Source organism: Lysinibacillus sp. BSL11 (genome assembly GCF_052928325.1).
On record NZ_JAVGCX010000018.1, the window covers coordinates 1 to 57,671 of the forward strand.

Here is a 57,671-nt window from a genome sequence, read left to right on the forward strand (position 1 = left end):
CTTGCATGTATTAGGCACGCCGCCAGCGTTCGTCCTGAGCCAGGATCAAACTCTCCATAAAAGAAATTTGATTAGCTCAAATTGTTTTGCTGGCATCATGTTTGATGTCCAAAATTGTGTTTCGTTCGCTAGTAAAACTAGCTACTTAAAACTTTATTGATTACGTTTTGCTTGTTCAGTTTTCAAGGTTCATTTACTAGTTACACTAAGTAACTTTTTATAATTTAACATAATGTTAACTCGCTGTCAACTGTTTATGTTACTATTTTTTAAGTTGTTCGTTTATTTCGTAACAACGTGTTTAAATATATCATCACAAATTTAAGTTTGCAAGTGTTTCATTAAAGTAAAACTATTCGCATTATTTAAAACCGAGTTTCTTCTATATAAATGTAAAAATAATAACTTCTTTTATTTTGGATCAACTCAATAAAAAACACCTTTAATTGTTAGCAACTTACTAACAATTAAAGGTGTCTATTTAACTAACGTACCCAAATGAAGTATGCAAGGAAAACAAAGAATAGACCATACATCATTGGATGAATTTCTTTTTTACGACCTGCTAATAACATTGTAATTGGGTAGAATACAAAGCCGATTGCAATACCAGTAGCAATTGAATAACCAAGTGGCATCATTAACACTGTAAAGAATGCAGGTACTGCTATTTCGAATTTGTCCCAATCAATTAAACGTAAGGACGATACCATTAGTACCCCTACGATGACTAAAGCTGGAGCAGTAACTGCTGGTGTTACTACCGCTAGTAATGGTGAGAAGAATAATGCAACTAAGAACAGTACTGCTGTTACAACTGCTGAAAATCCTGAACGAGCGCCTGCAGCAACTCCAGAAGTTGACTCTACGTACGCTGTTGTTGTTGACGTACCAAATAAAGAACCGATAGTTGTTGCTAGTGCATCTGCCATTAAGGCACGTCCTGCACGCGGTAATTTATTATCTTTTACTAAACCTGCTTGTGTCGCTACAGCCATTAAAGTACCTGCTGTGTCAAAGAAATCAACAAACAAGAATGTTAACACTACTACTAAAAACTTCACGTTAAATAATGTACCGAAGTCACCAAGTGGTTCTAGTGCTACCATGAATGTAGAATCTACACTTGGAATAGCTGATACAACGGCTGTTGGAGGATCAATGATACCTGTGATCATCCCAATAACTGCAGTAATCACCATTCCTAAGAAAATACCGATACTGCGCAATTTAATAATAAGAATAACCGAAAGAATAATTCCGAATACCGCTAATAATGTAGCGCCTGTGAAACTTCCTAAAGTGACTAAAGTAGCTGGGCTATCAACAATGATCCCTGCTCCTTGTAAACCAACAAAAGTGATAAATAAACCAATACCTGCAGAAACTGCATATTTAAGTTGTACTGGAATAGCATTAATAACAGTTTCGCGGATACCAGTTAAAGATAAAATAATAAAGATAATCCCTGAGAAGAACACACCTGTTAAACCAGTTTGCCACGGAATACCGTATGCTCCGACTACAGTAAATGCAAAGAATGCATTTAACCCCATCCCAGGAGCAAGTGAAATCGGGAATTTAGCGAAAATCCCCATAATCAAAGAACCGACTGCTGCTGCTAATGCTGTAGCTACGAAAACAGCACCTTTATCCATCCCTGCATTTTCTAGAATACCTGGGTTAACAGCTAGAATATATGCCATTGCAAGGAAGGTTGTAATACCGCCTATTATTTCGCGGCGATAATTAGTTCCTAATTCATCGAACATGAAATATTTTTTCATTATCAAAAAATCCTCCATATGGTCGTCTTCAATATCGAAAACAAAAAAGACACGCTGACTACTCTACTAGTCGCATGTCTACGATATATTTCATCACAATTAGTGTGTGAAACAAATTAGTGTTTATACGTTTATGTATAAACCTAAATCGTAGTCAAGTTATTTACGGTAACTTGGTAGAAACTCACGGGCCTTATCCCCGACATTATACGACGACGTATTTAATTTACATTCGTAATATATCATTTCGTTTTTTAGATTTCAACCCTATTTCCGAACATTTTTCTAAAAAGAAATACGAAAGTTCGTGTAAAATTCTTATTTAATGTTCAGGTTCTATTAAATACATTACTAAAGAGGCTTTGTGCTGAACATTCCACCAATCAGTTTAATGAAAAAATCCTCTAGAAATTCTAGAGGATCCTCCTTTTGAACTTATGTTTTAACTCATCACTTTACTTTGCAAGACTTGAATTCTTTTTTCTAATTTTTCTTTCCAATCGTCTGCTAATGCATCTACTGCTTGTATTTGTTTCATAGCGATTGCATCATTGTTTTTGAAGTACACTTCATTGCAATACAGAACAGAGATACGTGCAGGATGCTTTTCTACAAGTTCAATTGTTGAATCTGCACAGATTGTCCCTTCTTCAAGAACACGCGCAAGGAAACCTGTATAGCCCGTTTCAATTAAACGTTTGAGTAATGTGTTTGCCTCCGTATATCTATCAATCGTACTACATGGAATACGTCCCTGTGTAATTTGAATGACAGCATCTCCAATTTTATAAATATCACCAATACAAACATCTGCTTCTAACATATTTGTTACGGTTAAATTTTCGCCAAATGCCGCAATGGGTAACGTTTTTCCAAGTTCCTGTTCCCATTGTATGTAATGCTCCGCAGGATATAAACAAACTGCTCGATCAGGGCCACCATGATGTTTCTTATCAGCTACATCATCCCCTTCAAAGCCTTGAGAGGACAAATAAACTTCTTGCACTCGTTGCTTTTCAATCCCTGTAATCATTGAACGCCCTTTACTATCAATCAATTCTTTTGGCATCCCAACCGTTAATGTATGAATCATTGGTTTATTTTTCTCCATTTAAATCCCCCCTAATCTGAATAGTATAATTTCTTGTGCATTCATTTAGTTTACTACATACAACACTTTACCAGCAATTTTTGAAGTTGAGATACTTCATTTAGCAATAAATTCAGAGGGAATTACATCAAAAAAAGCCCTAAAAACCTCTCAGGGCTTTTAGGGCTTTTGCTATTATTCCCACTCAATCGTTGCTGGTGGCTTAGATGTAATATCATACAGCACGCGGTTCACGTGTTTTACTTCGTTTACAAGGCGGACAGAGATTTTCTCTAGTACATCCCAAGGAATACGCGCCCAGTCAGAAGTCATACCATCGATAGATGTAACGGCACGGATACCGATTGCATAGTCATACGTACGAGCATCGCCCATTACACCAACTGAACGGATATCAGGTAATACCGTAAAGTACTGCCAAATATCACGATCAAGGCCAGCTTTGGCGATTTCTTCACGTAGAATGAAATCAGATTCGCGAACGATTTCTAATTTTTCTTCTGTTACTTCACCAAGCACACGGATACCTAATCCAGGACCTGGGAATGGTTGACGCCAAACGATTTTTTCGTCAAGTCCAAGCTCTAAACCTAGCGCACGTACTTCATCTTTAAATAAAGTTTTCAGTGGCTCGATTAGTTGGAATTGCATATCTTCAGGAAGACCACCAACGTTATGGTGTGATTTGATTGTTTGTGCAGTTGAAGTACCAGATTCAATAATATCTGTGTAAAGAGTTCCTTGTGCTAAGAAATCCATACCTTCAAGTTTAGATGCCTCTTCATCAAATACATAAATGAATTCATTACCGATAATTTTACGTTTTTTCTCTGGATCAGAAACGCCAGCAAGTTTGTCCATGAATCGTTTACGTGCATCAATTTTAATAAGATTCATGTCAAAGTCTTCTGTAAATGTTTTCATTACTTGTTCAACTTCACCTTTACGGTTTAAGTTGTGGTCTACGAACATACAAGTTAATTGATCGCCGATTGCTTTATGGATTAACACCGCTACAACTGATGAGTCTACACCACCAGAAAGCGCACATAATACTTTTTTATCGCCAACGATTTCACGAATTTTTGCAATTTCAAGCTCAATGAAGTTTGCCATTGACCAATCGCCTTTCGCTTCACAGATGTCGAATACGAATTGACGTAATAGATCATTACCATATACAGAGTGACGTACTTCTGGATGGAATTGTACAGCATATAGTTTACGTTCAACGTTTGCCATTGCAGCAATCGGACAAGATGCGCTAGTTGCGATGACTTCAAATCCAGCTGGAACTTCTGTTACATGGTCACCATGGCTCATCCAAACGATTTGTTCTGTAGGTAACTCACCAAATAATTTGTTTGGTGTTGTTACTTGAATTTCGGCTTTACCATACTCGCGTGTTTCAGCACCTTCAACTTTACCACCGTTTGTATGTGCCATTAATTGCATACCATAGCAAATACCTAAAATCGGTAAACCTAATTCGAAAATAGCTGGATCCACATGAAAGGCATTTTCATCATAAACAGAGTTTGGACCACCTGAGAAAATAATACCTGTTGCGTTCATATCTTTAATTTCTTCTGCAGTTACCGTATGTGGATGTAATTCACTGAAAACACCAAATTCACGAATACGACGTGTAATTAATTGGTTAAATTGGCTACCGAAGTCTAGTACAACGATTTTTTCTTGCTCTCTTAATAAAGGGCTAGCTGTCAAAATTTCCACCTCTTCTATTATTTTTAAAGGATATTTTCATGTGTTCAAAGAAAAACGCGAAGAAAGTAAAAAAACTTTCTACGCGTTCATAAGCTCTAGAATATAGATAAAGGCGAATGCGTAGCAAAGTAAAGTGACTTACTATACTTTTCACCTAACGAAAACATCCGCCTTCATAGAGAAATCATTTAAGGTGATTTCGTAGAAACATCCGAACCCTATTATCGAACTTATATGAAAGCAATCCTTGCATTTAATTTTTTTCATTTTACTCTTTGTCTACGTTAAAATCAACTGATAGTGCGATTGATTAAATATTCCCAACTTTCTTTCAGCTTCACAAAATCAACATCTTCTTTGTCTTTCCCATAAATATGTTGCTCGTAGACTACCGTCAGCTTTTGCATTTCATCCGTTTCTAATGCTGCATCTACACGCTCTGCGAACGCACTTAATGTTTCTCCATCTTTTCTGCGCAAGCCAATACGAGATAATTGCTTCAGTAAAACATGGTAAGAAGAATCGAAATTTGACCAATCTGCTACTTTTTTACGGTATGCTCGAACATGCATCTTTGGAATCCACGTTTTACGCTGTAAGAATAAAGAAATACCCGTGATTATTAATAATACAGCAATTATCACCCAAACATAAGCAAACTTTTTCATCCATAACCACAATGCATCAAAGCTAAATGTTGAGTTCGGTTGTTCCTTCTCGGTTACCTGTTCTTGTGGTTGTGGCTCCTCAGGTTTTTGTTCTGGCTGCACTACTTCTTCCTCGTCAGACGTATCTAACGGGATATCATAATCAATGTTGACGTTGCCGGAAAAACCGATTGTAGGTTCAAACTCCATCCATCCCGTTCCAGGTATAAAAGCTTCTACCCATGAGTGCGCATTGTCATTCGTGATGCGATATTCGCGTAATCCATCTGACATGGGGCCTGCAGTTCCTGGTGCAAAACCTTTTACCCAACGAGCTGGGATCCCTACTGAACGTAAAAGTACCACCATTGACGTGGAGAAATTATCACAATACCCTACTTTTGTATCGAACAAAAATTGATCGACATAATCTTGATTTTCAGCAGGAATGGCGGCTTGCGTTTTATCGTACTTAAAACCATTTGTTCTAAAATAACTTTCTACAGCCTTAATTTGTTCATAAACCGTATCTTTCTTTTGCGTTATTTCAGAAGCTAAGTCCCTTACACGTTGAGGAAGTTGGTTTGGTAACTGCAAAAATCGATCAAAGGAAGAATCCATTGTTTCAAGTGTTGCTGGATATGACAATTGGAGCTGCTCCATACTATAAACAGGTTCACTATAAGACAATGAATAGTTTGATAATGATTTCGATTCCCCTACCTCTTGTTCTATATTCATTCTTTCAGTCTGCTCATCCTGAATAAATAGAGTGGCATCTTGAGCCGAAACAGAGAGCATACCATATGTTTGAAATAAAAATGGCATTGGAACAGCAATATCTAATTGAATCTGACGTTCATTTTCGGGTGGCCCGACTTGTAAGGAAGTCAGAATGGGTGTATTTGACTCATAAACATTTTTCCCAAAGTTCCCCTCTGAAACAATCCAACCCTTTGACGTATACGTATCTTTCGTTTCAATGCGCCAGTAATGGCGATCACGAGAAGAGGCAGTGAAAATTAAAGTATTATCTCCTTGGAACGGACCACCTAACTGACTATCATCTTGGCTATAACCAACTGATTTTTGACCATTTCCATTTCCATCTTGCCCAGTAACCCCTTGGATAAACGGCACAGGATCTGCCCATGTTGGTCCAGTCTTTGGTAAAAAAAATGCTACAGAACTAATGAGCAATACAGATACTAGCATGGGAATAACAATTTTCCATTTCTCCATTGCCGTACTTGTAGTTTCCACTTGAAGCCATAGACGCTTGACAAAAAGAACACCTGTCATGATTAATCCTAAAACAACAACTTTTACAATTGCCGCTTTACCATCATAGTCACTAAATGTATCCAAAGTAGCAATAAAGAATACGGTCATGGCAAAGAAGTAGAATATATTTTTTCGCACCGAAACCCAATGGTGAATTAAATAAACTAGCATCCAAATCAACACAAGGAATAATACTGTTCTGAAAACATCTGAAACCTGTCCAAAGTCACCTGTTAGAATCGTGGCCATGTTTCCTTTCCATTCAGCCAATAAAAAAGGCAATGTATCACCAGATAATACAGGACTAGGGCTATAGATAAAAACGATAAACCAGGTAATATAACCAAGCTTCACTAATCCTGATAGCAATGGATGTACGCGGAAAAGACTTAGCGCTAAAGACATACCGATAAACACTAAGAAAAGATGCATCCCACCTGTATTCGTTAATTGCATAATGGGAATAAGCCATTCACGCAAAATGAAAAATACAATAACATAAGCTAGGGCTAATTCTAAAAATTCGCCTAATGATTGCTTCACGGTCTCATCACCTCCGTGAATAAATGATAGAAATCTGCTGGATTTACATAAATAACTTGAATATGTTTATACCGCATCGCAAGCTCAGATTGCACTGGCGGCTGCTTTGCCACTACAAAACAAATACAGCTTTTCACTATATTTGCAAGAGTATGTAGTAATTCATCTGAAACATCACTTGTCACGTAAAGCAGTGTTGCAACTTGCTTAAAGGCTTGTTGATCATGAAATCGAAACTTGACATTCTCCATAGGTTTTATCGCAGCTAAATGATACATAACCTGATCTAAATGCTTGTCCCCCTGTATAGCAGGGAATACTTTCGTTATTTCTCCAGCAGAAATAAATGACAAATCTCCTCGTTCCTTAACGATCATCTGTAGCATTGAAGCTACTAATTCCACTTTTTCTTCAAACATGGAGGATTTCGTAGCGTCTAGCACTAACATTAGTTCTGATGATTGTCGATCCTCAAATTCCTTAGACTGCAACTTTTGTGTACGGGCAAATGATTTCCAATGAATCCAAGAAAAACGATCTCCTGGAACGTACTCTCTTAATCCAACAGCCATGGATGTGTCCTTCACTATAGAATATGGTGACATCATCGGGCCAACATCAAATTTTGTTTGAAGCGCAGCATATTTCATCTCTTGTACTCTTGGGTAAACTAAAATAGTTTGGTCCTTTTCTGCTACGACAACCTTTTTAGCCCAGCCAAAAAAATCGTAGAAAACAATTGTAACACCTAGGTAGCGATGTTCACCGCGTGGCATATTTTCCAATTCATATTGCCAGCTAAAGTTTTTTTTAAATCCAACGAACTTTATGGCATTCGCATTTTGGATTTTAGCTTGCACTAATCCCTCACTATCCACAAGTTCCTCCATTACGATATAGGCAAATGGAAAACGTGTTTTACGTTCTATCGTAATAAGCACCTTCGCTGATTGACCTCGTTCTATATGAATCGGGTCCATTTTGCGTTCGATTAGTAAAATATCTTCTCTAACGACAAAGAACATGAATGCATATACTAAAAACGGACTAACCGTAAAAAATACAAACCAGCTAACAAATCCACCTTGGAACATTGCATAACAAAACGTTACGATCATCAAGAAAGCGATTAATAGGAAATGTTTACTTTTTTCTACAAAAGCTTTCCATTGCCTCATTGTTCTGCAAACCTCTTTGTCGGAACTGGTGTTTTAGCAATGATACGCTGGATAATTTCGTCTGCTGTCACGTTATCATAGCGTGCATCTGGTTTTAAAACTAAACGATGGCTAAAAACAAATGGCACTAAATATTGAACATCATCAGGGGTAACATAGCTTCGTCCTTTCAAAAATGCGTAAGCCTGTGAAGCTTTCATTAGCGCTATTGTGGCACGTGGACTCACACCTAAAAAGACATAATTATTTTCCCTTGTTAGAGTAGCAAGCTCCACCATATAATTTTTAACAGAATCTTCTACATACACACCTTGAACAAGCTCCTGTAATTCGATTAATTGAGCTACTGTTAATACTGCTTCGATTTTTTCAATGGCTTTACCATTCTCAGCTCTTCGTAAAATTTCAACTTCCTGCCCCCTAGATGGATAGCCCATTTTTATCTTTAAGAGAAATCGATCTAGTTGTGCTTCAGGTAAAGGATAGGTACCTTCATGTTCAATCGGATTTTGTGTAGCCATAACAAAAAATGGCTGATTGATCATCAGCGTTTTCCCATCGATTGTAACAGAAGCCTCTTCCATCCCCTCTAACAAGGCTGATTGAGTTTTCGGAGACGTTCGGTTAATTTCATCGGCTAATACAACATCCCCCATGATCGGCCCTGGACGAAATTCAAACTCCATTGTCTTGGGGTTATAAATAGAAATACCGACTACATCTGATGGCAATAGATCTGGCGTAAATTGAATACGCTTAAATTGTGCATCAAAAGATTTTGCAAGTGCTCGCACCATCATTGTCTTTCCTACTCCAGGTACATCCTCCAACAAAACATGTCCCCTTGCTAATAATGCGACAATACTGAGCTCAGCAACTTCTCTTTTACCAATCATTACTTTTTCTATATTTTCTAAAACATTCTGTATTTGAGCATTCATTAATCGAAAAGCCTCCCATTCCATCAAGCAATTGTGTGAATTGCAAGCAAACTTAATATAAGCATAGCGAAATCTGTCCTGTAAAACAATTATCTGAAACTTCCACTTCCTACGAACATTCATAAAAAAGGCTTGTTTGATAACATCCAAACAAGTCTAATCCTTATTATATAACGTCATTATCCATTAGAATGTTACAAATTCAATCTTTTTATCCATATTTCTTCTAAAGATGTAGAATTTTCTTGTAAGAAAATTTCAGTTATCGCCCCAGAAATGATAATTTCACCTTCATGTAAAACTAATACATCACCTGCTATTTCTTCAGCAAAAGACAGCAAATGAGTAGAGAAGATAACCGTATTGCCTTTTTCTTTCTCCTCCAACATCATGTTTTTTCAACTGTGCTATCCATATTCCGCATATACCGTTTGACTTGTAAATAGAAAAAACAAAAAGAACAACACGATTTGCTTCATCACTTTCTACCTCCTCATTCAGCAAGAAAAGACTAGAGGATTTCCCCTAGTCTATGATTTAATGACTGTGCCCTTCTTGATTCATCTCATTCGAATGCATAGAACCGGATGCATCTTTTTCATCCTCAGCCTTTTTTTGCATCATTTTCTTACGTCTCTCCAATGCATCATCTTTAATTTTTTGTAGTTCCTCCTCATAAGCTTTCGAATTTTCTTGCATATATTTATCTGCTTCAGCCTTGTCCACGAAATAAATATAGCCCCAGTTCATCGGAGATTTCAGTTCCGTTTTTATAATTGTTACATCTTCAATCTTTGCCCAATCTTTCGTTCCAAAATCACGTACAAATTTTTCGTTTTTTTCTTCATTAGCAACCTCCGCATTTAATAAACAGCCAATATCGTCATAAAAAGCAATTGTTCCATCTTCTTTTATTGCCTGTGCTGAAAATACACCCATCTCATGGTCTTTCATATAAACTTTCATATTACACATTTCACAAATTGTATCTTCTTCTGGCTCTTGTAACCGTGTATCTACTAGTGAAGCAACTTGCACGGTTTCTGATTCATTTTTCGTAGTTTCTTGCTCAATTTCCTTTTCTTCTACCTGTTTTTTTTCGCTACCACAAGCTGCAAGTACAAATAATAATATTAGTGCAGGTAACCATAATTTTTTCACAACTTTATCCTCCAAGTTTAGTTTTTTGTTGCCATATCCTACATTACAGATTAGTTGTGAAATTAGTTAAAAATCGCTGTGAAGAAATGGAAAAATTACCTTGAACATTCCATGAACATCTTCACTTCAAATATTTTGAATTTAGTGCTTTTACTTACTTCTCCTCAATAATAAAAAAACTCCCCACACTGATGTGGAGAGTTTAGCTTATATGGAAGAACGATAACTATTGAGTCGCTTCTTTTGTTTGTTTAAACGACTGAGCTTTAGTGCCGTTTCATTTAATTCACGGCGAATCTCCAAATCACTAGCATTATCTACATGGATAGGTGTAATCGGTTGCTGCTGTTGTGAATTTACAGAAATAGTTGTTGAATTGTACGTCTTCTCTTTATTTTTTTGTAATCTATTTCGAAATTGCTTTTGTGGATTTTGCCCAAAGTTATGGCTGAGATCACCAGCATGTAAATATTGTTGTTCCTGCCGAAAAACACTACTTGTCGTTGCACTCACTCTAGAAGTCCTCATAAAAAGTTACCCTCCTCTACATTTTACTATCCTTATAGGTAATTATATCGACATTATATGCTGACAATTAACAACACAGAACCTTAATGCATAAAAAAAGAGTGAAAAGAGCTATTTTTAAAAGTAGAAACACTTTCTTTATAACCCTTTTCACTCATCTTACTTCCAAAAATCATCAAATATTGTTATTGGCATATGACGCTTATGTTGGGAACGCAAATAATACCCTTCTAATCTTCGGCGAGGTTCTTCTGGAATTTCTTTCCCCTCTAAATAATCATCTATTTGATCATACGACACACCTAGCGCCACTTCGTCTGGCAAGGAGGGACGATCTTCTTCTAAATCTGCTGTAGGCACCTTTTTATATAGATGCTCAGGGCATTGAAGTTCTGCTAGCAATTGCTTTCCTTGTCGTTTATTTAAACGAAAGATTGGCATCAAGTCTGCTCCACCATCACCAAACTTTGTATAGAAGCCTGTAATAGCTTCCGCAGCATGATCTGTTCCTAATACAACCGCTCCATTCATTGCAGCAATGGAATATTGGACCTTCATACGCTCACGAGCCTTTTCATTCCCTTTCACAAAGTCATTCAGCTCAACACCTGCATTTGTTAGAGCTCTCACACTAGCATCCACTGCGTCTTTTATATTTACTGTATAAACCTTCGTTGGCTTTATATAATCAATGGCATCTTGGCAATCTTGTTCATCAGCTTGTACGCCATATGGTAATCGTACAGCGAAAAACGAATACTTCATTTCTCCCTCTTCTGCATTTAATTCATCAATCGCCAATTGCGCTAGTTTACCTGTTAATGTTGAATCTTGACCACCAGAAATACCAAGAACAAACCCTTTTACAAAACTATGGCGTTTTGCATATTCCTTTAAAAAATCAATGGATTTACGTATTTCCCCCTGTACATCAATGTTAGGCAATACGCGTAATTCCTCAATAATTTGTTGCTGTAAAGTCATTGCACCTGTCACTCCTTTTCACATTCGTTTAACCATCGCATGCACTTCTTCAATATTACGCATCTTATTATCCCAGCATTTTTGACTGAGATCGACTGGATATTCTTCAGGATTCATGGCACGCTTATATTCATCCCATAACAGTTCTAAATTCTCCGCCGCGTAATCACGCATTTCCTCTAATGTAGGGTTTTGATAGTTGATCGCTCCATTTTTAATAACATGCTGATGTAAATTTTTGGCATCAAAATTTGTAACAAACTTTGAGACAAACGTATGAATCGGATGGAACATTTTGATACGTTCCTCAGCTTGAGGATTTTCATCGTGCATTGTGATGTAGTCTCCTTCTGCCTTTCCATTCTTTTTATCGATAATACGATAGACATTTTTCAAGCCTGGCGTTGATACCTTTTCCGCATTAGCTGAGATTTTTATCGTATCTTCAAGTTGCCCTTCGCTATTCTCGATAGCCACCATTTTATATACTGCACCTAATGCAGGCTGGTCGTAAGCTGTAATAAGCTTTGTACCGATTCCCCAAACATCCACTTTTGCTCCTTGAGCTTTTAAATTTAAGATGGTGTATTCATCTAAATCGTTTGAGACAATGATTTTGGCATCATGGAAGCCTGCAGCATCCAACATACGGCGAGCTTCTTTCGACAAGAAAGCAATATCGCCGCTATCTAAACGTATGCCAATGAAGTTAATTTTGTCTCCTAGCTCTTTAGCTACTTTAATAGCAGTTGGCACCCCTGATTTCAATGTATTATAAGTATCTACCAAAAACACACAATCGCGATGACGTTTAGCATAAGCATGGAATGCATCATAATCATTTTTATAAGCTTGTACTAATGCATGGGCATGTGTACCAGAGACAGGAATTTTAAAAAGCTTACCTGCTCGAACATTACTTGTGGAAGCAAAACCACCGATAAACGCTGCACGTGTTCCCCAAATAGCAGCATCCATTTCTTGTGCACGCCTTGTACCAAATTCCATCGCCACTTCATTTTTAATAATTTGTTTGATACGGCTAGCCTTTGTAGCAATTAATGTTTGATAGTTAACAATATTAAGTAATGCTGTTTCAATTAGCTGCGCCTCTACTAATGGAGCTTCGATTCGGACAATTGGTTCATTAGCGAAAACTAGTTCCCCTTCTACCATGGAATACATATCTCCTGTAAATCGGATGTTCTTTAAATACTGGATAAAGTCCTCTTTATAACCTACTTCATCACGTAAATACGCAATATCCGATTCACTAAAATGAAAATCACGTAGATAATCAAGCATTCGCTCTAACCCAGCAAATATGGCATAGCCATTACCAAAAGGTAATTTTCTAAAATACAATTCAAAAACTGCTTTTTTATTATGTATGCCATCCGCCCAGTAGGATTCTGCCATATTGATTTGATATAAGTCTGTGTGTAGCGCTAAGCTATCATCTGCATAGTTTGATCTCAAAAGAAACCCCTTCTTCCGCTTTGATAATTAGTCCTAGTATACACTATATACCCAAATTCTTGCGTATTACATTCCCTCTTATAGATGTTAGGTTTTCTAACATTAATAGTCAGAAAATTTAGAACTGTACACATTTTAGACACAAATTTTAATACCGCTTTCATTCCCTTTATAAAAACCTTTTTTCTAAAATACTTCGGGACTAGAAATACTTAATGTAAAATAACCTCACATAGAATCTAAAAAAACAATTGCACTGTTTTTAATACCGTTTTAACATGTAAATTAAATTCACGCAAGGAGCTGGTACACATGAAAAAAATTGAAGCAATCATTCGTCCTGAAGTTTTTGGAGCAGTTCGGGACGGTCTTGCACAGGAAGGAATTGCAGGGTTAAGCGTTTCAGAAATCGCTGGTTGTGGTCGTCAGCTAGGTCGAACAGGACTCTTCCGCGGCAATACGTATGAAATTGAATTTTTACCTAAATTAAAATTAGAAATGATTGTAGACGATGGCAAAGTTGATGCCATTGTAGAGATTTTATTGCGTGAAGCAGCAACTGGTAAAGTTGGGGACGGGAAGATTTTCATTTATCCAGTAGAACAAGCAATTCGTATCCGAACAAAAGAAGTCGGGTCGATTGCAGTAGAATAAAGGGGGCGATATAGATGGATGAAGTACTATTATCTGTTAATTTAATTTGGGTGATGCTTGGCACTATTTTAGTATTCTTTATGCATGCAGGTTTTGCTATGGTTGAGGCTGGATTTACCCGCTCAAAAAATGCAGTCAATATCATCATGAAGAATTTTCTCACTATTTCTCTTGGTGGGATCGTCTATTTTTTATGTGGCTATGCCATTATGTTCGGAGACTCAGTAGGTGGCATTTTCGGCACAAGTGGCTTTGCTTTAAAAGGAGTAGATGATCTTTCTTTCTTTATCTTCCAAACAATGTTTGCTGCAACTGGAGCAACTATTTTATCGGGGGCTGTTGCAGAACGTACTAATATTTTCGCTTATGTTGGAGTTATTATACTTATGTCTTTAGTTGTTTATCCTGTAGTAGGCCACTGGGTTTGGAGTGGGCAAGGTTGGTTAACAGATTTAGGTTTTGTTGATTTTGCTGGCTCGACAGTTGTTCACTTAACAGGGGCTGTTGCAGCATTTGTCGCAGCAGTTATGGTTGGACCTCGACTAGGCAAATATGAAAATGGTCGAGTAAATGTTATTACAGGACACAGTATTCCATTAGGTGCATTAGGCGTATTTTTACTTTGGTTTGGTTGGTTCGGCTTCAATGGTGCTTCTACATTAGCTGCTGATCCAGAGCTAGTTCCTAGTGTTATTGCTAATACGTTTTTTGCAGCTGCAGCTGGTGTCGTTGCCACTGCTTTCTATACAAAATTTCGATACGGACATATCGATGGCTCTCTTACATTAAATGGTGCATTAGCTGGGCTTGTAGGGATTACTGCTGGTGCAGCGAATGTCAGCATTTTTGGCTCGCTTATCATTGGTTTAATTGCTGCACCTTTGCTTGTGGAAGGTGTACGCTTCCTAGAGTGGAAGCTAAAAGTTGATGATCCTGTTGGAGCAATTGCTGTTCATGGTATTTGTGGTATTTGGGGAACACTGGCAGTTGGCCTATTTGATATTGGTGGGCAAGGCTTATTTTATGGTGGGGGTTTTGGTCTATTAGGTATTCAAGCAATTGGCGTTATTGCAACTATTGCTTGGGTTAGTGTATCTGTAGCAGCAGGTTTATTGATCATCAAAGCATTTGTCCCATTACGAGTAACGGCTGAAGAAGAAATTGCTGGATTAGATGTAATGGAACACGGAACGCCTGCGTACGAATACCAAGATATTTTCAAAAGCTCCGCAGTACGAGGCGAAACCTTCGCTCATCGTTTAACACATTTCGGTAAAACACAGAACAATGTTCAAGAAGAACAACATGTATAGCTAGTGATCTGCTCCTTTATCTCTGGATAATGGGGCAGATTTCTTTTGGTGCACTCCTACATTGGAAACCGTTCATTTACAGATGAAGTAGGTTACTTTGTTTGATGTGATCAAGTCTATAGAAAAAGCGCTCTTTCCATCATTTAACAAGAGATTAACATTTTCCACTTCAATCGATCGATTCCTTCTCTAACTCAAGTAAAAATTGTTTCATAGCTAAGCCGCTTCTAAAGCCTGTTAATTGACCATTTTTGCCAATGACCCGATGACATGGAATAATCGCCAGGATTGGGTTTGCTCCAATAGCAGTCCCTACCGCTCGAACCGCTTTGGGATTACCAATGCGTTGAGCAATATTTCCATAAGTTGTTGTTGTACCATAGGGTAATTCTTTTAATGCATCCCACACCGCTAATTGAAATGCTGTCCCTTTCACATGGATTGGAAGATTAAATTCAATAAGTTCCTTCTTAAAATAGGCTGTTAACTGCTCTTTATATGGGAGCAACTTTTCTGAATTCTCTTCAAAGCAATATCCTTTAAATGGTTTATCAGCCCACTCCTTTACTTCTTCGAATGATGCATTTGGTGTACCTATATAAACAAGTCCTTTGTCTGAAGCCACAACATACATATCACCCTGTGCATAGGTTAATGTATCGAAATACAATATTTCCATTCCCAAATCCCCTTCTTTCTTTTTTCAACACCATCTTCCAGTCATTTCATGCTACAGTTATTTTACTAACTAAAGTAAAGGAGTTTCAATAGATGAATATGTTATATGAACCTGCCATTCACTTTCAACAAGTTCAATTTTCAGTAAATGACAAAATGATATTAAAGTCAATTACTGGGTCATTTCCAAAAGGGCAAATCACCACTCTCGTTGGTCCCTCTGGCGCTGGTAAAACAACTTTACTTAAATTATGTAATGGCCTTCTCTCACCATCAAATGGGCATATACTCGTTGATAATCAACCTATTTCTACATATGATCCAACAGCTTTAAGAAGGCATGTTGGTATTGCTTTACAGGCAGCTCCTATGATAGCAGGTACAGTGTTAGAGAATCTTGCTCTTCCCCGTACACTGCAAGGACAAAAACTTTTGCAGCAGGAGGCTATTCAATATTTAGAGGACGTTGGGTTAAACGAAAGCTTCCTGCATCAATCTACAAATGATCTATCTGGCGGACAACGTCAAAAGGTATCTATCGCTCGAACACTTATCAATCAATCCTCTATTTTATTATTAGACGAAATAACATCTGCTTTGGATCGTCAATCCGTACAGGATATTGAAAAATTGATTGTCACCATTAACAAAAAATACAATGTCACCATGATTTGGATTACCCATAATTTGCAACAAGCGCTAACGATTGGTCACTATACATGGGTTATGATGAATGGGAAGCTCGTTGAAACTGGTAAAAGTTCATTACTCAATGCACCAACAAATCCACGTGTTGCCGAGTTTGTACAGGGGGTAAACAAATGACGTTTACATCCTTATCACTGACATTAATTTTTGTTTGTATTCCTTTATTCCTATCCAAAATATTAAAGTTAGATCTTGAAAAAGATACACTTATTGCAACATTACGCTCCATCATTCAATTGCTTGCTGTCGGCTATATATTAAAATTTGTGTTTGATGCAAATAGTTATAGCTATATTTTCCTGATGGTAGCACTAATGATTGTCGTGGCCACGTTAAACGCACGAAAAAAAGGAGTAGGTATTAAAGGAATCACCTGGAAGATAGCACTGACTCTTGTCATGGTAGAAATAATTACACAAGGTGTTTTGCTAGGCTTTCATATTGTTCCAGCAACTGCTCAGTATATCATTCCCATTAGCGGGATGCTAATTGGTAATTCCATGGTGCTATCCATTTTGTTCTTAAATCGTTTTACAGCTGAAATTACTAACCATAAGGATCAAATGGAACTAATACTATCCCTGGGTGGCACACCAAAACAGGCTATTCATCGCCAATTAATTAATGCCATAACAGCTAGTATGATTCCTACGATTGAAAGTCAAAAAACAATCGGACTAGTACAGCTACCAGGTATGATGAGTGGTCAAATTATTGGGGGAGCCGACCCTCTTCAGGCAGTCCAATTTCAACTTTTAATTATCTTTGCTCTCTTAACAACTGCAACATTATCCAGCGTTATGATTGGCTTTTTAAGTTATCCTGCACTATTTAATGAACGTAAGCAAATACTTGATATGAAATAATTGTTAGGCTGAATGTAATATAGTTTAAATAATTTATGTTATACTAAAAAGAAAATGCAGTTAGGAGAATGACCATGTTATTACGCGATTTTTTCATCCACTTATCTGAGAACCAACTATTAAATAGTGCTGCAAAGAAATATGGCCTAAAATTAGGAGCACAAAGTGTAGTAGCTGGTACAAATATCGAAGAAACAATTGCAAGTATCAAAGAACTAAATGCACATAATATTTCTTGTACAGTAGATAACCTAGGTGAATTTGTTTCAAGTAAAGAAGAAGCGACTGCTGCTAAAGAAAAAATCCTTACTGTGATCGAAGCTATTCACGAAAACGGTGTAGCTGCACATATTTCATTAAAGCCATCTCAATTAGGCTTAGATATTGATGTTGATTTTTGTTATGACAATCTGTATGAGATTGTAGAAAAAGCGGCTTCATATGATATCTTTGTTAACTTTGACATGGAAGACTATGGACGCCTACAAACTTCCTTCGATATGGTGGAAGAATTATCGAAAACATTTAATAATGTTGGTACTGTCATCCAATCATACTTTTACCGTGCAAAAGATGATATTGAAAAATTTAAGGACTACCGTTTACGTATCGTAAAAGGTGCTTATAAAGAGCCAGTTGAAGTAGCCTATCAAGACAAATTAGATATTGATTTAAACTTTATTGAGTTGATTGAATATCACCTACTAAACGGTAAATTTACATCAATCGCAACTCATGATCACAATATCATTGCGCACGTAAAACGCTTTGTAGCTGATCATAATATTCCGCTTGATAAATTTGAATTCCAAATGCTATATGGTTTCCGTACAGATATGCAAAAAGAGCTTGCAAAAGAGGGCTATAACTTCTGTGTATACGTTCCATTCGGCGAAGATTGGTACGGGTATTTCATGCGCCGTTTAGCTGAGCGTCCCCAAAACCTTAATCTTGTCACAAAACAAGTATTTACGAAAAAAACGAATACTGTTCTTGCAGTAGCAGCAGGTGCATTCGTTCTTGGTCGTTTAACTAAACGCAATAAGTAAAAAAATGAGAACCTTTTCGCTTATGATGCGATAAGGTTCTCATTTTATTTATTCCATCCTTTTTCTTTAAAGCGTGCAATGGCCTCAATTCGATTGCCAACGTTTAGTTTTTCTAAAATCGTCGAAATATAGTTACGAACTGTGCCAGCAGACAAAAACAGCTCAGCAGCAATTTCCTTTGTCGTCTTGCCCTCTGCTACAAGTGTCAGAACTTGACTCTCTCGCTCCGTTAAAGGATTTTCACTATCATCTTCATAGACAAAATCAACGAGCTCTGGCGCATAAATGCGTTTACCGTCCATTATTGTACGGATTGCGCTCACTAACTCCTCTATAGGGCTATCCTTTAATAAATAGCCTCTGACACTCGCTTTTCTAGCACGTTCGAAATAACCAGGTCTAGCAAATGTAGTTAAAATAATGACTTTACAACCTGAGCCAGTGCTATGCATTTCTTCTGCTGCGTCTAGTCCCGTTTTCACCGGCATTTCAATATCCATAACACAAATATCAGGCTGATGCTCTTCCACAAGCATCAATGCTTCCTCACCATTTTTTGCTAAGCCAACAACCTCCATATCCTCCTCCATACTAAGTAAAGAGCGAAGCGCTCCTAATAGCATCCCCTGATCTTCAGCAATCACAATTCGTATCATGTCACAATCCTCTTTTCTATATGTTCTTCAGATTGTCTTTGACATTCTGATGCGTAATAGCTACTGGGATAGTTACCGTTAATGTGGTGCCCTCAACACTTTCAATTTTAAAGGACCCATTAATAAACTCTAAACGTTCCCGCATTCCTTTCAATCCATTACCAGTTCTCCAGGCTTGTTTTTTCGTAATACCCTGTCCGTTATCTCGCACTACCAAATAAACTTCTTTAAAATTTTGATGGAAAGCAATTTCACATTTTGTTGCTCCACTATGTTTGACAACATTATTAACCGCCTCTTTTAAGCACATAGATAAAACATTCTCTACAAGTGGTGGAACTTGCAATGCGTTTTTATCACCCTCAAAGACAAACTCCATTTCAGCTGCCTTTAGTATTTGTGAAATACGCATGATCTCATCTTCAAATTTTGCTGTACGCATATCTGAAACTAATTCCCGAACCTCTTTTAAGGCAATACTAGCCGTCTGGCGTATATCCTTAATCTCAATCAAGGCTTGCTGGGGATCTCGTTCAATCAACCTAGAAGCTAGATCACTCTTCAAACCTATCATCGACAATTTTTGTCCTAATGTATCATGCAAATCTCGAGCTATTCTTTGTCGTTCTTCAAAAACAATTAATTCAGCAATACGTTCATTGGCTGTTTCTAACTGTCCCTCTAAATTTTCACGTTTATTTTTGGAATAAAGCGTTAGCGGTAAAAGGACAACAGCTAAAATAGTTAATACAACGAAAGGCAACTGTGATAAAAATAGGTTGAGCTCTACAAAGAATCCAGCACCTGCTGAAATAACTGTAAATCCAATATGTAGACCATACATAATATAAAAGCCGACGGGTCTTCGGATATTCCCAATAAAAAATGCTGTGAAAATGGACAAATAGACATAGCCATACAAGATGGTCATAATAATATTTATGACCATTTCAAAGCTAATCCACATATAAACTAAACCGCTTTTCGAATTCATGGCAAATCGATAGAAGATAAAATAGAGCATTAAAAATGTAATACCTATCGATATTTCGATATAAGATGATTTCCTAAAAATGAAGAAAAACGGTAGGAAACAAAAAATTATCCACAAATATACACTGAGCATCGGACTATTCGGAATAATACTATGCCATTTCCTCAACATAATCTCACGCTCTTTCCTACTTTTCCCTTATTATAACAAGAAAATTAAATTTATGCCTGTAGATGCTTTGACCCATAGTCCTCTCTTTACATAAAACAGCCATCTCTCTTGCAGAGATGGCTGTTATCAACTAAGCGGCAATACTGCCTCTTTCTTTACGTTTTATAATTTCATTTACTTCTTTAAACGTTACAAATTTACCTTGATCTTCATCATATAACTTGTAACGTAGTGATTCTAAACTCGTACGTAAAGTAATCGTTGTTGCCATGTGTAATGGCGGTGTCTCATTGTGTGCCTTTTCAAGATTATAATTAGGTACACGAGGAGCTAAGTGATGAACATGATGGAAACCAATATTCCCTGTTACCCATTGTAAAAGTTTTGGCAATTTATAATACGAGCTTCCTTCAACTGCAGCTTTCACATAATCCCACTCTGAATCGTGTTCAAAATAAGAATCTTCATACGTATGCTGGATGTAAAATAACCAAATTCCTAAAGAACCTGCAATAAATAAAGTAACGCCTTGCACTAATAAAAACGCTTGCCAGCCCATGAAGAAAATTAAAGCGGCACAAATTCCCACAATGGTAATATTCGTTAAAATTGTATTGAGACGTTCCTTCTTCTTCGCATCCTTACGATTAAAACGATTTAAGACAAGAACCATATAAAGTGGGCCTAATCCAAACATCACAAATGGATTACGATAGAAGCGGTACCATAGACGTTGCCCTTTTGAGGCTTGCATATATTCTTCAACTGTCATCATATCAATATCACCGATACCACGCTTGTCTAAGTTTGAGCTTGTTGCATGGTGAATTGTATGCTCACGTTTCCATTTTTCATAAGGGAATGATGTTAGCACCCCAGTAAAAAATCCAACCCAGTCGTTTGCCTTTTTACTTTTGAAAAATGACCCGTGTGTACAATCATGAAAAATAATAAAAGTTCGTACGACAAAACCTGCTGAAATGGCACTTAAGCCAACTGTTAGCCAAGGTGATACATCCACTAACAAGTAACCAGCCACCCATAATGCAATTAACGGTACAATTGTATTTATAATCTGAAAAACACTTTTACGCGTATCTGATTTGGCAAATGGCGCTACATCTTGGCGTAACTTTTTTGTTTTTTCTTTAATAGTTGCCATCTTTTACTCCCTCGTTTCTTTTTTTCTTATGATCTCATCATAAAACAAGAACACAAGTCAGTAACAGACGCAAACATCACAAAAAGGATATGACATTTGTCATATCCTTTTATGATTTCGGTCCAGTCAAATGAAGTTGAAAGAACACAAGGTCTAGCCATTGTTCAAATTTATAGCCTGCATTTTTAATGGTTCCTGCATATTCAAAGCCTAATTTTTCATGTGCTTTAATACTACCAATGTTTTCTCCATCAATACCAGCAACAAGCGTTTTGACACCATTTTCTTCAGCCATCGCTATCAGCTTGTTCATGAGCTTTGTCGCAATCCCTTTTTGATAATGCTCTTTATGCACATAGACAGAGTGCTCCATTGTATATTTATAACCTGGATAAGGACGGAATTGACTATAGGTAGCAAAGCCAGCAACAAGCCCATTATCCTCAAATACAAGTAAAGGATTATCTAATGCTTGTTGTTCCTTAAACCACTGTACTTTTTCATCAAAAGTTTGTATTTCGTATCGATAGACAGCCTTGCTTGTTAAAATAATATCATTATAGATAGCCAAAACCTCAGGAATATCTTTTTCTTCCATGAATCGTATCATTCTGCTCACTTCCCTTAACCAAATTGTTTTCTTCTATAAAGAAACAGAGATAGACAGTCCTTGAATAGACTATCTATCTCCTCTTATTTTATGCCTTAAACATTGAAGTAGCGAGCATCAGGATGAGCAAAAACGATGGCAGATACAGATGCTTCTGGCTCCATCATAAAGCCTTCTGTAAGATGGACACCAATATCCTCAGGTTTTAATAGGCCGAATAGTTTCTCTTGATCCTCCAAGTTAGGACATGCAGGATATCCGAATGAAAACCGTTGACCTTGATATTTTGCAGCAAAACGATCTCTCATAGTGAAATCTGTTGCATCAGGGAAGCCCCATTGATCACGAATTTCCTGATGCATACGTTCAGCAAAGCCCTCTGCTAATTCTAAAGCAGTGGATTGCAAGGCATGACTTTCAAGGAATTTCCCATCCTCTTTTAACTGGCGGGCTTTAGCCATAACTCCTTGACCTGCTGTTACAACCATGAGTGCAATATAGTCCATTTCACTGCTCTCTACCGTTTTTAAGAAATCTGCAAGACATAAAAATGGTTCAACCTGCTGACGAGGGAAGGTAAAACGCTCAATTTCTGTCTTACTATCAGCAGGGTCATACACAACGACATCATCACCATCTGCTTGAGCAGGGAAAAATTGATACAAACCAGATGGCTTTAATAGATCACTTTTTAAATAATCATCTACTAAATCCTTGAGCTCTGTTGCTCTTGAATCACCCGCATCAAGCAATTGCTGAACTTGCCCTTTCAAACCTAAATGGTGTCCCAGTAATGTACGCATATTAACATAAGGATATAAATGAGATACAGAATAGACTTTTTTCACATGACGTCGTAAATCAGCTGGTAAAAATACTGGCGCTCCTTTAACTGTTCGTGCAGGCTTTATTGTTACCTCTTTTGCCGGACGAGCAGCTCGTTTTTCATCGGCCTCTAAACGTTTTTGACGGGATTCTTCAATTTCTGCTAAGAAATTTTCACGTGTCCCTTCACCCATTAATAGATTCGCTTGCTCTAAGCCTTGCATAGCATCCTTTGAATAAATAACAGGACCACCATATTCATCTGCAATTTTTGTTTCAGTAAAACGACGTGAAAGTGCAGCCCCACCAACTAAAATAGGAACATCAATTCCTGCCTCTTTAAAATCCTGAGCAGTAATGACCATCTGTTGCGCTGATTTCACGAGTAAACCTGACAGCCCAATAAAATCAGGTTTTTCCTTACGAATCGCATCAATCAATTGGGCAGGGGTTACTTTAATGCCCAAATCGACTACCTTATAGCCATTATTACTTAATATAATATCAACCAGGTTTTTCCCAATATCGTGAACATCGCCTTTTACCGTAGCAAGTACCATTTTCCCTTTTCCAGCACTCTCTTCATCCTTCTCCATGAATTGCTCTAAATGAGCAACTGCGGCCTTCATCACACCTGCTGATTGTAAGACCTCTGCTACAATGAGTTGATTATCATTAAATAATCGACCTACCTCAGCCATGCCCTCCATTAAAGGACCATTAATTATATCAAGTGGCGCCTCGAAGATTTCCCTTGCAGCGTCTAAATCCTCAATTAGCCCTTCTTTGGTACCTTCTAATATATAGTAAGCTAAACGACCTTCAACCGTTTTCGGAATATCAGCTTCCGTTTTCTCCTTCTTTTTATCTCGATAAAAATCTGTAAACACTGCTAATGTTTCATCATTTGTATTAAAGAGCAGGTCATTTGCGAGTTTGATTTCCTCTTCAGGGATGGATGCATAACGCTCCAATTTCTCTGTATTAACAATGGCATAATCTAAGCCCGCCTGTGTACAATGATAGAGATAAACAGCATTCAGTACTTCACGACCAACTGGTGGTAAGCCAAATGAGATATTACTTACGCCAAGTACCGTCAATGTCTGCGGCAATTTTTCTTTGATGAGACGAATGCCTTCAATCGTTTCTAACGCTGAACCAATATACTGCTCATCCCCAGTTCCTACAGGGAACATTAATGGGTCGAAAATGATATCCTCTGGTGCAATCCCCCATTTCTCCGTTAAAAGTTGATAGGAGCGCTCGGCAATTTCGAGCTTTCGATGACGGTCAACCGCCATTCCCTTTTCATCTATCGTTCCGACAACTAACGATGCACCATATTTTTTCACGAGTGGTAATACTGCATCAAATCGTTCTTCACCATCCTCTAGATTAATAGAGTTAATGATGGCTTTCCCTTGTGAAAACTTTAATGCTTCCTCAATTACTTTTTCATCAGTTGAGTCAATCACAAGAGGCACCTTAACCTTTTTTACAACCTCCTGCATAAAACCACGCATATCGGCTAATTCATCGCGATCAGGGTTGGCTAAACAAATATCAATAACATGTGCACCATTTTTGACTTGAGCACGTGCAATCTCTGCGGCCTCCTCAAATTTCCCATCGATGATTAAATTCTTAAATTTACGAGAGCCAATTACATTTGTTCTCTCCCCAATAAATAACGGACGCATAGAATCGTCATACAATAACGGTTCAATTCCTGATACTGCATGACCATGTGTTTTTTCTGGTAATTGGCGAGGTTTTTCATCTTTTAAGACCTCACGAATGGCTGCAATATGAGCCGGTGTCGTCCCACAACATCCACCTACAATATTAAGCCAACCTTTTTCTGCAAAACCTTTTAATTTTTGCGATAGCGATTCCGGTGATTCATGATAACACCCTTCTTCATCTGGCAAGCCAGCATTTGGATAACAGCTAATATAGCCTGTTGAAAGCTCTGCTAATGAACGAATGTGATCCGTCATAAACTCAGGTCCTGTCGCACAGTTTAGGCCAACTGATAATGGTTTAATATGCTCGATCGAAATATAAAAGGCATCGATTGTTTGCCCTGCAAGCGTTGTACCCATCGGTTCTATTGTTCCTGAAATCATGACGGGTAGCTCTTTTCCCGTTGATGCAAAAGCGCGCTTTACGCCAAGTGTGCCTGCTTTGACATTGAGCATATCCTGACTTGTTTCTAATAACAAAACGTCGGCTCCTGCCACAATTAATGCCTTTGCCTGTACATAAAAATTTTCCTCTAGCTCATCAAATGTAATACCACCAGTTACTGATAACGTTTTTGTTGTTGGCCCCATAGCCCCTGCAACAAAACGTGGCCAATCCGATGTGGAATAACGATCCACTGCTTGGCGAGCAATTTCCACTGCACGCTTATTAATTTCTTCTGCTTTTGTGCCAAGATCATATTCATTTAACACAAGAGGCGTCCCACCAAATGTATTTGTACAAATAATATCTGCGCCTGCCTCTAAGTATTTATGGTGAATTTTTTCAATGACATCTGGTCTAGTAAGCACAAGATTTTCATTACAGCCATCAAGTTCCTCGCCACCAAAATCCTCTGCTGATAAATTTTCATTTTGTAGCATTGTTCCCATTGCGCCATCAAGAATTAAAATACGTTTCTCTAGTTGCTCTTCAATCGAGTGCTTAGCCATGTATACTTACTCCTTTTTTCTGTTCATCCAATTGCTCTATATATTTCATCAACTCTAGTGTCACATCGTAACGTAAAAATGGTGTAATAAGGTAAATCCCATTGAAATATTGCGTAGCCTCTTCTACTAATTCTTTGGCAATAGCAATCCCTTCCAATGTTGCCTTTTCTTTATCTTCTCCACATGCTTTCATTCTTGTTAAGGCATCTTCAGATAATTTGATACCTGGCACTTCATGATGTAAAAATTCAGCGCTTTTATAACTCGTAACAGGCATAATACCGATGTATATTGGAGCTTGTAAATGCTTTGTTGCCTCATAAATCTCTACAATCTTCTCTTTCGTATATACTGGTTGAGAAATGAAATAGTCTGCCCCATGCTCAATTTTCTTCTCCAAGCGTGTCACAGCACGATCTAACACACGGACGTTTGGATTAAATGCAGCAGCAACTGAAAAATTTGCTTTTTTACGAAGTGGCTTACCTGAGAACGAGACCCCTTCATTTAATTGCTTAATTAATTGGATTAGCTCCATGGAAGATACATCATAAACACTTGTCGCACCTGGGAAATCTCCTACTTTCGTTGGATCACCCGTAACGGCCAACACATCATGAATACCTAAAGCATTTAACCCCATTAAATGGGATTGTAGACCAATTAAATTACGGTCGCGACATGTAATATGAGTTAGTGGGCGTACACTATGTGTGCTCTTCAACAATGCGCCCATTGCAATATTACTAATACGTGGAGAGGCCAGTGAATTGTCTGCCATCATAACTACATCTGCACCTGCATCATATAATTGCTTTGCTCCTTCAAGGAACCCATCGATCTCTAAATGTCTAGGTGTATCCAACTCTACTATGACAGAGCGTTCACGTTTAACTTTTTCATGAAGAGGCTCATACTTTGTTGGCTCCGCTTCTCGAACAATCTCAATCTTTTTAGGCTTCGCATGCTTCTCCTGAACCGGTGATAACTCTTCTAAATACTTCTTTGCTGCTGCAATATGTTTGGGTGTTGTACCACAACAGCCCCCTATTAAGCGTACACCTTGATCACGCAATTCAACAGCCGCTCGACCAAAATAATCAGCTTCTGACTCATAAACGACACGCCCATCCTCTAAGTCCAGAAGTGAAGCATTTGGATAGGCTGACATAAATGCCTTATGAGGAAGTTCTACACCCTCAAATGCCAGAATTGTATGGTGTGGACCTAGTCGACAATTGACACCAACAATATCAGCACCTAGGGCTTCAAGCTCATGGAGAGCATTATTTAAAGACATCCCATTTTGTAAAACACCAGGCTCATGCATAGAAACTTGTGCAATAATCGGCAATTTTGTTTTTTCTCGTAGCATCTTTAAGGTTGCTGTTAATTCTTCAAAATCATAATAAGTTTCAAGTAAAAGGCCATCTGGATTCCCTGCAAGTAAGACTCTTGCTTGTTCTTCAATAGTCGCTAATATTTCATCCAAGGTTGCATCACTTTTACGAATTCCCCGAATACCACCAATTGTTCCTAAAACAAATTGACCGCCATCAGCCGCTGCTCGTTTTGCGATGGTGATAGCAGCTTCATTAAATTGTTGGACACGTGATTCTAATCCATAGCGAGCTAATTTAATGGCATTTGCACCGTACGTATTCGTTTGAATGATGTCAGCACCAGCTGCAATATATTCTCTATGAATCTTTTCAATTAACTCGGGTCTCTGAACATTCATTTCCTCATGGCAATACTCCAATCCATAGCCATATAGCACTGTGCCTATTGCACCGTCTGCCGTCAATACATGCGTTTTTAACCTTTCAAGCAATCCCATAAAATTAGCCTCTCTTCCTATGTCTCTATATAATAAAAAGCCTTCTTTCATAAAAAAGAAGGCTTTAACGATTCATCATTGTTGTTCCTTCTCATCTTCGACTCAACGGTCTTCTGGATTTAGCACCTGACAATAAAGTTGGTTGCTGAAGCTTCAATGGGCCAGTCCCTCTGCTTCTCTTGATAAGAATTAAGTATGAATTTTTTAAATAATTAAAAGAATCATATCGTTTACTGACGAATGAGTCAAGACTATTTCACATAACAAAGTTTTTTTCCACTTAAAATCTTAGAAATTGGCAAGTTCCTTTGCAAGCTCTTCGCCAATTTTTTTCCCATTTTGAATGCAAGCACCGATACCTACGCCAAAATATGAGCACCCTGCAATCGATAAATTAGGGTATTTCTCATGTAATTCTTGTAGTAATCCTTGTAATGCCTCACGATGCGCTAGATCATATTTAGGCATTTGATCAATCCATTTTGTTACATTCACAACGGTTGGTTGCTCCTCTATTCCTAGGCTCTTTCTCACATCTTCTAAAGCAACTGCTGCCAATTCTTCATCCGTCATGGCATGTAGTTGCTCATAGGCTGGATTGATGCTCTTATAAAAGAGTCGCACAAGTAATTTATTTTCTTTCGATGTATGCTTCCATTTACGACTAGTCCAAGTTGCTGCATTACAAGTAACGTCTGAATTATGGGAAACAATATAGCCTGTTCCATCTGCTGGCAATTTAGCATCTGGCACATCAAAACCTAAATAGATAGTAATCGCTGACGCTGTCGTAAATCGATCAAAATAGCGGTTTAAAGATTCATCCTGTAGCAGATTTTGGACAGTATCGTTCGGTAATGCTAAAACGACATAATCTGACTCAATAATTTCACCATTAGCTAAGGTAATAGTGTAGTTCTTATCTTGTTTTTGAACATTTAAAGTAGTAACACCCTTGATAATTTCTACATCGGATAAGGTTTGTTCAAGTCGATCAATTAAAGAAGATAAACCTTTTTTAAACGATATAAATTTTTTGTTCGCTGCTTTAACAAATTGCTCACGATTCGCATCAAAGCCTTTAATAATACTTCCATAATCATTCTTATAATCAATCAAATACGGTAAAGTAGAGCCAATAGAAAGCTGATGTAAATCTCCCGAATAAACACCTGCAAGGACTGGTGCAATTTGATTTTTCACCAGTTCCTCTCCTAAATAGTAAGTTAAAAATTCACCGATTGAACTTTCCTTTGTGAAGCTATTGTTTGGCAATGTTAAATCCTTCAACGCTTCTTTTTTTCCTTGCTCGGAAATAAGTGTACTTTCCTCTAAGGATGCTAAACTCATCGGTATTCCGAAAGTTGAATCTGCCGGAATAGCATGTAACTCATTATTCGTATAAATATAAGAAATACCTGTTTCGTTGTAAACTAGTTCCGCCTCAAAATCAAGCTCCCGCACGAGTTCCATAACGCCTTGATGACGGGCTACAATAGAATCAGCACCCGTTTCCATGATGAAACCTTTTTCATGTGCTGAATATAATTTGCCTCCTAAATATGTATTTTTTTCTATAAGCACTAGACGAACATCTAAATTATGTTCCTTTACTTGACGTTGCAAATAATGCATTGTACATAGTCCTGTAATACCGCCGCCTAAAACAACAACTGTTTTCATCATAACCGCCCCTATTATTCGTTCTTTCTACAGTATAATCTTTTTTTCATTGAAAATTACGTTAAACCCTTTACAAATTTAGCAAAAATAGAGCTATTTCTTCAGTGAAATAGCTCTTACTTTCTGAATCTCTATAAGATTGATCCTCTATAACGATGGCTTCACAACAAACATTTTAATAGGTACTATAGTGTTTATTACGTCTAAAAACATAAAAAATAGGATGTTGTTAATAGTCTATCCTTTTAAATTTTGCGCAAAGCTCGCTAATTTTTCTGCTGAATTTGTTACCTCAGTAAATGAAGTGCCTAATTCACTTAATATGCCTACAATTGCTTGTATTTTTGTTGCCATACACTCATTTTGATCTTTTGCCTCTGTCATGGCTCCCAATATACTCGTAAATTGGCCTTCAGTTTGTAACATATTTTCTTCACCTGCTGCAACTTCATCTTGAATATTTGTCAAAGAATACTCTAGTTTCTCTGTTCGTTCACCTGTCTTTTTCAATAACAAAGCCACCGCTGTAACAGATTCTTTTGTCTGAATTGATAATTTCCGTACTTCATCGGCCACTACACTAAAGCCCTTTCCCGCTTCCCCAGCACGTGCTGCTTCAATTGCTGCATTTAAAGCCAATAGATTTGTTTGATTCGCAATATTGGTCACAACACTCATGATTGTTTCCATTTCCTTAGACATACCTGATAATTGTTCTATATTTTCTTCTATATCATGAAGAGAATGACTAATATTTAGCATATTTTGTGATTGATTTTTTAAACGCTCGCGACCCTCAAGTGCTTGGTTTTCAGCCAGTGTAGACACATCGAGTGATTTTTTTGCCAAATGTTTAATTTCGCCAGATTGCTTACTTAAGCAGGAAAATGAATTATTGGTTTCCTGTGAGATAGCTGCAAGTGCTTCCGAAGAATCTACAATCTGTCGTTCAATCGCTTCTTTTTCATGAACCATTTTTTCTTTCAGTTGTTCCACAGTGTTTTCAAAAGCTTCTAAAACGAGTTGTTGCTCAAAATTACAAATTTTCGATATAGCTCTGATCGTATTAAATTGATCTTGTGGAAATTCTATATTTTTTTCGACTAAATCAATAAATGATATCGATAAATCTTGGAATGCACAGATATACCACTGTGTTCTAAGCCCAATGTGGACATGCACCTTTGCAATTTTTACACGCCTTTGGTAATACATCTCATCAATGGTTCCGTTAAACATTTCAATAATATGTTGCCGTAATGTTACTTTAAGCTTTTCTACAGAACTATGATGACTGATAATATCTACCAAATGATGCTCTGTTCCAATCATGTTGTAAAAACGGTTTACGATGTGATCTACATTATCCATAACTATTGGCTGGAAAGCTTTTAAATATTGTAAGTCGTTCTTCGTTAAGTTCAGCATTTCAATTTGCTTCGCCATCGATTGACGAGAGGACAAATCCATTTTCACTGTGTATTGCTGTAAATCCAATACCTTCGTCTTTCTCTGTTTTTGAAAAATCACACATCTTCCCTCTTTCATTCCGTTTACTTTCATCAGGCTGAGAAACATCAAATCCCTTTTAACATATTGATGGATACACGAAAAAATACCGATAAAATCAGATTAGTCAGATTTAATGGTTACATTCAATAGCGCAATTCCGTATGACAGACTTCCTCCCAAAGTATGTCGGGTACCCCTTTACTCAATTTATCCTAAGATTATATGCTTTCAGCAAACAGATATAGTCACTACATGACTATCAGTAAATTATTTACGTATGCTTCTTTTCAAAATCACTCATTTACATTAATCATTTTATAAATGACTGTCAATCTTATGAGTACCATTTTTTTACACAAAATGTATAAAAAGTCCTTGTTGTTAAATAAAGCGTAATAAACATTGAAAAAGCTACCACAATATTATTGGGTAGCTTTTTTAACTATTTTTTTGTTTATTATGCTTACTTGTTTTATATTTATTCTACTTTTTTATTGATCATCTTCAAATTTCACTATACTAATATTTTTTACCCTCAATCATCATCTATCTAAATACTCTTAAATAGCTGTCTAATTTAGACTTAAATACCCATAAACCATAGCAATATAAATCATTCTAAAAACCTATGTTTTTTTAACACTAAATTTACAATCCTTTAAGTTCCTGTAATATTTTAGCCGCTTCTTCGGATCCTGCATCTGCCGCGAGTCCATACCATTTAATAGCTTCTTTTAGATTTCTTTCTAACCCTGTATCTTTATTAAAAATATGCCCTAACTGTAGCTTGGCTTCTACATCTCCTTGAAGTGCGGCCTGCTTAAACCAATGTATACCTTTTTCGAGATTGCGAATTCCAGCCAGACCATTACTCCATATATAACCTAAATCATAAAAGGCATCTACATGATATTGTTCTGCAGCTCTTTCATACCAAAACAGACCACGATTGACATCTTTCACTTGGCCTAAGCGTCCCTCTAAATAAATTCCACCCAGTCGATATTGTGCTTCCACATACCCTGCCTCAGCTGATTTTTTATAGGCGTTAAAAGCCTCTTTCACATCTACCTCAACGCCTAACCCCTGCTCATAAATAATCCCTAACGTAAACATTGCCTCTGCCACATTCTTTTGTGCAGCATAATCAAACCACTTTTTTGCTAATGTATAATCCGTTGATACACCTTCGCCATTAAAGTACATATCTGCTAAATTATTGGCAGCATCCGCATGTCCCTGTAAAGCTGCTTTTTCATAGTATGAAAAGGCAAGGGAATAATTTTCCTCCATACCTATGCCCCCGAAGCAAAAATTCCCAAGCATATATTGAGCATCTGCATTTCCTTGGACAGCAGCTAGCTCAAACCATTTCAATGATTTTTCAGGTTGAAAATGTTTACCCTCTCTAGAATTATAGTATTCGCCCAGTTGATATTGGGCATCACCATCCTGCTCTTCAACCGCTTCCTTATACAAATCAATAATGAGCTCATGATCTAAGTCCTCTTCATCTAGAACAGCAACTTGTTCATCTTGATGGCGAAAATACCACTCTACAATATCAAGCACATCATCTACTACTTCTATACTGTTTTTTAACTTTTCTAGCGAAGAAATTTGCCAAATGAGTATATAGATAGGCTGTGGAATGGCATCGCGCAAGACATCATCATATTCTGCCAACAGCGTTAATACATTCTCCTGAATCGATTGAGATTGCACTGTATGGACAATCTGCAAATGACGTTGTTGCTGTTCTTTTAATAATCCTCGTACTACTTGATACAGTATTTTCTGCAAGGCTGTTAGGTTAACTTCTGGGAATGTAAGTAATTTTATATTTTGAGCAAACCACTGATCTTGAGTTTGTGTAAGATTTTGTAGGGAAATTATTCGTTCTTTATTTCGCTTGGCTAAAATTTGCTCGTACATTATTTTCCTCCCTTGCACACTATGTAAAAAACTGCCTTACCACTATTATATGGAAGACAGTTGAAGTTTGGTTACACATATGCTCTCAATAGTAAGCCTATGAAAAGCGTAATAATTAAAAATACTGTGACATGGGTCCATTTATACATGGCTAATAAGCCTATAAATTCTCGTGTGAATGCATTAGGAACATAGTAAAAAGCAGTTTTTGAGCCAATTCCCTCGGCGTCTAATGCTGCTTTCCTAGCATAAATACTTGCGCGAAACACATGGAAATTATTCGTAACAAAAATGGAGCGATAGTTCTCTCCATGAGAATGTTGGTCCATTATTTGCTTTGAAAAGATCATATTTTGTTCTGTATTGGCTGAACGATCCTCCATTACTATCTTGTCAGTCGGAATATGATGTACTTCTAATAGGTATTGTTTCATTGCATATGCTTCTGATACCTTTTCATCATTTCCTTGACCACCAGAGACAATAATATAAGGCTTCATCTCATACTTTTTATATTGCTTTACTGCTTCATCTAAACGACTTGCTAAAAGCGGAGGTACTGTATCGCCAATTAACCCTGAACCTAATGCAATGATGTAATTTGGTTCATAACGTATTGGTGTAAGAAGATACAATATTGAATAAGCAAGGACACTAGTATATAAGAACATTGTATAGCCAAAAATCAAAAACGCATAGAAGAAAAGAATATGCCAAAATACATTTTCAATTTCAATAAAAATGACGAATACATACCATAACATCATAATAACAAAACTTAGCCCCAATATGGCTAACATTAAGTTACGAAATTTGCGTCCTTCCTTTTCCAATAATACTTTACTATTGAAAAACATGGCTATCGATAAAATAAACATAATACTTGGAAAGCTTCCTAATATAATGAATATCCCCATTTCGGAAATAATCCCCTGATCATTCGGTAGCAATAAAGGATAATGAATAATGAACGCTCTGACAATATACATACCTATCAGGCCAAGTGCTACCGCGTTAAGAAATCGCCTTTTTTCTGTTAGGTACAAAATAATAAAAATGGTAAGTAAGATTGATAAAGTTAGTAGCATTTTTTCACTCCTTCCTATTGTATAATTTCTACAATCATTACATCTGCCACTATTTGTCCATATTTTTTGATATAGCTTAATTTTTGAAAGCGTTTGTTTTATTTTTTAATATAGTTCATGTAATATTACTATATAAGAACTAGTTTATGATTAGATTAAAAATTATATTGGAGGAATGTATGTAATGAAAAAAATTCTTGCCGCTCTTTTTGCAGCGACACTGATATTTTCAACTGTTGGTGCAACATTATTTATTTCTGATACGCCAACGGCAGAAGCTAAATCCTATAAATCGGGTAAAAAGGGCTTCTCTAACAATAATAATAGCTCGAATATCCAAAAATCGGATACTACCAAAGATCAAAACAATGCAACAACAAATAAAAACAACTCAACATCTACTAATAAAGCAGATACTACTAAAAAAGGTGGCTTTTTCTCAGGTGGTCTGATGAAAGGATTAATGCTTGGTGGACTTGCTGGATTATTATTCGGTAGTCTATTTAGTGGTATGGGTATACTGGGGAATATTTTAGGTTTACTTATTAATGTCGCAGCAATTGTTGTTATTGTGATGCTTGTTGTGAAGATAGTGAATATGTTTAAAGATAAAAAGCGCAAAGAGGAAGCACAATGGCACAAATAATCAACGAACAAGATATTATTAATGCTATTTGTTTATCTCAAGCCTACTATCAAAACATTCGACCCGAGGATGTTCTTGTTGAATTGACTTACGAGGATGATGCAGGCTTTGGTGCGGAGGTCGAAGTCAACGGTCAAATCGAGGTGCTTAATACAGCAGCCATGATTGGTGCCTTACGTGTTTGGATCAAGGATGTTCTACACGGTGATCCATTCTCAACAGGGATTGAACTTGTTTTAGATGACGAAGAAGGCATTATTGCCAAACTATCATAAAAAAATAGCAGTACAATGAATCGTCCAAAGGAATTCATTGTACTGCTATTTTACTTTTTCAAACGTTTTTTAACCTCTTCTTTTTCTTCTTCATTAAGAGAAAAATCTACGATAGAGCGTCCCAGCATTAATAACATGATAAACATTACTCCTGTACCAACAATTAAATAAATCATTGTAAAAACTTTAGAATAAGCCGTTGTTGGATATAGTCCTGTTTCGACTCCAGTTGGAATTAAGCTCACTACAGCAAAATACATGGCATCCAACCAGTACCACCCTTCTGTCCCCTTGTAGAATAGAGTTCCTGATAGAATGATTAAAAATAGTGTAGTAAATAATGATAGGAACTGTGGACGTTTAAAGGACCTCCACAAACCTTTTACTAATCTTTTAGCAGATAATATAAATGATAGCATCCCATTCTCCTTTATCAATGGACATACAGCAGCATAGTTAGACTATACTTCGTTTTTTACGAAAACGTCAAAAGGTAGAGGAGACAATCCCCCTACCTTCTAATTATTATTGAATGAGTAGCTGACTAAGATTGGTAAATATTTTAGCTGCTTGACCTCTTGTTGTGACAACCTCAGGTGAAAATTTCCCTCCATCCCCGGTCACGATTCCTAATTCATACAGCATTGTGATTGCACGTTTGGTTTCTGCATTATAAGAAGCAACATCCACAAATGGCACATTGCCTTTTGCAATATACGGCTGATTAGATTGCTGTTCATAGGCGCGATGAATCATTAAAGCTAATTGAGCACGTGTCACAGGGTGTCCAGGCTTAAATTTCCCATCTGTTCCTTTAATAAGACCATGTACATATGCTGCCGCAATTTCTGCCTGTGTTGCTGCATCATAATTTGCGATATCAGTAAATGGTGCTTTTTCTTCAGTAGTTAAGCCAAGACTTCTTACAAGAATGGCTGCAGCTTGGGCACGTGTTACACTACTCTCAGGTCTAAATGTCCCATCTGTATAGCCATTCATTATACCTGTATTTGCGGCTTTTTGAATATACTCTTTTGCCCAGTGATTCTGTGTATCTGTAAAGCTAACGGTTCCTTTCGTAGTGAAAGTTACTGTAGGATTTTGAACACTTTCATTACCAGCACCATCAATGGCTTTGATAGATACATTGTAGGTTGTATTTTCTATTAAATCTTTGAGCGTAATTGTAGTAGTGTCAGCATTTAAAGTTGAAGTTAATTTTCCATTCACATAGACAAGGTAATTTGCTACGCCTACATTATCTGTCGCTTCTTGCCAGCTAACCTTAACAGTTGTACGATCTTTTACCTCTACTCCGATAGCCTGCGTGACATCCCATAAAGAGCTTGTTTTAATAATGGGTAAAAATGCTTCATTTGCTATCGCTAAATAACCAGCTTCACTTAAATGAATATTTTCAGGGTTTGGTAGATAGTTGGCAACATCCTTTGCAACAACATCATATGTAGGAACAAAAATAGCGCCCGCTTTTTCAGTAGTTGTTTTGATTGTTGAATTCAAAGTAGCTAATAACAGATTAAATTGTTTTTGTAAGTTCGCACTATAGTATGGGAAGGAATTATAATAGCCCATTACATATACTTCAGCTTGTGGATTAATTTTTTTGATTTCAGAAAGAATAGTAGCAATGTTCGATACAGCTTCTTTAGTAGCTTTTATGATAGCCACAGTGTCAATTCCCGTTGTTTGAGATTCTTTTAATATTGGCAATAGATCATTTGCCCCAGCTGTTAATGTGATGATTTCAGCTTCCTTAATAGAAGCTCGTAACTTTGCCTGTTCCTCTGTATAGCCAAAACCAGTCACTGTTTTTGCAACATCATTTTGTAGATCAGCTAAAACATTTTTAGTTGTGTAGCCTGACATAGCAAAGCCCTTATTAAAGGAAGTAAGGAAGCCGTCTTGCTGTAATGCCTGTGCAATAAAATCGGTATAGCCTAATCCAATTACACCTACTTCATTCATCCCATGTGCTAATGAATCACCAAGTGCCACATAATCGGTTTGTACAATCCAACTTGGTGCTATACGGTCACCCTGTCCTTCTTCTGCACTAGCTGCTACAGGTAAAGCTAATTGCAAAGCCAATATACTTGAAGCTAAAAAACGAAATTTCTTTGATAATCTCATTTACTCTCTCCTCTACTTATAAAATAGTCGTTGTTTTCACTATTTTACTAGAGGAGCGATAAAAATAGGTTAAATTACAACAATCTTTTTAAAACATTTCATTTTTTATCTAATCAACCTGTATCTTTCCATAAATCCCACCACCACCAACTTTAATGGCTAATTGGCCTGTTCTCGCTAAATCGATTAATTGGGCTAGTTTATGTGGCACAATTTGTTCAAGCTGGTCGATTGTTACACGATGCAAAATATTCATTTCTGTACCAAATGCTCCGATTAAACGTTCCATCATTTTAGGACCAATACCTGGAATGAAATCAAGTGGTATCTGATGAATGTAAGGTGGTCTATTTCGTTTATTGGGAAAGTCTTCTGATAGCTCCTGTATACGGGTAGCTACTCCCTTTATAATTTGAGTACTCCCACATTCTGTACAAATGGTAGCTTCTTTACTTAGCTGTTGACTACATTTTGCACAAACTGTTTGATGATATTTGCCAAGCAAAGGATTCAGGCCATAATTGGCTATTACCGCTCGTCCCTGTTGCTCATGCAGAGCCATTTTTAATTCTGTAAAATTCGCTTCTGCTAATCGTAACTTTTGATATTCTCGCGCTAATTTTCCAAGCGAATGTGCATCGGAATTGCTAACGAATGTATATGCTTGTAATTCTTTAATATGACGTACCATATTTGTATCAGAGCTTAAACCTAATTCAATGCCATCAATAAGCTGCGGATCAAAGACTTCAGTTAAACTTCGACGAACCCCTTTGCCAAACAAGCTTTTAAATGGTGTAAATACATGTGCAGGAATAAAAATACCTCCCAATTCATGCACCTTTTGCTGCAAGGTCTTGCCATCACAATAAATACGTTGTGAACTTAAATGGATATTCTTCATATGTTGTGACATCCATTCTGAGAACTGCTTCATGAGCTCTAGTGTAGGAAAGTAAGCAAGCACATGAATAGGACCCTGACAATGTTGATCATAAATTTCAATTTCCGATCCTGGAATCAAAGTTGTTTCTTGAAAACGTAGACCACCTTCTTTTAGTTCTTTCAGTTCTCCGTGTTCAATCATCCTCACCATTTCTTCGATTACTTCTGGTGAGTGACAGTCAATGACCCCAATGATGTCTAATCCCTTTCTTGCACTAGACGTCTCTAAAATTCGTGCTAATGTTAACGTTTTACTGCCAGTAATTTTCACTGCCCTTCCACTAGAAGTACGTCCAATATGAATATGTAAATCAGCATAGAATTCATTCAATTCAAACACTCCTTTTAGTACATCTATAAAACGAAAATACCTTACATTACTGCAAGGCATTTCTCTTCATTATGATGGATGATTTGTAGTAGTGCTATTATTTGACTCAAAAGCGCCAGAACCGTGTGATGGTGTGGAGGAAGCATCATAGGCAACTAATGTTACACCAATCTTTTCTTCAAGCTCATTGATTTTTTCTAGTTGCTGCGGGTCTAATTGTGCAAACTTAATTTCTGTCATGGCCATCAATCCTTTCAATTATACAATTCCCCGAAATATAGAAAATATACTTCTTCGCATAATTGTGGAATTACAAACGAACACGGATAAAAAAATGACTGATTATCAGTCATTTTTATTGACATTATTTTTCTTATTCTATAACATAATAATTAAGTAAGGCAAAAGTGAGGGATTGCATGTCAAAAGAAGAAAAAATTATTCAAGCTGCCATTGAGGTTTTTCGAGAAAAAGGAATAGAAAAAACAAAGGTTTCAGATATCGTTAAAGCTGCTGGGATCGCTCAAGGAACATTTTATCTTTATTTCCCATCACGCCTTTCTGTGATGCCAGCTATTGCAAAAAATATGGTAGAAAGAATTATTGCTACCTTAGATGAAGGTATTTCAAGTCATAAGCCCTTTGAACAGCAACTTGAAGAGGTTGTGGAAATGGTTTTCTTAATCACGAAAGATTATGGAGATATTGTTGCACTTATTTATGCAGGTATTGCGCAAACTGAGCATTTAAAAGAATGGGAAAATATATATGCACCCTATTATGAATGGATGAGCCATTTCTTATTATCTGGCAAGCAACAGGGAATGATACGTGATTCAATTGACCCAACACGTTCTGCTAAACTGATGATTGGTCTAATTGAATCTGCTGCTGAACAAATTTATTTATTTGACGATAGCAAGGATGAAACAATGAAATTGCTCAAGCTTGAGCTTATAGACTTCCTATCTCACGCACTTGGCCTACGTCACCCATAAAAGTGACGTTCTTTTTTACTTCAAAAATGACTGAACGTCAGTCATTGCATTACCTAATAGAAAGGATTTTACTTATGAAAAAAGAATGGATGTACGTCGTTTTAACAAGTTTATTTGAATTGCTTTGGGTATTTGGCTTTAACGTAGCAAGCTCATGGTGGCATTGGATAATTATTGTGACAATCATTGCTATAGATTTTCATTTCTTATCGGAGGCTTGCGAGAGCTTACCTACTGGTACAGTCTACGCTATTTTCGCCGGAGCAGGTGCAATCGGTACTACATTAATGGATATTTTCATTTTCGAAGGAGAATTTAATGCCATTAAAGGACTGTTCATGATTATTTTAATATTAGGTGTGATTGGTCTAAAATTAGCGGATAATTCCTCTAAAGTGCAGGTGCAAACGAAAGGAGAGAATGTATAATGGGTTGGGTACTTATTATCTTAGCTGCTTTGTCTGAAATTATAGGTGTGATTGGCTTACGCTTCTATAGTCAGCAGAAAACATTACGAAACTTAATTTTATATATTGGTGGTTTTGGTGTGTCCTTTGCCCTTTTATATGCATCCTTCAACTATTTGCAGTTAAGTATTGCCTATGTTGTTTGGGTAGGAATTGGTACTGTTGGAGCTGTACTCGTAAATATCATTTTCTTTGGTGAATCTAAAAATCTATCACGTATTATCAGTATCATAGCAATTATCATAGGTGTAGCAGGCTTAAAAGCAGTATCTTAATGGCTCTACAATACAGGACGCCACTCTTAAATCGGAAGCGTCCTGTATTCATTTTATTTAATACGGCATGGTTGGATAATAATCAATCCATCCGAGCCAATACCAGTATGGACATTGGCCATTTTTTGAGCCAATTCACAAAAGATATCTTCCTTGTAATCATGTTGGAAAAGATCAAGATAGATATCGCTGTTGCCAATACCATGCATTTTCGTAAAGGCTATTTGCATACAGTCACTCCTTAAAGGATGTTTTATGTATCTAATAGAAGATCTCGCTTTCTATATTTGGCTAAACCTCTTCGTGAACTGTTCAGGAACATATGTAAGATACGGCTTCCCTGTCAGTGGATGTATTTGAATATCCGCAAAAACACCGAATACATCTTGTAGCACTGTTGGGGTAAGTACTTCCTCTGGTGTACCATGGCAAACTATTCGCCCTTGCTGTAAAACGTAAATTTGATCGCAATACATAGCAGCGATATTCAAATCATGTAAAGCTGCTACTACGGTTAAATGCAAGGTCTGAATTAAATCCATAAGTTGAAGTTGATGATGAATATCTAAATGATTCGTCGGCTCATCCAATATTAATACCTGTGCTTGTTGAGCGAGTGCCCTTGCAACCATGACACGCTTTTTCTCGCCACCAGAAAGCGAACTAAAGCTTCGTTTCTCTAAATGTGATATGCCCGTTTGCCTAAGAGCCTCTTTAACAATTTGAAAATCTTTCTCTTGATCAAGCTCTAACAGCTTTTTATGTGGTGTTCTTCCCATACTGACTAAATCATGCACAGTGAAATCAAATAATACGGGTGTCTCTTGGCTTACAACAGCCAAATTTTTCGCAATTGATTTACTTGATTGCTTTAATATATCTTGCTCATTTAATACTACCGTTCCGCTTTCAGGTTTTAGGAGACGATACATATTTTTTAACAATGTTGATTTTCCGCTCCCATTAGGACCAATTAATCCAACAAATTGCTTTTCTTTTATTTGAATGCTTACATCATGTAGTATACGCTGATCGTAAATGGAGAATGATACTTGTTTCGCTTCTAATGTCATGGACGTTAATCTCCTTCACCGAAAGAATAGTTGTTACGACGGAGAAGCCAAATGAAAAATGGTCCCCCACAAAAAGCTGTAATAATACCAATTGGCATTTCCTGAGGAGCAATAATGATTCGAGCAAAGGCATCTGCCCACACTAAGAATATTCCACCTATTAAAGCACTAATAGGTATGACGTATTTATAGTTTGAGCCCACAATTAAACGCACAATATGGGGAATAATCAATCCCACAAATCCTATAGAACCACTAACTGCGACAAGCACACCAGTTAATAGAGATACTAATAGTATTAACTGAATACGGAATTGCTGAAGATTAACGCCTAATGTCACTGCCGCCTCTTCTCCTAGTAATAATAAATTTAAATTGCGATAGTGTAGCCATAGTAGCCCAAATACAACCAAGAATACGAAGGCTGGAATCACAATACTATTCCATTTGGCTCCAGCTAAACTACCTAGCATCCAAAACATAACAGCCTTTAAGGCCCCTTCTTGCTTTGACATCATTAAAATAAAGTTAGAGATAGCCGTTAAGATAAAGGACACAGCCATGCCTGCCAATAGCAAGCGGAAAATAGAGACACGTCCCCCAACACGTGATAAGAAAAAAACAAGTGTAATGGCAAGTAATGAACCAAGGAATGCGGATACTGAAAGAGCGTAAATACCTAAAAATGAAAAGGCTCCTAAAATAATCACAGAAGTAGCTCCTACAGCTGCCCCTGAAGAAATCCCTAGAATATACGGGTCTGCAATAGAATTACGTACAAGTGCCTGAATGGCTGCCCCTGCAATGGCTAACCCCGCTCCTACTATAGCAGCTAGCAAAACACGAGGTGCTCTTATTTGCCAGATGATGATTTCCTGAGAGCGACTCCAATCTTGCTCGATCGAAGTTTGTATAAAAGGAATTTTAGAAAGAATAACTTTCCATACATATAACGGTGTAACTGAAACTGAGCCAACCATTACAGCAAAGGTCATTGAAACAATTAATACCATGAAAAGTACGAAGGAAAATAACATAAATTTTTTATTCATCTGTTTTAAACTCCTACTGAATATTGATGAATGAAGCAATAAAAAAAGGTATCCCATGCGAAAATGCGCATAGAAATACCCTAGATTAAACAAAGTCAGAAAAATATCCAGCTATTGTCCGTAATTGCTTGCATCCTCGTGGGCATTACAGGTATTACTAAATGGCAGGTCTCCTGGCTTCGATTCACTATCCTATAATTGCCTTCCCATTCTTAAACAGTGGCAAATCATATTATAGGATTCCTCGTTACAGTTGCGGGACAGCGTCGGACTTCCACCGACTTCCCTTTTAAGTGACATTCAAAAATGTCACACCAATAGTATTTGAAGTTATAAAATTGTGACGGTTCTATCATACATTTTTATAGATAGATAGTCTACTTCTATTTAACCCAATATTTGAGTTAACTATTAATAATAATAAGGTTGACACAATAGCATTCGTTTTTTACACTAGCAGTAATAACTTATAAAACGAGGTGAAATTCATGGCAACTGTTACACAACATAGTCACCATAAGTTAAGAACTATTGACATTACCTACATTGGATTGTTTTCAACGCTAATGATGGTGGGTGCTAATATCACTTCCTTTGCACCCTTTATGGTAGTTGGTGGTGTACCCATTACGCTTCAAACCTTCTTTGCAACTTTAGCAGGGCTTATTCTTGGTAGTAGAAAAGGTGCGCTCGCCTGTACAATTTATATGTGCGTAGGATTGGCGGGAGCTCCTGTCTTTGCTCGTTTCGGTGGTGGAATTGGCCAAATTTTAAGCCCTACCTTTGGGTTTATTATTACATTTATATTAGCGGCATTTGTTGCAGGGTTGATCGTGGAACGAAGCGGGACAAAGAAAAGTTTTATCGTAGCTGCTTTGGTAGCAACGGCTATAAATTATTTGATAGGAACAAATTGGATGTTTTTTGCCTATAAGCTTTGGGCAAGTGCGCCAGAGAATTTTTCATATAAGCTCGCTTGGCTTTGGATGATTCCTCCACTACCAAAAGATATTATTTTAGCTATTTTTGCTGGTATCTTCACCCATAGATTACAAAAAACATTGAAGATCATGCCCATTCAATAGCATATCTCCCCACCTAATTGTGCCAGACTAAAGAAATGTTTTTCATAGGGTCATATCCATCGTTTCTGCACATTTATTTGCTACATTAGGAGCACATAGTGAGGAGGATATCATATGAAATTCAATAAAAGATGGTCAGTCGGACTATTATCAGTAGTCGCTCTAATTAGTTTATCGGCTTGTACAGAGGATCAAACAGAACCAGCGTCCACTTCTAATGAAACTTCTGAAAAAATGGATCATTCTACAATGAACCATTCAAGTTCTGGCGATGTACCAGTAACATTAAAAAAAGCTGAAAACCCGAAATTTCCTGTAGGGAGCACAGCCATTATTACAGATGGACATATGGAAGGTATGAAAGGGGCAGAAGCAACAATAGTAGGTGCCTATAATACAACTGCCTATGTTATTTCCTATGAGCCTACATCTGGTGGAAAGCGAATAGAAAAGCATAAGTGGGTGATTCATGAAGAATTAATTGACCCACAAGAAGCACCACTGGCTCCTGGAACAGAAGTAAAAACGGACGCAACACATATGGAAGGTATGGAAAATGCGACTGTCCTTATTGACGAGGCTGTGCAAACAACTGTATACATGGTCGATTATACTTCCACTACAAGTGGTGGAGCTGTAACAAATCATAAATGGGTAACAGAAGAAGAGCTTAGTCCAAAATAATAGAAATAACCTCTACCTTCAATTCTGGTAGAGGTTATTTCTAGCTTTTATGTTCCATTCGCTTTCTATTTGCAGACTTATGCCATTTATAGCCGATGCCCCAAACGGTTTGCAAGTAATCATCCGCAGGAAAACCACTTTTTCTTAATTTTTCTCGTAAATTACGTACATGTGAATCAATGGTACGATCTTCAATCGTTACATCATATCCCCAAACAGCATGTATAAGGTGTTCTCTAGAAAATGCTCTATTTTGATAATCTAAAAATAGGGCGAGCATGGCAAATTCCTTTGGTGTTAATGGAATTGCCTTATGTTGAAAATATACTTCAAAGGACTCTCGATCTAGACAAAGCCCTTCAAAGTTAATCACTTTTTCTACAGATATCGTTCTTCTTAATACAGCATGTATGCGTGCTAACAACTCTTCCTCATCAAAAGGCTTTAAAATGTAGTCATCAGCACCAAGGTTTAAACCTTTTACAATATCAGCGTGTTCTCCTTTTGCAGTAAGCATAATGATAGGAACATCCCAAAACTTCCTAATTTCCTGGCAAACCTGCCACCCATCCATCTCTGGCATCATAATATCCAAAAGAACTAAATCCACATGTTCTTCTTCTAAAAAATCCAATGCCTCTTGTATAGAAGTCATTGCTCTACAAAGAAATAGTGGTTCCAAATAAAGGGTTAATAAATCTAACATTCTTGGTTCATCATCAATGCATAAAATCGTTTTCATTCGTTTCTACTCCTTTAAATGATAATTCAAAAGTAGTCCCTTTATTGATTTCACTTCTAACCTTTATTTCTCCCCCATGTGCTTGTACAAGCTCCTTGACAATAGCAAGCCCAAGTCCAGATCCACCTAAAGCACGACTACGTGATTTTTCCACTCGATAAAACCGATCAAAAATATATGGTAAATCCTTCTTTGGAATTCCTTTCCCTGTGTCTTCAACGGTGATGCTTAAAATTCCACTGTCTTTTTTTACAGTGACTGTAGTCATATCTCCTGGCGCACAATAGATTAATGCATTATTTAATAGATTAATCAGGATTTGCTCAAGTCTTGCTTCATCGGCACATAGTGTTAAGCCATTATCACAACGGACAACCAAATAGATACTTTTATCTTGAAAAGCGGGTCTTAATTTTTCTTCAATGCTTGTGAAAAACGGCTCTAAATGTAAGCAATGTTTTTCAATTACAAATGAGTTTTCATCCATTTTCGCTAAATCAAATAAATCTTTAATTAATCTAGAAAGTCTATTTGTTTCTTCTATTATAATAGCTAAATACTTTTGACGATCTTGCCCTGTTAAATCCCGTTTAGCAAGAATGTCTGTATAGCCTTTAATAAAAGTTAGCGGTGTACGAAGCTCATGTGCAATACTCGATAAAAACTCCTTACGCTCTTGCCTTAGATGATTTAAATCATTGGATAAAAGCTGGATAGCATTTGATAAATCCCCAAGCTCGTCTTTTCCATTCGTAGAAAGAGCGACTGTAAAATCACCCTTACTCATTTTCAATGTAGCCTCTTTCATTTGAATAAGTGGTTTAGCCAACTTGCGAGATAGAACAACAATGACTGCAATACTGACAAGACCAGATACAATACCCACGATGAGAAAATGCTTATTGAGCCGCTTCATTAATGCATGGATGGAATCGGTATTTTGAAACATAAATACATAGCCAATCGTTCCTTGCTGATTTTGAATAGGGCTTATGGTCGCAATAGCTTTAACTTCTTGCCAATTGTCTTGTAAAACCCTTCCTTCATAAGGTATTTCCCCCTCTATCTCACGAATCAGATCATTCATTTCTTGATGTGGTTGTGAGGATGCAAGGATTGTTCCGAAATGGTCAGTCACCACGACATCTGTACTTGCTTCTGATTCCATAAGAACGACATGTGCTAGTGTTTCATTATTGAAGTTCTGTTCTAATATAGTACGATGTGAATTTCCTCTCGCTTGTAAACGCTCTAGTTCCTCTTCCACTCTAGAATTCGTCAGGGAAACATGCAAAAAAAACATCATAAAGGTTTCAATACAAAACAATGTGATGAAAAAGATAATGCCAAGCTTTAATGATAATTTTCTCATCCGTAACCACCATTTTAGAATTTCTTAAAAGTATATCCTGAAAGTGTGAAGATTTCATGCAGAAGTAGCATCTTTCCAAACAAAAAATGCCCATAAGTATATTGTATACTTATGGGTTAGATTTTAATTAAACGTATTTTTTTGCCCAGCTTAAGAAATTATCAATGACTACGTCAAGGAATTTCACTGTACCTTCATCAGTTAAATTGCCTTCTTCATCAAATTTAGTGTGAACAGCACCAATATAAACGTCATTGCCGCTAAGTAATGGTGAGTTAATGCCTGGAGAGAATAAAATATCACGTAAATGTAATTGTGCTTTTACAGTACCTAAGTTCCCCATTGATGCACCCATAATGATGGATGGCTTGCCAATCATTACTTTATCTACACGAGATAGCCAATCAATAGCATTTACCATAACCCCTGGAACTGTACCATTATATTCTGGTGTAACCCAAAGTACAGCGTCTGCAGCTTTTACTTTTGCTTTAAAATCAAGAACTGCTTGTGGAGCCTCATTTTCAATATCTTGATTATACATTGGTAGGTCCTTTAAGCTTAATACTTCAAGGTCTAACTTTTCTGTATAACGTTTTTGAATAAATTGAGCTAATTGCATATTATAAGATTCTTTACGGATACTACCTACGATTGCTACTACTTTCATGATGTTTCCTCCTAAATGTCCATTATTCATAGTATTTGTATAGCTATTGTATTTTATACCATTTCAATAATAAATGGCAAATTCTTCAACTGGCTTACGATATCCACGTAATCGACGACTGCTCTCTTTTTCTTTCCCAATAGTAATCATTAAGGCTATTTCATGTGTTTCTGGCACATTGAATAGCTCACGCATTTTCTGATTATCAAAGCCAATCATTGGACAAGTGTCCCAACCACGATTTTTCGCAGCTAGCATGAATAACATAGCAGACAAAGAAGCATTACGAATGGCTTCATCTTTCATGAATCCTTCACCGCCATCCTCATAAAATCTTGTATTCTCTGCTACAATATCCTCTAGTTCGCCCGCTGTAATTATACCTAAATCCACCATGCCTTGACTTAGCTCAGCAGTATTTTTATATGCTTCCTTGTCACCTAGTACAAGAATTACACCTGAAGCTGAATGCACTTTATATTGACCATATGCTGCCTCTCTCACCTTTTCTTTCATATCCTCATCCAGCACAACAATATAATTAGCATGCTGTAAGTTAAATGCTGAAGGGGCAAGCTTAACATCCTCCAAAATAGGACGTATATCTTCTTCAGTCATCTTAACGTCCTTGATAAAATTATTAGCAGAGCGACGCTTATCAATCAGCTTGGAAAATTCCATTTTTTATCCCCCAATACAGTTATGTATACATCCAGTGGGGCTTATCTTTCCCAGCTGGATGAAATTGTGTTACTCATATTCTTTATCGAACATAATGGAACTTCTTACAGTGTCAATCGGACGAACAAGACTTTCAATCTGTTCACGTTTTGGTTCTAAAAACGGTGGTAATGACAGTTTTTCTCCTAATGTTTCATATGGCTCATCGCCCATAAATCCTGGACCATCTGTAGCCAATTCAAATAAAATCTGCGGAGCTACTCGTGCATACAATGATTCAAAGAAATGACGATTTACATAGCCAGAAGTGTGGAAACCAAAACTTTCCAAACGTGCAGTCCATTCATCTAATACCGCACGATCCTCTACACGAAAGGCAGCATGGTGAACAGTACCAAAACCTTGACGAGCTACAGGTAACACTGTGTTGTGCTCGACAATAATCTGGGCGCCATTTCCTCCCTCACCTACTTCAAATAAATGGAAGTCCCCTTCTTCTGCAATCTCTGTAAAGAGCAATACATTTTCTAACACATCCTTAAAGTATTTAAAATTAGCGACACGGACAAAAACTGGTCCTAAACCTGTAATGGCATACTCAAGTGGGATGGGGCCATTTTGCCAAGGCGTACCTGCTGCCACACCTGTATTGTGCTCATCGGAAATTAACTGATAGTGCTGATCATCAAAATCTACGAAAGATAGTGTTCTCTTACCAAACTGTTCTTTCATACCTGTATGCTTCACATTTAAACGGTCAAAGCGCTTTATCCAATAATCTAAAGCAGCATCCGTTGGTACACGGAAAGAAGTCTTTGAAATTTCATTTGTACCATGTACACCTTTTGGGATATTAGGGAAATCGAAGAACGTCATATCTGTACCTGCACTACCCTTATCATCTGCAAAGAATAAATGGTATGTTTGAATATCATCCTGATTCACTGTTTTCTTTATTAAGCGCATTCCTAAAACATAGGTAAAGAATTTATAATTTTCTTCAGCACTACTTGTGATAGCCGTTACATGGTGTACACCTTTTAAATGATTCATAGTATGCTCCTCCTATATATCTCGATATCGAGATATATATTTAAAATTTTTTATTGGTTATTGGCGTTCTTGCCAACTTTTTTAAGTGATAAAATCATGTTGTCCAGCTCCTGAGCTTCCAATACTTCAAATATCTCATTTATTTTCTGTTCATGCTTAGGGAATATTTCCTCCATCAAAACCTGCCCCTCAAGCGTTAGTAATACATACGTAACACGGCGATCTCTTGGACATGCCTTACGGTACACATAGCCCTTTTGCTCGAGCTTATCTATCACATAGGTAATACTACTGCTTGCAATTAATATTTTTTTACCAATCATTTGAACTGGTTGTTCTCCATGATGATATAAAAATTCAAGAACCGAAAATTCAGTTTGATTTAAATCGAATTGAAGTAAATCTCTTTTAGTTGCATCTTGAATCGTTTGATATGCTCGGAACAAGACCGTAAATGCTTTTAAGTTACGATTGTTTTGCTTCATACGACTCCCTCTTTTTACTTCGAATTTAATTATCTTTAATTCGAGATAATAATAACATATACATTTTTGAACAGCAAACAATTTGTTTCTTCATGTTTGCCATCTTTTCGTTGGGGTAGAAGGTAGTTGTAACTTATAAAGGAGGATTCTAAATGAAAAAAGATGTCAATCAAAAACAACAACAGCTAGAAGCATTCCGAGTAAGTGATAAAGATCAACCTCTCACAACCAATCAAGGATTAAAAATATCGGAAGATGAGCATTCACTAAAAGCAGGTGAGCGAGGACCCACTTTACTAGAGGATTTTCATTTCCGTGAAAAAATGACTCACTTTGACCATGAACGAATTCCTGAACGAGTAGTACACGCACGTGGCTCAGCCGCTCATGGAATTTTTGAAACATATGAATGCGCAAGTGATATTACAAAGGCACAATTTTTAAATGGAAAAGGAACTAAAACCCCTGTTTTTGTCCGCTTCTCTACCGTTGCTGGATCTAAAGGCTCTGCAGATACTGTTCGTGATGCACGCGGTTTTGCTACTAAGTTTTATACACAAGAGGGCAATTATGATTTAGTTGGAAATAACATACCAGTATTTTTTATTCAAGATGCTATTAAATTCCCCGATTTTGTACACGCTGTAAAGCCCGAACCAAATAACGAAATTCCACAAGCACAAAGTGCCCATGATACATTTTGGGATTTCATTGCAAATAATCAGGAGTCTGCTCATATGGTTATGTGGCATATGTCAGATAGATCGATTCCACGAAGCTATCGAATGATGGAGGGCTTTGGTGTTAATACTTATCGCTTTATCAATGCCGAAGGAAAAGCCCACTTTGTTAAATTTCATTGGAAACCTGTACTTGGGGTAAAATCATTAGTATGGGATGAAGCACAAATCATAGCTGGAAAAGACCCCGATTTTCATCGCAGAGATTTATGGGAATCGATTGAACGTGGGTATTTCCCAGAGTGGGAGCTTGGTGTGCAACTTATTCCCGTTGAAGATGAATTCAAATTTAGCTTCGATATTCTTGATGCCACGAAAATATGGCCTGAAGAAGAAATTCCAGTACGCATCCTTGGGAAAATGACCTTGAATAAAAATGTGGATAATTTTTTTGCAGAAACAGAACAAGCCGCATTCCATGTCGGTCATGTTGTACCTGGCATTGATTTTTCAAATGATCCTTTATTACAAGGTCGTTTATTCTCCTACACCGATACACAGTTAATACGACTGGGAGGTCCTAATTTCCATGAGCTTCCTATTAATAAACCAATCTGTCCATTTCATAATAACCAACGAGATGGCTATGGCCGACAAACCATTAATGTGGGACAAGTTAGCTACCATAAAAATTCCTTAGCCAATAATACACCACATCCTGTTTCTGAAGCAGATGGTGGATATAAGCATTATGAAGAAAAAGTTGAAGGGCATAAAGTACGTGCACGTAGTGAGAGCTTTAAAGACCATTTTTCTCAGGCAAGATTATTCTGGCTTAGTATGACTGATATTGAGAAAAAGCATATTATCGATGCCTTTAGCTTTGAACTTGGCAAAGTAAAAAATAAAGCGATTCGAAAACAAGTTGTAGACATGTATGCTAATGTCAGTTACTCACTTGCTTCATCTATCGCTGAACGAATTGGTATAGTTCCACCTGTAGAAGTGGAAGTACCACATATTCAACAAATTTCTCCTGCTGTTAGCCAAGTAATCAATGCAAAGGAAAGTGTCAAATCTAATAAAGTAGCTGTAATTGTTACAGAAAATAGTAGTGAAAAATTAAATGAACTTATTGCTACATTTTTAAGTGAAGATATCGTAGTTGAACTAGTAAGTAATAAACAAGGCATAGTAAGCGGCTATGAAATTCACGAAACATTTGCTACTACCTCCTCAGTTCTTTATGATGGGGTTTATGTTACAGGAGCCTTTCAAAATTCCTATGAACAAGCTAAAGCAGAACAGTTTATTGAACAAGCCTATCAGCACTGTAAAACAATAGGTTATACGGAAAATGTTTTATTTTTACAGCATATAGCCAATAAACATGGGGTTGCAAACGATCCAAAGTCTTTTGTTCATGCCCTTGCTAAACATCGACATTGGGTACGAGAATGTAAATGAATGAAAAGCCAGCTAACTGATTAAATCAGCTAGCTGGCATATTTTTATTATTTAATCCGTTTAAATTCCTTTTCATTGCCGTCTACAAATTCGACATCCACTTCAATGGATTGATAGTTATCTTCAATATTGAATACTTTGATTACTTGATCAATCACTTCGTCATTAGGTGTAGTAGAATCAAAATTCAACTGCTTAAATAACGGCTCTAATTTAGTATAAGCTTCATCGCCCTGCAGTTTTTCATTTTTTCGATCATCCTCTAATTTTGCTTCTATTCCTGTTTTTTTATCTTCATATTCTACCTCATAAGACTCCGTTGCAGAGTAATCAACATCTAATGAAAACTCTATAAAATTAAATGTCACTTGGTCAGTGGGCGTCTCACCAGTCTGTTGAGTAGCATTCTGATCTGCTGGAGCGTTTGCAGGCACATCATTTACCTCATCCTTATTACAGCCGTAAAGAATAACAGTCATTAAAGAAATCACTAAAATAAATTTCAATTTCAATTTATTCACTCCTTTCTTTACTTATTATTTCCCCATTCTTCTACAAACTAACCTAAAAAGGGCATCTCCTACAATTAAGGAGATACCCTTTTCATGGAATGCGACTTAATAATAGAAGTTACGATCCACTTTATTTTCTTGAATAGCTTTTGCTAAACGAACTGTTGACACAGCCAAATCGGCATATGACACACTCTTGCTAGCATTAAAGTTATTTTGCTGTGTATCAATCAGACCCATCCCATTTGCTATTGCTATATAGCCCGTATACGCTGGATCAATAGATGCTGAATCCGCAAAGTTTAATTTGTAAATATCCTTATACTTTGCAACATTCTCCAATTGCATTGCTTTAACAGCCCATACCGCTAGCTCTTGACGATTTAATGCTTCATCCAAAGCGAATTGGTTTGCTGGTTGTAAAATTCCCATTCTTACAGCTTGTTCAACCACTCCATATAATGGATGGTTTTTATCGATATTGCTGAAGGTTTGCTTTTCACCATCGCCACTACCAAAATGGCCATATGTTAAAGATTTTAGTAGAATCTTTAATGCTTCTCCCTTTGTCACAGCAGCATCAGCATTAAAGTTTGCTATATCTTTTACCTCTAATACATTTTGATGTAAAAGATAGTTTAATTCATTGGCTGCTGTTGGGTGTGAAATAGATGGTTTTTCTTTTGAGTCATCTACCTCATACAACCATTCACCAGTAATTGCATCAATCTGATTAACTAAGCTACCGTTGTAAGTTGGAGCATAGACTAGATCATAATGTTGTTTACCTTCAGTATCTTGTTTTATATATTGTAGTTGTAATGTAAGGGCCTTACTATATGCTTCTTTTGCTTTATCAGCAGAGATTACCTGACTAAGAGAAGGCCAGTTATTAATCTTTTGCTTATTAACATTCAATGAACGTAATGACCCATCAGAGCCAATACCTACGTTTATTTCATCTCCAACAACTGCAATCCCGTTTACGATGCGTGGGAAGGAGAAGTAATAATCTTTACTATAATCATCATATACAGGATCATAAATTGGCATCGAATACTCATGTAAATAGGATGGAGCCCATTGCTTTAAGTATTCAATCGCCTTTGCTAATGCCGCATCCTTAGAGAGGGTAGTTGTTTTGTCAGTGTTGATAAAATCTCTCATAATATCGTGATACTGCACGATATCGCCTGTTGCCTTATTAATTTCGAAAGAGGTACCAGACCCGCCATTATTGTACATATACATGTAATTTACTGTATAAACCGTTTCACCATTGTCATTTTCTCTTTCGTCAACCATATCAATCGTGAGCTTTGCCTTGTCTTCATCAACTTTTAATAAATTTTTAGCGAATTCCTCAACCTCTGCTACTGTCATACCGCTTTTTCTTGGTGGTAATTGCTGTGAGGATATTTTCTCAACGCTTTTCGTCTTTGGAACTTGTGTAGAGAAGCCATTCGTTGTTTGCCATTGACCTGTTAAAGCATGTACACCATTAAATCCTGTTGCTGGCATATAGACAAGCTTCACATTACGTTGATCGCTAAAATAGTCAACGTAATAACGAAGTTCAACTGCTAAGTTATCCCGTACTTGTGCTACAATTTCTTCCTCATTTTTTTTCTGGCTTGAGCTATCAAAGGTTGCTTTACTTAAAGATTCTGTATTACGATACATTCCTGTTATTTGACCATTAGCAAGAACATCAATAGTGATACTTTGATCGCCAATAAGCACTCCATTATATGTTGGTGAATAAACAAATGAGTAGGTAATTGGTTGTGATAATGGACGATTAATGTCATTGTAATAACCGAAGCCATCTTCACGGAGTTTATAGTTCTCTATTTTCGCAAATTTTCTTAGGAAGTCATCTGCAATTTTTTTTGCTTCAGTCTCTGAATATTTTGCGGGATATACTGCTTCAGCGATATTAGCTGGCTGATAATAGAAATTTTCTAACTCCAAATCTTCACCTTTAAATGTAAAACCACCATATACATCTTTACCATTTACAGTTTTATGGAAGTTTAAATCATAACGGACCGTTGTATCATCTCTAAAGAAATGACCGCCTCCAGAATTAAACTCATTGTCAGCTACAAATTTGAACTCTTCAGGGAATAGTGCACGTAATTTGTTAATTAGCATACCTTTTGTCACTTTTGTCTCTGAGGCAGCCAACTGTATTGCAATACGCTCTGAAGGTTCTTTCACATTTGCAGAAGCTTGTGAAACGGGTGCTAGAATACCAACAGAAAATGCAGTAGTTGTTAAAATAATACCTAACTTTTTAAATTTACCCAAAATATCCCTCCTAAAATACTATTTACCATAATTATAATATATTTATCCATAATTAGATATGGAATTTACAGATAATTTCCTCTTTGAAGAAAATACATTGGGTAATCTGTCCCTTATACTTCCTTATCTTATTTCTTTACTACATCAAAATTAGCACCAATTAATACCCAATTCTGAGGGAATGGTAGTCCTAATTTCCAATAACCAATACCACGAAGGTTATATTGTTTAATGAGATTGAATTTAGCTTGAATAGATCTAGCATCTTCAAACCATACCATATGCGCTCTACCTTGCTCATCATAGTATTCAAAAAACGGTGCTTGGGCTCTCCAATCATACTGAATTGCTGCATTATAACGTTTAGCAATTTCAATGGCTCGCTGTGGACTAAGTGCTTCTGCAAAGGGTCCCCCCTGGACAAAAGGTAACGTCCAATCGTAGCCATATAAATTTTGCCCCAACATAATTTTGCCTGCAGGTATTTCACTAATCGCATATTTTACAACTGCCTCTACCTCTGGGAGAGGTGAAACGGCCATTGGTGGGCCAGCTGAATATCCCCATTCATAGGTCATGAGTAAAACAAAGTCCACGATTTCCCCATGTGCCTTATAATCATGTGCAGCTGTCCATGGTCCTTGCTCACTATCACTTGTTTTTGGCGCTAATGCCGTAGACACTGTATATCCTTGAGCATGGAATTTTTCAACAGCTCTTCTTAAAAAATTGTTATAGGCTTGTCGTTGATCTGCTGGCAAATTTTCGAAGTCAAAGTGGATATCCTTAACATCCCCTAGTTGCTTTGCTTCTGCAAGAATATTATCAAATAGTAAATCTTGAACAGCTATGCTTTGAAAAATATCTCTCGCTAATTCACCACTAAAACTAAAATTCTCCAAATTAGAAATAACCATTGCCATTGATGCTCCCGTATCATTGGCAATTTGTGTTACACCTTGGCTTGGTGGCCTCTGTAAAGTACCATCACGCCTAGCTTCATAGCTAAATAAAGCTAAATATGTTAAATTAGGACCCGCTTCCCTCGCTTGATTCAAGAGTGCCTCACTAACTGATGTTCCTCTCGGCTCTAAATAGGCTAAGGTTTCTGCCCTTGTTTTTGGTGGTTGTGGGATGTATAATCTCGTTCCAACTGCTAATGGTTGATTGGGATTAATGCCATTTACTTGTGCAAGTGTTACATAATTAATACCGAAACGTTGGCCAATTGACCATAAGCTATCACCTGGCTGTACATAATAAAAGCTTCCGACAATCGGGATTACAAGAGCTTGCCCCACAACTAAACGATTTGGCTCTGGAATTTGATTGGCATCTATAATGCTCTGAACCGTAGCTCCATACGCCTGTGCAATTCCCCATAAAGACTCACCAGCCCGTACAACGTGTATTTGAATGATTTTGCCTCCTTTTAGCTTGATAAAATCATACCTATAAAGCTTATGAAATCAGAGATGAAAAGATGTCTTTCAACAACTACACAAAAATAGACCACTATTTATAGCGGATGAATATTGGACTGTATTATGTCAGCTATTTAATACAAAGAAAATCATAGAAATCCAATCTAATCCAAAGCGAGTCTCTTTCATGAAAGAATTTACTTTTACGTATGTATGTCTATAAAGTTACCTGAGTAATATATTCTGCTTTTTACTCCGTTATTAGTATAAATAAGCGCAAAATGATACTTATCTAGATAATATTAATCGTACAAATGTTCTATTTTTCATATAATCTGAGGCAAAGTGTCACCCACTTTCTACCCTACCAATCAAGTGTAGCAGGCTACTTTTTGTTACACTTTTCCCAAATTTTTTTACGTAACTAGCGTCATATGCCTTATTCTTTTCCCTGTTCTCACTCTTGTATAATGAAATTATTGTAAGGAGGTGTTAGATTGCGTTTATTTTACCAGCAAAAAGTAATCGGTAAGAAGTCTCGTAAACTTGAAAAAATTCCATTTTCAATTGAAGAGCCCGTCATAACGTTACAAGATTTACTTGTTCAGCTTGTTACACAGCAGGTTCAACAATTTAATGAGAAAATGGTAGATACACCACTTCATCTTTATTTAACGGATCAGCAACTAGAAGACGCAGCTCAATATGGCAAAGTACATTTTGGAGAAAAGAAAAAGGATACTGTACAGTCAGTTAATCAAGCTATTTCCACAATGCTTCAAGCCTTTCAGGACGAGCTGTTTTTAGTCCTTCATAATGAAGAATCTTTAAATTCTCTTTCTACACCATTAAACATACAGGAGGACGATGTCTTTACATTTATTAAACTTACTATGCTTGCAGGACGAATTTGGTAAGGAGGGATTTATATGACACTTTCACATGAACAAAAAACACATTTTCAAAGTATAGTTGATTCTGCACCTATAGTCATACAGCCTTTAGCAGCTGCATTGTTAAAATACATGGACAATAGAGATTATGACATTGAAACGCTTATAGACGTTCAGCAATATTCATCACTTGAAGAGTTATTTAGTGGACCATTATTTGAAGTGCTTACCCTGTTTTCTTCACAAGAACGGGCACTTAAGATCAAGAAACTAGCATTACGCTTTGATGCTACAATGTTCCAAAGAGGTGTTTTACGTCGATCTTTTCGTTCATCTCAACCAGTGCAAGACCATCTGTTTCAATGTTTACAGTTAATAGAAGAGATGCTGACATTTGCGGAAATTAGTTTGCAGGAGTTGTTAACAAATCATCGTCAATATGAGCATGGAACCTACCCAAACTATAGCTCTTATGTCTTAAAAAATGAAAATATAAAAGTAATGGGTTTTAACGTCTTTGAGCAGTTGCTCGCTGAAGAACTATCATTAGAGAACCCGTCAATTGAAGAAGCAGTAGAGGGTATTTTATTTGATGAACATCAAAGTAGCTTTTTCGGTCATCCATTCATTCGAGGTATTTTTAAATCAAATAATCATCGGATGCATGATGCACTTGGCAAACTCTTATTAGCAGCTGCACGACAAGAAGGTTTACGACAGGCAATAGTAGAAAATATTGACCATGGCAATCTTGATGCACAACTCTACATGATGAAGCTTATTCAGGAACAACGCCTAACACGCTTCTCCTCTGTAATTCGAGCAGTCGATACTTGGATGGGACTTGGCTATAATAGCTTCGAAAATCAAAAAATAACCGAGGAAGTTCTTGCATTAGCCATCCAAGCAATCGAAGAAGACAGCTTTATTGAGCAACTGTTAACGAGTGAACGTACAATTGATATCTATGTTGCATTATGGGCAACTGCTACAAAGGACTATACGAAATTAAATGACCTTGTAACAATTCTCTTAAAACGTGACAAACATATCCAACTTACAACGCTTGCCTTTTTGAAAAACTTATCGAAAATTTCCTTCACAGCGCCATTTGTAAAGGATTTAATCTTATCAACAAAAGATATCGAGTTGTTTGCCTTTGCATGGGGCAATTTTCTTTATGCTAATCACCATATTAATAGTGAGTATGCAAGAGACAATGAATGGGCGCAAATCCTTCAAACCTTCATGCAAGAAAACACACAGTTACAAGGGATTGAATACCTTTTATTTGAACAGCTTGAGTGGGCAAAAAATGAAATTACGAAAGATGGACTTAACATTACAGGTAAACCGCTATCCTTCGTCCATGTCCATTTGTCATTAGAAGATTTAATTTCAACACAAATTATTTTAGCCCATCATGTACAAGATGAGGCATTATTCCAACGAATTATTGAGCATGCAGAATCTTACTCACCATCTAGCAGAATCGGCCTACTGAATATTTATTGTCTAGAACCTGTCACCACACAAGGTCAACGCGAATTTTTATTTAATTCTTTACGAGATCGTAGTTC

Annotated in this window: 53 protein-coding genes, 1 rRNA gene and 4 riboswitches (1 of these 58 running past the window's edge); of the genes, 15 read left to right on the forward strand and 39 right to left on the reverse strand. The window is 37.0% G+C overall.

Annotated features, from left to right (window positions below; genetic code table 11):
* The 12 genes from RCJ95_RS19515 to RCJ95_RS19570 all read right to left on the reverse strand — a co-directional run.
* Positions 1-61, reverse strand: a 16S ribosomal RNA gene (locus RCJ95_RS19515); the annotation flags it as partial.
* Positions 62-485: 424 nt separating this feature from the next.
* Complete coding sequence (locus tag RCJ95_RS19520; RefSeq protein ID WP_004230532.1) at positions 486-1,787, reverse strand: NCS2 family permease; 1,302 nt, start codon at positions 1,785-1,787, stop codon at positions 486-488.
* A 131-nt stretch (positions 1,788-1,918) separates the two neighbouring features.
* A riboswitch (purine riboswitch) is annotated at positions 1,919-2,020 on the reverse strand.
* A 209-nt stretch (positions 2,021-2,229) separates the two neighbouring features.
* On the reverse strand, positions 2,230-2,898 hold the full coding sequence (locus RCJ95_RS19525; RefSeq protein WP_221682969.1) for an MOSC domain-containing protein: 669 nt from the start codon (positions 2,896-2,898) through the stop codon (positions 2,230-2,232).
* 174 nt (positions 2,899-3,072) lie between these two features.
* Entirely contained in the window at positions 3,073-4,626 is a 1,554-nt protein-coding gene (gene guaA / locus RCJ95_RS19530; protein WP_221682970.1) for a glutamine-hydrolyzing GMP synthase, read from the reverse strand.
* 156 nt (positions 4,627-4,782) lie between these two features.
* A riboswitch (purine riboswitch) is annotated at positions 4,783-4,884 on the reverse strand.
* Between the two features lie 32 nt (positions 4,885-4,916).
* Entirely contained in the window at positions 4,917-7,100 is a 2,184-nt protein-coding gene (locus RCJ95_RS19535) for a transglutaminase TgpA family protein (RefSeq protein WP_221682971.1), read from the reverse strand.
* Complete coding sequence (locus tag RCJ95_RS19540; protein WP_446722642.1) at positions 7,097-8,278, reverse strand: DUF58 domain-containing protein; 1,182 nt, start codon at positions 8,276-8,278, stop codon at positions 7,097-7,099. The genes RCJ95_RS19535 and RCJ95_RS19540 overlap by 4 nt, the downstream gene beginning before the upstream one ends.
* On the reverse strand, positions 8,275-9,219 hold the full coding sequence (locus tag RCJ95_RS19545) for an AAA family ATPase (protein ID WP_004230520.1): 945 nt from the start codon (positions 9,217-9,219) through the stop codon (positions 8,275-8,277). The genes RCJ95_RS19540 and RCJ95_RS19545 overlap by 4 nt, the downstream gene beginning before the upstream one ends.
* 194 nt (positions 9,220-9,413) lie before the next feature.
* Positions 9,414-9,608 carry a hypothetical protein gene (locus RCJ95_RS19550; protein WP_255601716.1) on the reverse strand — a complete coding sequence of 65 codons (195 nt, stop codon included), beginning with the start codon at positions 9,606-9,608 and terminating at the stop codon, positions 9,414-9,416.
* A 148-nt stretch (positions 9,609-9,756) separates the two neighbouring features.
* Positions 9,757-10,380, reverse strand: a complete 624-nt coding sequence (locus RCJ95_RS19555; RefSeq protein ID WP_446722643.1) for a nitrous oxide reductase accessory protein NosL — start codon at positions 10,378-10,380, stop codon at positions 9,757-9,759.
* A 207-nt stretch (positions 10,381-10,587) separates the two neighbouring features.
* Positions 10,588-10,908 carry an NAD synthetase gene (locus RCJ95_RS19560; protein WP_257520635.1) on the reverse strand — a complete coding sequence of 107 codons (321 nt, stop codon included), beginning with the start codon at positions 10,906-10,908 and terminating at the stop codon, positions 10,588-10,590.
* Positions 10,909-11,067: 159 nt separating this feature from the next.
* On the reverse strand, positions 11,068-11,892 hold the full coding sequence (gene nadE, locus RCJ95_RS19565) for an ammonia-dependent NAD(+) synthetase (RefSeq protein WP_221682975.1): 825 nt from the start codon (positions 11,890-11,892) through the stop codon (positions 11,068-11,070).
* An 18-nt stretch (positions 11,893-11,910) separates the two neighbouring features.
* The gene (locus RCJ95_RS19570; RefSeq protein WP_221682976.1) at positions 11,911-13,371 is read right to left on the reverse strand and encodes a nicotinate phosphoribosyltransferase; all 1,461 of its coding nucleotides are present in this window, start codon (positions 13,369-13,371) and stop codon (positions 11,911-11,913) included.
* Positions 13,372-13,683: 312 nt separating this feature from the next.
* On the opposite strand from RCJ95_RS19570, the gene RCJ95_RS19575 reads away from it, so the two are divergent.
* On the forward strand, positions 13,684-14,025 hold the full coding sequence (locus RCJ95_RS19575; protein ID WP_016995352.1) for a P-II family nitrogen regulator: 342 nt from the start codon (positions 13,684-13,686) through the stop codon (positions 14,023-14,025).
* A 14-nt stretch (positions 14,026-14,039) separates the two neighbouring features.
* The gene (locus tag RCJ95_RS19580) at positions 14,040-15,338 is read left to right on the forward strand and encodes an ammonium transporter (RefSeq protein ID WP_016995351.1); all 1,299 of its coding nucleotides are present in this window, start codon (positions 14,040-14,042) and stop codon (positions 15,336-15,338) included.
* Between the two features lie 169 nt (positions 15,339-15,507).
* Here RCJ95_RS19580 and RCJ95_RS19585 read toward each other — a convergent pair whose 3' ends face one another.
* Positions 15,508-16,017: a methylated-DNA--[protein]-cysteine S-methyltransferase gene (locus RCJ95_RS19585; protein ID WP_221682978.1), complete on the reverse strand. Its 510-nt coding sequence runs from the start codon at positions 16,015-16,017 to the stop codon at positions 15,508-15,510.
* Between the two features lie 92 nt (positions 16,018-16,109).
* On the opposite strand from RCJ95_RS19585, the gene RCJ95_RS19590 reads away from it, so the two are divergent.
* The 3 genes from RCJ95_RS19590 to RCJ95_RS19600 all read left to right on the forward strand — a co-directional run bounded on the left by RCJ95_RS19590 (position 16,110) and on the right by RCJ95_RS19600 (position 18,639).
* Complete coding sequence (locus RCJ95_RS19590; RefSeq protein ID WP_446722644.1) at positions 16,110-16,841, forward strand: ABC transporter ATP-binding protein; 732 nt, start codon at positions 16,110-16,112, stop codon at positions 16,839-16,841.
* Positions 16,838-17,590 (forward strand): ABC transporter permease, encoded by a 753-nt coding sequence (locus RCJ95_RS19595; RefSeq protein WP_446722645.1) that lies wholly within the window; start codon positions 16,838-16,840, stop codon positions 17,588-17,590. The genes RCJ95_RS19590 and RCJ95_RS19595 overlap by 4 nt, the downstream gene beginning before the upstream one ends.
* Positions 17,591-17,664: 74 nt before the next feature.
* On the forward strand, positions 17,665-18,639 hold the full coding sequence (locus tag RCJ95_RS19600) for a proline dehydrogenase family protein (protein WP_048394992.1): 975 nt from the start codon (positions 17,665-17,667) through the stop codon (positions 18,637-18,639).
* A gap of 44 nt (positions 18,640-18,683) precedes the next feature.
* Here the strand turns inward: RCJ95_RS19600 and RCJ95_RS19605 are convergent, their stop codons facing one another.
* The 10 genes from RCJ95_RS19605 to RCJ95_RS19650 all read right to left on the reverse strand — a co-directional run bounded on the left by RCJ95_RS19605 (position 18,684) and on the right by RCJ95_RS19650 (position 33,817).
* Positions 18,684-19,295, reverse strand: coding sequence for a response regulator transcription factor (locus RCJ95_RS19605; protein ID WP_004224461.1), 612 nt, complete (start codon positions 19,293-19,295; stop codon positions 18,684-18,686).
* 16 nt (positions 19,296-19,311) lie between these two features.
* On the reverse strand, positions 19,312-20,460 hold the full coding sequence (locus RCJ95_RS19610; protein ID WP_439331365.1) for a sensor histidine kinase: 1,149 nt from the start codon (positions 20,458-20,460) through the stop codon (positions 19,312-19,314).
* Positions 20,461-20,590: 130 nt separating this feature from the next.
* On the reverse strand, positions 20,591-21,622 hold the full coding sequence (locus RCJ95_RS19615; protein WP_221682981.1) for a fatty acid desaturase: 1,032 nt from the start codon (positions 21,620-21,622) through the stop codon (positions 20,591-20,593).
* 109 nt (positions 21,623-21,731) lie between these two features.
* Entirely contained in the window at positions 21,732-22,232 is a 501-nt protein-coding gene (locus RCJ95_RS19620) for a GNAT family N-acetyltransferase (RefSeq protein WP_274770378.1), read from the reverse strand.
* A gap of 95 nt (positions 22,233-22,327) precedes the next feature.
* On the reverse strand, positions 22,328-25,759 hold the full coding sequence (gene metH, locus RCJ95_RS19625; RefSeq protein WP_274770379.1) for a methionine synthase: 3,432 nt from the start codon (positions 25,757-25,759) through the stop codon (positions 22,328-22,330).
* On the reverse strand, positions 25,752-27,599 hold the full coding sequence (locus RCJ95_RS19630) for a bifunctional homocysteine S-methyltransferase/methylenetetrahydrofolate reductase (RefSeq protein ID WP_221682984.1): 1,848 nt from the start codon (positions 27,597-27,599) through the stop codon (positions 25,752-25,754). Before RCJ95_RS19630 ends, metH begins: the two co-directional genes overlap by 8 nt.
* Positions 27,600-27,687: 88 nt before the next feature.
* Positions 27,688-27,788: riboswitch (SAM riboswitch) on the reverse strand.
* A 99-nt stretch (positions 27,789-27,887) separates the two neighbouring features.
* A complete protein-coding gene (locus RCJ95_RS19635; protein ID WP_313150797.1) occupies positions 27,888-29,282 on the reverse strand; it encodes a protoporphyrinogen oxidase in 1,395 nt (464 codons plus the stop codon).
* Positions 29,283-29,519: 237 nt separating this feature from the next.
* Positions 29,520-30,812 carry a protoglobin domain-containing protein gene (locus tag RCJ95_RS19640; RefSeq protein WP_446722646.1) on the reverse strand — a complete coding sequence of 431 codons (1,293 nt, stop codon included), beginning with the start codon at positions 30,810-30,812 and terminating at the stop codon, positions 29,520-29,522.
* A gap of 630 nt (positions 30,813-31,442) precedes the next feature.
* Positions 31,443-32,729, reverse strand: a complete 1,287-nt coding sequence (locus tag RCJ95_RS19645) for an SEL1-like repeat protein (RefSeq protein ID WP_337976699.1) — start codon at positions 32,727-32,729, stop codon at positions 31,443-31,445.
* 71 nt (positions 32,730-32,800) lie between these two features.
* Entirely contained in the window at positions 32,801-33,817 is a 1,017-nt protein-coding gene (locus RCJ95_RS19650) for a YdcF family protein (RefSeq protein ID WP_337976698.1), read from the reverse strand.
* A 184-nt stretch (positions 33,818-34,001) separates the two neighbouring features.
* Between RCJ95_RS19650 and RCJ95_RS19655 the strand changes: the two genes are divergently transcribed.
* Together RCJ95_RS19655 and RCJ95_RS19660 are read left to right on the forward strand one after the other, a co-directional pair.
* Positions 34,002-34,463, forward strand: coding sequence for a hypothetical protein (locus tag RCJ95_RS19655; RefSeq protein ID WP_221682988.1), 462 nt, complete (start codon positions 34,002-34,004; stop codon positions 34,461-34,463).
* Entirely contained in the window at positions 34,451-34,738 is a 288-nt protein-coding gene (locus tag RCJ95_RS19660; RefSeq protein WP_004224435.1) for a DUF2653 family protein, read from the forward strand. The genes RCJ95_RS19655 and RCJ95_RS19660 overlap by 13 nt, the downstream gene beginning before the upstream one ends.
* Positions 34,739-34,788: 50 nt before the next feature.
* Here RCJ95_RS19660 and RCJ95_RS19665 read toward each other — a convergent pair whose 3' ends face one another.
* The 4 genes from RCJ95_RS19665 to RCJ95_RS19680 all read right to left on the reverse strand — a co-directional run bounded on the left by RCJ95_RS19665 (position 34,789) and on the right by RCJ95_RS19680 (position 38,405).
* Positions 34,789-35,157, reverse strand: coding sequence for an ion channel (locus RCJ95_RS19665; RefSeq protein ID WP_221682989.1), 369 nt, complete (start codon positions 35,155-35,157; stop codon positions 34,789-34,791).
* A 106-nt stretch (positions 35,158-35,263) separates the two neighbouring features.
* Positions 35,264-36,889: an S-layer homology domain-containing protein gene (locus RCJ95_RS19670; RefSeq protein WP_369355406.1), complete on the reverse strand. Its 1,626-nt coding sequence runs from the start codon at positions 36,887-36,889 to the stop codon at positions 35,264-35,266.
* A gap of 109 nt (positions 36,890-36,998) precedes the next feature.
* The gene (locus RCJ95_RS19675) at positions 36,999-38,165 is read right to left on the reverse strand and encodes an endonuclease Q family protein (protein WP_221682991.1); all 1,167 of its coding nucleotides are present in this window, start codon (positions 38,163-38,165) and stop codon (positions 36,999-37,001) included.
* Positions 38,166-38,234: 69 nt separating this feature from the next.
* On the reverse strand, positions 38,235-38,405 hold the full coding sequence (locus RCJ95_RS19680) for a hypothetical protein (protein WP_221682992.1): 171 nt from the start codon (positions 38,403-38,405) through the stop codon (positions 38,235-38,237).
* A gap of 179 nt (positions 38,406-38,584) precedes the next feature.
* On the opposite strand from RCJ95_RS19680, the gene RCJ95_RS19685 reads away from it, so the two are divergent.
* The 3 genes from RCJ95_RS19685 to RCJ95_RS19695 all read left to right on the forward strand — a co-directional run bounded on the left by RCJ95_RS19685 (position 38,585) and on the right by RCJ95_RS19695 (position 39,905).
* The gene (locus RCJ95_RS19685) at positions 38,585-39,163 is read left to right on the forward strand and encodes a TetR family transcriptional regulator (protein ID WP_221682993.1); all 579 of its coding nucleotides are present in this window, start codon (positions 38,585-38,587) and stop codon (positions 39,161-39,163) included.
* Between the two features lie 74 nt (positions 39,164-39,237).
* Positions 39,238-39,591, forward strand: coding sequence for a DMT family transporter (locus RCJ95_RS19690; protein ID WP_337976693.1), 354 nt, complete (start codon positions 39,238-39,240; stop codon positions 39,589-39,591).
* Positions 39,591-39,905 (forward strand): DMT family transporter, encoded by a 315-nt coding sequence (locus tag RCJ95_RS19695; RefSeq protein WP_221682995.1) that lies wholly within the window; start codon positions 39,591-39,593, stop codon positions 39,903-39,905. The genes RCJ95_RS19690 and RCJ95_RS19695 overlap by 1 nt, the downstream gene beginning before the upstream one ends.
* A 53-nt stretch (positions 39,906-39,958) precedes the next feature.
* On the opposite strand, the gene RCJ95_RS19700 is transcribed toward RCJ95_RS19695, so the two are convergent.
* From RCJ95_RS19700 to RCJ95_RS19710, 3 genes are read right to left on the reverse strand one after another with little or no spacing between them, the layout of a single operon-like run.
* Positions 39,959-40,135: a hypothetical protein gene (locus RCJ95_RS19700; protein ID WP_255601717.1), complete on the reverse strand. Its 177-nt coding sequence runs from the start codon at positions 40,133-40,135 to the stop codon at positions 39,959-39,961.
* Between the two features lie 51 nt (positions 40,136-40,186).
* Complete coding sequence (locus RCJ95_RS19705) at positions 40,187-40,978, reverse strand: heme ABC transporter ATP-binding protein (protein WP_221682996.1); 792 nt, start codon at positions 40,976-40,978, stop codon at positions 40,187-40,189.
* A 5-nt stretch (positions 40,979-40,983) separates the two neighbouring features.
* Positions 40,984-42,030 carry a FecCD family ABC transporter permease gene (locus RCJ95_RS19710; RefSeq protein WP_221682997.1) on the reverse strand — a complete coding sequence of 349 codons (1,047 nt, stop codon included), beginning with the start codon at positions 42,028-42,030 and terminating at the stop codon, positions 40,984-40,986.
* A 146-nt stretch (positions 42,031-42,176) separates the two neighbouring features.
* Positions 42,177-42,364, reverse strand: a riboswitch (cobalamin riboswitch).
* Positions 42,365-42,518: 154 nt separating this feature from the next.
* Here RCJ95_RS19710 and RCJ95_RS19715 point away from each other — a divergent pair.
* Both RCJ95_RS19715 and RCJ95_RS19720 read left to right on the forward strand, forming a co-directional pair.
* The gene (locus tag RCJ95_RS19715; RefSeq protein WP_337976692.1) at positions 42,519-43,115 is read left to right on the forward strand and encodes a biotin transporter BioY; all 597 of its coding nucleotides are present in this window, start codon (positions 42,519-42,521) and stop codon (positions 43,113-43,115) included.
* 114 nt (positions 43,116-43,229) lie between these two features.
* Positions 43,230-43,799, forward strand: a complete 570-nt coding sequence (locus tag RCJ95_RS19720; RefSeq protein WP_337976691.1) for a YdhK family protein — start codon at positions 43,230-43,232, stop codon at positions 43,797-43,799.
* A gap of 40 nt (positions 43,800-43,839) precedes the next feature.
* Here RCJ95_RS19720 and RCJ95_RS19725 read toward each other — a convergent pair whose 3' ends face one another.
* The 6 genes from RCJ95_RS19725 to RCJ95_RS19750 all read right to left on the reverse strand — a co-directional run bounded on the left by RCJ95_RS19725 (position 43,840) and on the right by RCJ95_RS19750 (position 48,802).
* Positions 43,840-44,541, reverse strand: a complete 702-nt coding sequence (locus RCJ95_RS19725) for a response regulator transcription factor (RefSeq protein ID WP_221683000.1) — start codon at positions 44,539-44,541, stop codon at positions 43,840-43,842.
* Entirely contained in the window at positions 44,519-45,913 is a 1,395-nt protein-coding gene (locus tag RCJ95_RS19730; protein WP_446722647.1) for an ATP-binding protein, read from the reverse strand. The genes RCJ95_RS19725 and RCJ95_RS19730 overlap by 23 nt, the downstream gene beginning before the upstream one ends.
* Before the next feature lie 127 nt (positions 45,914-46,040).
* Positions 46,041-46,583: an NADPH-dependent FMN reductase gene (locus RCJ95_RS19735; RefSeq protein WP_048394950.1), complete on the reverse strand. Its 543-nt coding sequence runs from the start codon at positions 46,581-46,583 to the stop codon at positions 46,041-46,043.
* A 63-nt stretch (positions 46,584-46,646) separates the two neighbouring features.
* Entirely contained in the window at positions 46,647-47,264 is a 618-nt protein-coding gene (locus RCJ95_RS19740) for a nitroreductase family protein (protein ID WP_221683002.1), read from the reverse strand.
* A gap of 69 nt (positions 47,265-47,333) precedes the next feature.
* Positions 47,334-48,317, reverse strand: a complete 984-nt coding sequence (locus RCJ95_RS19745; RefSeq protein WP_221683003.1) for a ring-cleaving dioxygenase — start codon at positions 48,315-48,317, stop codon at positions 47,334-47,336.
* Between the two features lie 50 nt (positions 48,318-48,367).
* Positions 48,368-48,802, reverse strand: a complete 435-nt coding sequence (locus RCJ95_RS19750; RefSeq protein WP_257520651.1) for a MarR family winged helix-turn-helix transcriptional regulator — start codon at positions 48,800-48,802, stop codon at positions 48,368-48,370.
* A gap of 152 nt (positions 48,803-48,954) precedes the next feature.
* Here RCJ95_RS19750 and RCJ95_RS19755 point away from each other — a divergent pair, with 152 nt between their 5' ends.
* Positions 48,955-50,949: a catalase gene (locus tag RCJ95_RS19755; RefSeq protein ID WP_221683005.1), complete on the forward strand. Its 1,995-nt coding sequence runs from the start codon at positions 48,955-48,957 to the stop codon at positions 50,947-50,949.
* Between the two features lie 47 nt (positions 50,950-50,996).
* Here RCJ95_RS19755 and RCJ95_RS19760 read toward each other — a convergent pair whose 3' ends face one another.
* The 3 genes from RCJ95_RS19760 to RCJ95_RS19770 all read right to left on the reverse strand — a co-directional run bounded on the left by RCJ95_RS19760 (position 50,997) and on the right by RCJ95_RS19770 (position 55,075).
* Positions 50,997-51,461 carry a YusW family protein gene (locus tag RCJ95_RS19760; RefSeq protein ID WP_221683006.1) on the reverse strand — a complete coding sequence of 155 codons (465 nt, stop codon included), beginning with the start codon at positions 51,459-51,461 and terminating at the stop codon, positions 50,997-50,999.
* 105 nt (positions 51,462-51,566) lie between these two features.
* Complete coding sequence (locus RCJ95_RS19765; RefSeq protein ID WP_446722648.1) at positions 51,567-53,774, reverse strand: YcdB/YcdC domain-containing protein; 2,208 nt, start codon at positions 53,772-53,774, stop codon at positions 51,567-51,569.
* A 128-nt stretch (positions 53,775-53,902) separates the two neighbouring features.
* Positions 53,903-55,075: a glycosyl hydrolase family 18 protein gene (locus RCJ95_RS19770; protein WP_407717045.1), complete on the reverse strand. Its 1,173-nt coding sequence runs from the start codon at positions 55,073-55,075 to the stop codon at positions 53,903-53,905.
* A 620-nt stretch (positions 55,076-55,695) separates the two neighbouring features.
* Between RCJ95_RS19770 and RCJ95_RS19775 the strand changes: the two genes are divergently transcribed.
* Positions 55,696-56,115 carry a hypothetical protein gene (locus RCJ95_RS19775; protein WP_221683008.1) on the forward strand — a complete coding sequence of 140 codons (420 nt, stop codon included), beginning with the start codon at positions 55,696-55,698 and terminating at the stop codon, positions 56,113-56,115.
* Between the two features lie 12 nt (positions 56,116-56,127).
* Positions 56,128-57,671: the 5' end (the start) of a DUF5724 domain-containing protein gene (locus RCJ95_RS19780; protein WP_446722649.1), read on the forward strand. It continues 3,550 nt past the right edge of the window; the window shows 1,544 of its 5,094 coding nt (coding positions 1-1,544); the start codon lies at positions 56,128-56,130; its stop codon lies off the right edge, out of view.

Coding starts and splice junctions, on each gene's coding strand:
- RCJ95_RS19725 (WP_221683000.1), bottom strand. CDS start 44,541: ATGAAAACGATTTTATGCATTGATGATGAACCAAGAATGTTAGATTTA.
- RCJ95_RS19620 (WP_274770378.1), bottom strand. CDS start 22,232: ATGATACGATTCATGGAAGAAAAAGATATTCCTGAGGTTTTGGCTATC.
- RCJ95_RS19730 (WP_446722647.1), bottom strand. CDS start 45,913: ATGAGAAAATTATCATTAAAGCTTGGCATTATCTTTTTCATCACATTG.
- RCJ95_RS19575 (WP_016995352.1), top strand. CDS start 13,684: ATGAAAAAAATTGAAGCAATCATTCGTCCTGAAGTTTTTGGAGCAGTT.
- RCJ95_RS19615 (WP_221682981.1), bottom strand. CDS start 21,622: ATGGCAACTATTAAAGAAAAAACAAAAAAGTTACGCCAAGATGTAGCG.
- RCJ95_RS19585 (WP_221682978.1), bottom strand. CDS start 16,017: ATGGAAATATTGTATTTCGATACATTAACCTATGCACAGGGTGATATG.
- RCJ95_RS19680 (WP_221682992.1), bottom strand. CDS start 38,405: ATGACAGAAATTAAGTTTGCACAATTAGACCCGCAGCAACTAGAAAAA.
- RCJ95_RS19650 (WP_337976698.1), bottom strand. CDS start 33,817: ATGCTACTAACTTTATCAATCTTACTTACCATTTTTATTATTTTGTAC.
- RCJ95_RS19735 (WP_048394950.1), bottom strand. CDS start 46,583: ATGAAAGTAGTAGCAATCGTAGGTAGTATCCGTAAAGAATCTTATAAT.
- RCJ95_RS19610 (WP_439331365.1), bottom strand. CDS start 20,460: ATGTTGAGGAAATGGCATAGTATTATTCCGAATAGTCCGATGCTCAGT.
- RCJ95_RS19720 (WP_337976691.1), top strand. CDS start 43,230: ATGAAATTCAATAAAAGATGGTCAGTCGGACTATTATCAGTAGTCGCT.
- RCJ95_RS19545 (WP_004230520.1), bottom strand. CDS start 9,219: ATGAATGCTCAAATACAGAATGTTTTAGAAAATATAGAAAAAGTAATG.
- RCJ95_RS19690 (WP_337976693.1), top strand. CDS start 39,238: ATGAAAAAAGAATGGATGTACGTCGTTTTAACAAGTTTATTTGAATTG.
- RCJ95_RS19540 (WP_446722642.1), bottom strand. CDS start 8,278: ATGAGGCAATGGAAAGCTTTTGTAGAAAAAAGTAAACATTTCCTATTA.
- RCJ95_RS19590 (WP_446722644.1), top strand. CDS start 16,110: ATGAATATGTTATATGAACCTGCCATTCACTTTCAACAAGTTCAATTT.
- RCJ95_RS19695 (WP_221682995.1), top strand. CDS start 39,591: ATGGGTTGGGTACTTATTATCTTAGCTGCTTTGTCTGAAATTATAGGT.
- RCJ95_RS19660 (WP_004224435.1), top strand. CDS start 34,451: ATGGCACAAATAATCAACGAACAAGATATTATTAATGCTATTTGTTTA.
- RCJ95_RS19750 (WP_257520651.1), bottom strand. CDS start 48,802: ATGAAGCAAAACAATCGTAACTTAAAAGCATTTACGGTCTTGTTCCGA.
- RCJ95_RS19635 (WP_313150797.1), bottom strand. CDS start 29,282: ATGAAAACAGTTGTTGTTTTAGGCGGCGGTATTACAGGACTATGTACA.
- RCJ95_RS19630 (WP_221682984.1), bottom strand. CDS start 27,599: ATGGGATTGCTTGAAAGGTTAAAAACGCATGTATTGACGGCAGACGGT.
- RCJ95_RS19755 (WP_221683005.1), top strand. CDS start 48,955: ATGAAAAAAGATGTCAATCAAAAACAACAACAGCTAGAAGCATTCCGA.
- RCJ95_RS19705 (WP_221682996.1), bottom strand. CDS start 40,978: ATGACATTAGAAGCGAAACAAGTATCATTCTCCATTTACGATCAGCGT.
- RCJ95_RS19595 (WP_446722645.1), top strand. CDS start 16,838: ATGACGTTTACATCCTTATCACTGACATTAATTTTTGTTTGTATTCCT.
- RCJ95_RS19700 (WP_255601717.1), bottom strand. CDS start 40,135: ATGCAAATAGCCTTTACGAAAATGCATGGTATTGGCAACAGCGATATC.
- RCJ95_RS19645 (WP_337976699.1), bottom strand. CDS start 32,729: ATGTACGAGCAAATTTTAGCCAAGCGAAATAAAGAACGAATAATTTCC.
- RCJ95_RS19715 (WP_337976692.1), top strand. CDS start 42,519: ATGGCAACTGTTACACAACATAGTCACCATAAGTTAAGAACTATTGAC.
- RCJ95_RS19740 (WP_221683002.1), bottom strand. CDS start 47,264: ATGGAATTTTCCAAGCTGATTGATAAGCGTCGCTCTGCTAATAATTTT.
- RCJ95_RS19550 (WP_255601716.1), bottom strand. CDS start 9,608: ATGTTGGAGGAGAAAGAAAAAGGCAATACGGTTATCTTCTCTACTCAT.
- RCJ95_RS19655 (WP_221682988.1), top strand. CDS start 34,002: ATGAAAAAAATTCTTGCCGCTCTTTTTGCAGCGACACTGATATTTTCA.
- nadE (WP_221682975.1), bottom strand. CDS start 11,892: ATGACTTTACAGCAACAAATTATTGAGGAATTACGCGTATTGCCTAAC.
- RCJ95_RS19745 (WP_221683003.1), bottom strand. CDS start 48,317: ATGAATCATTTAAAAGGTGTACACCATGTAACGGCTATCACAAGTAGT.
- RCJ95_RS19560 (WP_257520635.1), bottom strand. CDS start 10,908: ATGAGGACTTCTAGAGTGAGTGCAACGACAAGTAGTGTTTTTCGGCAG.
- metH (WP_274770379.1), bottom strand. CDS start 25,759: ATGGCTAAGCACTCGATTGAAGAGCAACTAGAGAAACGTATTTTAATT.
- RCJ95_RS19580 (WP_016995351.1), top strand. CDS start 14,040: ATGGATGAAGTACTATTATCTGTTAATTTAATTTGGGTGATGCTTGGC.
- RCJ95_RS19665 (WP_221682989.1), bottom strand. CDS start 35,157: ATGCTATCATTTATATTATCTGCTAAAAGATTAGTAAAAGGTTTGTGG.
- RCJ95_RS19600 (WP_048394992.1), top strand. CDS start 17,665: ATGTTATTACGCGATTTTTTCATCCACTTATCTGAGAACCAACTATTA.
- RCJ95_RS19525 (WP_221682969.1), bottom strand. CDS start 2,898: ATGGAGAAAAATAAACCAATGATTCATACATTAACGGTTGGGATGCCA.
- RCJ95_RS19710 (WP_221682997.1), bottom strand. CDS start 42,030: ATGAATAAAAAATTTATGTTATTTTCCTTCGTACTTTTCATGGTATTA.
- RCJ95_RS19685 (WP_221682993.1), top strand. CDS start 38,585: ATGTCAAAAGAAGAAAAAATTATTCAAGCTGCCATTGAGGTTTTTCGA.
- RCJ95_RS19520 (WP_004230532.1), bottom strand. CDS start 1,787: ATGAAAAAATATTTCATGTTCGATGAATTAGGAACTAATTATCGCCGC.
- RCJ95_RS19605 (WP_004224461.1), bottom strand. CDS start 19,295: ATGATACGAATTGTGATTGCTGAAGATCAGGGGATGCTATTAGGAGCG.
- RCJ95_RS19670 (WP_369355406.1), bottom strand. CDS start 36,889: ATGAGATTATCAAAGAAATTTCGTTTTTTAGCTTCAAGTATATTGGCT.